Origin of the sequence: Legionella birminghamensis (assembly GCF_900452515.1) — a bacterium.
In the GTDB taxonomy this organism is placed as follows: domain Bacteria; phylum Pseudomonadota; class Gammaproteobacteria; order Legionellales; family Legionellaceae; genus Legionella_C; species Legionella_C birminghamensis.
This window is the reverse complement of sequence record NZ_UGNW01000001.1, coordinates 980,413-1,038,083: the sequence shown is the minus strand read 5'-3', so window position 1 is coordinate 1,038,083 and position 57,671 is coordinate 980,413. Positions and strand designations below refer to the sequence as shown.

Below are 57,671 nucleotides of genomic sequence, written 5' to 3'. Positions count from 1 at the left end.
CCAAGCGGCATGATGGACGGCATGGTGATGGCGATTCGAAAAGCGCTCGACACCGCCGGCTTTCAGGATAAATCGATATTAAGCTATGCGGTAAAATATTGCTCCAGCTTTTACGGACCCTTCCGGGAAGCCGCCCAGGGTGCACCACAGTTTGGCGATCGTAAATCCTATCAGATGGATCCGGCCAACAGTAAGGAATCGCTCAGGGAAGCTGCACTGGACTTGGCCGAGGGCGCAGATATGCTGATGGTCAAACCGGCGATGAATTACCTTGATATAATTTACCAGATTAAACAGAATTACCCCGCTGTTCCCCTCTGTGCTTATCAGGTGAGCGGCGAGTATTCCATGCTTAAACTTGCGGCAAAGCAGCAGTTAATCAATGAAGAACAGGCCATGCTTGAGAGCCTTCTGGCAATAAAAAGAGCAGGGGCTGATATGATCATTTCCTATTTTGCCAAGGACTTGGCAAAATTGCTTAAATAGCCTTCTTTGTGAATAAGTCCTGTCTTTGCGAACAAAGTGAAGCAATCCAGATCAATGCCCGAATAGCGCTTCGATGTAGGGTTGCTTCGCCAAAGGCTCGCAACAACTCCGCTAAACACACCTACCTTGTAAAAAGCCATCAGTCTGAAATATAATATGCCAATTATTTAAGCTAAGAGCCCTATTATGAAACACAATACACTGGAATTACTTGATACCCTGGTAGGGGGTACAGAGGTTCGCAATTCCAATATAAGTGCAGAAGCCAAATCTACTCTATTTGCAATGCGCAACGAATTTGCAAGATTAAGATACAGCCATGAAACCGATAAACAAGCTAAAATGATAGCTCTGCTCATGGGGGGGGTAATTCTTGCATTCAAAAGGGATGACTGGAAATATTATTACAACAGTAAATTCAGACTTTATCCTCAATGGCTTACTAATCTGGTATTTAAAAACGTAAAAGAGAAACACACTGAAATAGAAGCCATATATCTGATTGGCCAAGAAGCATTACGAAATCTGCCTGATGCTTTTAACTCTCGTTTTTTTACTTTTGAGTACCCAGTGATAAGCAGTTCCAAAAAAGCTGTTTTTTTCCCTGATTTAAAAACCAAAACTGCGGAAATTAACAGCCTGGTTAAATTTTGCATTGAGCATTCAAATGATCTGGAGTGTCCGGAAATTGAAATTGACGATGATTCTAACCTGGATTATCACACCCGATCTGCACACCATGCAATGGAAGACCTGCTGGGTTCATACTTAAGAAATCGGCAAAATGTAACCAACTCAAAAGGTCAGGTGAAAGAATACTTTTACCCATTTTTTATCCCGGGCCAAAAGAGTTTCACCCAGAAAAGAGATGCTGTTAACGATTTGATAAGCGCATTAAAAGGTGAGAATGTAGATATAACCCAACATTTGTCAACGTATAGGAACGGCCAATTAGGGGATTCCCTCAGGGCATTCATCAAATCATCCCGAGCAGATGAAATTGTTGGGCAATCAGTAGAAACGGTTAGCGATTTCATCCAAAAATTACAATCTAAAAATAAATGGGCTCAGTTAGGTCTTGACTAAACTCATTGGATAGCAGTGGCAAATTGAGGCAGTGTATGGCTTCCATTTGCCGCTATTCGAAGTCTTCAACTTATTCCTTTAAATTGAGAAAGCGCAGAAACCGTTTCTTTTTCAAGCACAGCCATTAAATGCGCAACAGACATTGGACGGCTTAATTGGGCGCCCTGCCCGCTCCATAGGCCAGTCAATTCTGTGCGGCCTAGTTTATTGGCATGAGCCCTCAATTCTTTGGTGAGCTGATGCTGTAAAGGGTAGGGAAGTAAATCCTCATTTCTAAAATTTTTTTCTGTCATATCAACTATTTCATTTCTAAAACTACGAACCGGCTTTCCTGTAAAAATAGAGGTGATGCAGGTGCCCTCTGCCGGGCTATCCAAAATCATCTGCTTATGCAGAGGAGAAGCATTGCTTTCTTTGCAAGTTAAAAACGCAGTACCCATTTGAACAGCGCTGGCACCCAAAGTGAATGCAGCAGCTATGCCGCGCCCATCCATGATACCCCCGCTGGCAATCACCGGAATAGTCAATGCATCCACCATTTGGGGAACAAGCGCCATGGTTCCAATGAATCCACCATCCTGGCCTTCTAGAAAGCCCCCTCCACGATGCCCGCCTGCTTCATACCCTTGGGCAATTACCGCATGGCAGCCGAGGGCTTCAAGTGCTTTCGCTTCCCGCACAGTTGTGGCTGTTCCTATAATAAAAATATTCTTTTCCAGCAGCTTTCTCATCGTAGTGTGGCTTAAAATACCAAAGGTAAAACTAATAATGGATATACCCTCGTTAAGGAGCATATCTAATAACTCATCGTTATCCGGTTCAACGGATGATGGGATCTCAGGCAAGGGCGGTAATCCAAGAGATAAACGATGCTGGTTTATATATTCCAGCATCTTTGTAATCTGTATTTTTGAAGGATAGGCTATAGCGTTGTGAATGAATAGGTTTACTGCAAAGGGTTTGGATGTGAGCGCCTTTGTTTTACAAACTGCATCTTGTGCTTCCTCCAGGGATAAATAACCGAGCGGCAATGAACCTAACCCCCCGTATTTGGTCACTTCCCTAATTAGAACAGGTGTAGTTATTCCACCAGCCATTGGTGCTTGAATAATAGGCAAGCTTATATCAAGCTGCTTGCAAAAATCCGTGGTTTTTTGATTAAACATCATTTCCCTCTATTTTAATGGCATGGATCGCTTCTCTAATTACCTGGCGCACTGCTTATTGAAGGAGCTTCCTAGGCACCAGAGATCTATTATAATAAGTCACCTCGTCCACGCAAGAAAACTTGAGAATACTTATGCTTATTGGAGCACTTCAAGAAGCCATTTTATGCCAATTGAATGATGTAGCTTATTGAGCTATGATTGAAGCTTATTTGGCTTCACTTGAAGATTATGTCAGATACCTCCATATTATTTTCTGAATACAGACGGCGTGTACTTGGACTTTTACTGCTACATCCTGATAAGCGTTATCATGTCCGTGAGATTGCAAGATTAACAAATACGGCAGCAGGCACCCTTCATCGAGAGTTGTCCAAGCTAGCTAAGGCTAACATACTGTTGCGCGAGCTCAGTGGTAATCAGGTTTATTATCAAGCCAATCATAAATTATCGATTTACCCCGAACTTACCAGCATTTTGAAAAAAACGTCTGGCTTGGTGGACGTTTTATTTGATTTGCTAACACCCTTGGCTGAGAAAATTGAAGTGGCTTTTATTTTTGGTTCAGTAGCAAAAGGGACCGAGAATCTTGGCTCTGACATCGATGTACTTGTTATCGGTGATATTGACTTTACAGAAATAGTAACCACCCTTTATTCTGCTCAAATCAGTTTAGGACGAGAGATTAACCCCAAAATATATTCAAGAGAACAATGGAATGCATGTTTACAAAAACAAGAACTTTTCATCCAAGAGATTTTAAATAATCCTAAACTATTTATCATAGGAACAGAAAATGACCTTGGATAACTTAATAGGTATCAGTCTTGAAAAGATACCATCTGATCCCAACGCAATAAAACGGCTTGTGCATGCTGCTGAGCGCAATATTGCAGATTCAAAAATTGACTTGGTTAGCGCTGAAAACCGTTTTGACGCAGCTTATAAGGCCATAATGCAATTAGCAAATGCAGCGCTCCAAGCCAGGGGATTTAGAACCTTAACATCTAAGCCAGGTCATCATCAGACGATGATTCAGTTATTACCCCAAACTTTAGGTACGGATATAAAAACAGTTATTATACTGGATGCGATGCGTAAACAACGCAATATTGCTGATTACTCAGGAGATATTATTCCTGAGAGCACAGCAATAGCCTGTGTTGCTCAGGCAGAAGCATTGTTAGACAGCTTTAAAAAAGCTGGGATTATTGACTAGATGGGTGGTATTTATCCCGCCGCAAACAATAACCAAAATTGATTCAGCCTTAGAAAGAATGGGATGATTGTTGTAAACTACAGACAATGAAGCACCGCTGGATAACTCCAGCAAAATTCGCTGCTCGCGCGCGAAATTCCAACATGCTTGCTCTGCTTCGTCATCCGTAACCACAATATTCTCTATTTTATGAATTGCTGTCCAATCCATTAATTTTTGCGCAATTCGTTTTGCACCTAAACTGGTTGCTTTACTAGTGATAGCGTCTAAGGTTATTAATTTATTTGCCTTTACAGATTGGGCAAAGGCATCAGCCCCTTTTGTTTCAACTGCGATGAGCGGCACATTCTCCCACCCCTGTTGATGCATTCCTTCCAGAACCCCGCATGCAAGACCACCGCCACCAACAGACAGGATAATTGCATCGGGTTTTGTTAGTCCTTGTTGAACAGCTTCTGTAATCATCGAAGCATGTCCTTTCCACAAAGCAGGATGATCAAAAGGTGGGATATAAGCGGCTTGATGCTGTTTAGCAAATTTTAATGCGGCCTGGTGCGCTTCATCCCATACCTGTCCCGCTACCACCACTTTTGCACCATACGATTCTATTGCATCAATATAAACCGGGTTGCTGGAGGAAGGAATAAAAACAGTAGCAGGGATATCTAGTTTCATCCCGCAATAAGCGACTGCAATACCGGCATTGCCACCAGATGAGGCAACAAAAGCCTTTGCACCTCGCTGTAATTCTTGCTGGCATAACAAGCCTATTCCCCGTAATTTAAACGAACCAGGCGGTTGCAAACATTCCAGTTTAAAATAGACCCGTTTATTGAATTTATTCTTTAATAATTGCGACTCGATAAGTGGTGTTTGAATATGTAAGGGCTGCATCGATTATCCTAGTTAATTAAGCTTAAAAACAGAACCGAGATTATTTTTTAAAGCATTTTGATAGACAACTTGAGCGACCGCCAAATCCTGAACCGCAAGACCAACCGATTTAAATACAGTAAGCTTTTCTTGAGCCTGAGGTACTTTATTGAGCAACCAGGAACCCAATTCAATGAGCGATTCTTTTTGAATCTTTTGTTGCTCAACCGCATTAATAATTTCACCGGCTTCTTTCATAGCTGCCTCTGTTTGATCTACTATCAGCATCGCTTTTTGAAGCACCTCTCCGCTTATTTCTTGCATAGAGGGATGATGCGAACCAATTGCATTAATATGTGCATGGGGCTGGAGATCCTGAAGATCAACCAGTGGCTCTGTACTTGCTGTTGCGGTACAAATGATATCCGATTTTTTTAAGGCAGGAGATAATTGCTCACAAATATCAATATTGTAGAAAGCCTCCATTTCCCTGGCGAATTTATGTGCGCTTTTTAAATTCCGTGACCACACAAATACTCGTTCGATCTGACGGACAGCAGCAACTGCTTCAAGCTGAGTGGCAGCCTGTACTCCTGCCCCTACGATGGTTACAGTGGATGGCAAATCACGTGAAAAATATTTTGTTGCCAAACCAGAAACCGCACCCGTACGAAGGGCTGTTAAATAAGCAGCATCCATCAACATAAGCGGCTCACCCGTTGCAGCATTAAGCAGTAAAATAGTGCCATTAATTGCAGGCTTACTCTCTCGGACATTATCAGGAAACACCGACACCACCTTTAAACCCAATATTTTTTCGTCCGATAAATAAGCAGGCATAGTCAGTGTCAACCCATTTTCTCCTACTGGAATACCCGTTCGCAAAGGCAAGATCGCTTTCTGTTGTGCCAGTTGGATAAAAGCCCTTTCCATACTGTCAATGGCTTCAGCCATGGTAATACTTTGCTTCACTTCTGAAAGCGATAGTAGTTTAAAGGTCATGAACAACCTCCTTCTGAACCACAGGAACGTAAATCTCACCTTGCAAATACAGTTGACTATAACCCGACAAGATGACCCTATCCTGATTCATTTCACACCAAAGTTCTCCTTGACGGTTACCGCCCTGACGCGCATGAATCTTTTTCTTATTGAGGCGATGACACCAATAAGGGGCAATGACACAATGTGCGGAACCAGTTACTGGATCTTCAGGAACATCACAACCCGGATAAAAACACCTTGAATATACATCAGATTCTACCCCTGGTGACGATAAAATAATACCTCGGCATGACATAGCTGCCAGCGCATTTAGATCAGGCTTGGCATTTCTAATTGACAGCGCATCGTTGAAAATACATAACATGTCAAATTGACTTTGGTAGACCTCAACTGGAATTAACCCTATGGCTTCAATAAGTTGAGCGTTCGGTTCTACTTTTGTAAAACCTAGTCCGGGAAAATCCATTATTAATAGATCTTCTTCTTTCTTCACTGTTAATGGTCCACTTTTACTATTAAAAACAATTGTCTGCTCTTGATGTCCTAACACCTCGAATAAAACAAAAGCGCTAGCTAATGTAGCATGACCACACAGATCCACTTCTGTGTTAGGTGTAAACCAGCGTATTTCGTAATTCTTGTTATCGCGGACAATAAATGCTGTTTCAGATAAATTGTTTTCCCGTGCAATCAGCTGCATAACAGTATCATCGAGCCAGTATTCTAAGGGGCAAACAGCAGCAGGATTCCCTGTGTACAAGGTTGAGGTAAAAGCATCTACCTGGAAAATGGATTGTTTAATCATGCAAACCTCATGGTGAGTGAAACTAGATTAATTTTACATAGTTTGGTAATATATAGCAAGCTATGTAAAATGGACAATAAAAAATGTACCCATCTACCCTCATTAAGAAAGCCAGTCGATTGTTAATTAAAAAAGCCAATGAGCTACTGAAGCCCTATGGTCTTACTGATGCGTATACCTATTTCCTCATGGCTCTTTATCAACAAGATGGTTTGACTCAATCTGAAATGCATAAACAGATTGGCATCGAACAACCCACCGCAGTTAGAACGCTCGATCGCATGGAACGTGACGGCTTGATTATAAGAACTCGAAGTACCACAGACAGGCGTGCCATTGAAATCAGGCTGACCGAAAAAGGACGAAATGCTCAAAAAATAATTGAAAAATGTGCTTATGAGCTAAATAAATTTGCGTTAAGCGGCTTTACAGAAGATGAGAAACACAAAATTAAATGCCTTTTAGAGAGATTAAACACTACGATCAGCCGAGAATAGTATAAATTTTATTATTCATTCCAGCCTGGGTTTCAATGCTTGAGTCAGATTAAGCAAAACTAATTCAGTTTAAGCTCAGAGGAAACCTTTGCTGAGTCCATTTCTTTTGCAGCGGGGATACTTTCTTGTTTAAACGCCAAAAGGGCTTTTTTAAACTTATTCATGCCTACAATGGAAGTTGATTTATTTTCAGTTGTTTCGGATTGTTTTTGTTTAGATGAGAAGTAATCAAGGCGATTTAAAAAAGGAAGTATTTTTAATAAAATTTGTTTCCATGAAGCCTTTCCTGCCAAGTTAGAATTTTCAGAATCATTATAATATTTAATACGTTGTTGGCAAAAATTTTTAAATTCGGATAAATCTCCCGTTTTTTTAAACTCATGGTACTTAATTATAACCGCCTTATAAAAATTATTAGCATCTTTTGCAGCCTTAGGATCTGATTTTTCTAAAGCTTTTACGCTCATTGCTATTTCCTGCAATGACTGCTCAAATTTTCCCTGGCTATCATTCAGTTTACCCGCATTAGCTTTTATTTCATTATAACGTGCTTCTGCAGCCAGTTTCATTTCTTCCTTCTTTGCCGCAACAAGTTCCTCTGGTAAACCAAGACAAGCCAGGCGTTGCAATTCAATTTCCAGATGCTTTTCAACTCCCAGGGTATTATTGAGTTGACTAAAATCATAACTAAAGTCCTGTACGGAACTGAATAGATCACGGCCTTCCTGACAAATTTTTGGAGAGCCGGCAATGTAATCATAGGGATTTTTCAGCATTTTAACGAATTCATTTTGTACTATAGCACTATCTCTCGGACTTAATGCCTCACCGTTTTGAAAATTTAAATCGGTAATTTGTTTAGAAAAAATGACATTATTAAATACCGCTTCAAAAGCACAGGCCGGTAAATTACTTAAAACCTGCGGTTCAGCTTGATATTTCTCGAAGAATTTAGCTAGCTCATTATCAAAAAAGGAATAAACAGCATAACCAGTTGTAGCTCTGCAGGTATCAAAACGCACTGAGACGAATGAATTAAAACCAAATTTATCGTTAGGTCCCAGAGGGGTTTTATTTTCGGTTAAATTAGCCTGTAAATAATTATTGATATCTTCTGATAACGCCAGCATATCAGAGACTGAGGAATACGCATCAAAATAAATAGTCAGCTGATCAGTATCTTTAAAACGATTATTGCCATGCTCTTCAGGATTAACAATTTTGAAATCAAAATTCATATTATTATTGGCTTTAGCTTTCTTATTTAATAGGTCTATTAAACCCCATAAAACTTTTTCATCCAGATTAGCAATACTATTAATGTTAACATGAAATTTTAATGCAGCACCGGTGTTCGACTCAGGCGGGCGTTCAAGTATACCGTTAGTTTTTAACTTTGTTAGCGCATCCACTATTCGGGGCATATGTTCATTTCTTAGATTATTAACACCAGCTAGAAACAAATCACTTGTCTGATTTTTATAAAGACTTTTTAAAGGCATCTTTTTGTCTTTAACAGGAACTATTTTGTAAAACATACCCGTTGAAATAGGATTGCAATCAACATTGTCTCTCTGGAGCTTTTTTTGCAGCTGCTCACCAGATAAATTTCTAAATTTAGCCATGGCAATCCGGAGTTAGGTAAACAATGAACATTATGATTATTAGTATATGCCAACTTCATTCGGAAAATGGATTTCGAGCTTATGCCTGATTGACATTGGTTAATGCATATTTTTTTGGAATGTACTTATCATTAACGCGAAACAAAGCAGCTTTCACAATCTCCAATATAATGAGGCGCTTTAGGAAGAAGTATTGCTCTAATGTTAGGTATAACTCACAAATTTTAAAGGAATACAAATAATCCCAACTAAGGGGGGGACTGCGGACGAGCCGCAGTAAGTAGCAAATTGACAACAACCTGAAGTAAAATTTATCGAATGCGAATGATATGTGATTTTGCCAATAAATTTATTTTTGAATAGTAATGCTTTCAATAATGACAGGGGTAACCGGTTTGTCCTGTGCGTCTGTCTGTACTTGACTAATCTTGTCGGCAACATCCTGGCCGGAAGTCACTTGGCCGAAAACATTATAGCTGCCTTGAAGGCTTGGTGTTGGCGCTACGGTGATGAAGAATTGGCTGCCATTCGTATTTGGGCCCGCATTAGCCATAGCAAGAACTCCTGGCTTGTCAAAACTGGCATTGGTATTCTCATTATCAAATTGATATCCAGGGCCGCCAGTACCGTCACCAAGGGGATCGCCGCCCTGGATCATAAAACCAGCAATCACACGATGAAATGTTAAACCATCATAATAAGGGCGTTTAACCATTTCCCCTGTTTTAGGATCTTTAAATTCCTTTGAACCTGTTGCCAGACCTTCAAAGTTGGCAACCGTATTGGGAGCTTGTTCTGTAAACAGCTCACAAGTAATTGTTCCCTGAGACGTTTTGATGATAGCGGTATCAGCAAATGCTGAACCCAAACCAGCCAGTAAGAGACAACCGGTGATAAATGACACGGTATTTTTCATAATGATATTCCTGTATTCCCTATTGATTATCAAACCTTGATGCGTTGCGCTTATAAAGAGTCATACCAATAAAAAAGCCACCCGTGGGTGGCTTTTTTACTGTCGTTACATTATTTTGTAACAACAGGAGCAACTTGATCCATCGTCCAGGTTGCTTGCAGGCCAACCAGGTCTGCTCTTACTTTCGCTGTTGCATTTACGTTAGTAGTAAAGCTGGTGGTTGTCTGATTTTTGTTAAGTGTTGGATCACCTGCAGCAAACAGATGAGTCCAGCCAGCATCGAAACCAATATCAGAACGCCATTGGTAGTGACCGCCCACAGACAGAGCCCAGCGATCAGCATCTGGCAAACGAACTGTACGGTTAGCATCAGTAGTTGGAGTCTGATCATATCCACCGCCTACACGCAGCATCCACTGGTCATTAAACTTATAGTTCGCACCAATGGCAGCACGCCATGCATTGTCATAGTATTCACTGGAAATGGAATTCGCTTTCACCTGGCCAATACCTTGAGAAAACGCAGCTACATTTCTCAGTTCAATTGTTCTGATTGTGCTCCAGCCGGTATAAACCACAGAACCCAACAGAGCTAACTTATCATTAACATCGTGGTATCCGCTTAATGTGACAATGTCAGGGAAATCCAGATTGTTACTAGACAAATTGTGACTTGTGAAAGTACAAGTTGTGCAGGAAGTAATAACACTCAAAGGACTAGTCAAATTCAATCCAGGAGTAGCAAAGGGACCGCTTAAACGGCTATACCCATGGAATGTATGGTTCATCTTGGATTGATAATTCAAACCGATACGGGAGTGATTATCATTGAACATATACATCGCACCGGCATGGAAACCAACACCGAAAGAATTTCCTTTGTTATAGGAAGGCGAATCCAGTGCAAAAGGGTTTCCAGTTATAACGTTTGCTACAGTAGGAACACCCAGGACGCTGTTAAATTTAACGCGTGCATATTGCAGGTCAATACCGGCACCCAGAGAGAAATTATCGGTAATCATACCGCCAATTTCAGGGGATACGTTAGTGGTAATCAGCTCACTGAATGTACCTTGATAACGCATTGGATCAGTACGATCCCATTCAGTAGACAAACCAAAAGGAGATACTACGCTCAAACCGAAAGTCGCGCGATCTGTAATGGGCAGCGCATAATGGAAAGCAGGAACGAAGGCCTCATTCGCACCCTGCACACCATTATAAGACTGAATATAAAGATTTGCTGGGAACGGAAGCCCGGAAAATGATCTGAAAGTGGATGTGCCTGATAATTTACTGCTTGGGAAAACACCGACACCGCTGGTTACGACTTGTTGATTATGCAGCAATGCCAGACCAGCAGGATTGTACCAACCTGTGGACGCATCAGCAGCTTCGGCAGCAGCACCCGCAGCATAGTTTCCAATCACATATCCTGCACTTTCAGTATACAGAGAAAATGCCCCTGCATTTGCAGCACTTACAGCCATCATTGATATAACAGCAGCACTGACCATTGTTCGTATGGGTTTTTGCATGCTCTTCACTCGACGCTCCTTACTATTAATGCATCCCAAAAATAAATTAAGTAAAACTGTGTAAAACACCACCGTTCAACCAAAACAAAGATAATAAATGAATTACAATAGTTTTCAACGATTCAATCAAAATATTCCAAAATAAAGTGCTTGATTAGAAAGAAAAAATCCAAGATGACGCATTTAAAATCACATTGGTTTTAATTTACCTGACACTTGTCATAGCTAAGGACTCCATGTTAATGTGGTCTTTTTTTGTGCGGAAAAATTATGCAGCAAATAGTAACCAAATTTGGAGGCACTAGCGTCTCCTCATTACAAACCTGGGAAAATATTAGCTTTATTACTCAGCGGCACATAAAAAATGGCTTACAGCCAATCATTGTCTGCTCGGCCATGACTCAGATATCCAATAAGCTCGAACAGGCGATCGATGCGGCTTTGTTAGATCAGCATGCAAGTATTTATGAGGACATTGAGCAAAGCCATCTGAAACTGATTGACGAATTGGGTTTATCACCCTCCCTGATTCAAAATGAACTGGAACAACTGGATAAATGGTTAACCGGGATTGCCCTTCTGCGTGAAGCCCCGGCAAAAACCCGTGCGCAAGTGCTTTCACTGGGTGAAATCATGATGACCCGGCTAGGACATGCCTTTCTTAAGGCAAAGGGCATAAACTGCCTTTGGTATGATGTGCGTCAGGCCCTAGTGTCTACTCCGATTCCCGGTGGTGATTCCATTAACTATCTGGCAGCCCGCTGCCACAGCGAACCTAATCCGCAACTGGCCAGCGAATTGCTAGACTCAGGGCATCAGGCAATTATCACCCAGGGCTTCTTTGCTGCAAATCCGCAAGGCGATACGGTATTACTGGGACGCGGCGGCTCAGACACTTCAGCAGCGCTTCTGGCAGCAAAACTTGAGGCAAGCCTTTGTGAAATCTGGACTGATGTGCCCGGTATTTACACTGCAAACCCTCATCAAATGCCGCATGCGAGGCTGCTAAAACAACTTAATTACGATGAAGCGCAGGAAATTGCGTCAATGGGTGCGAAAGTATTGCACCCCAATTGCCTGCCGCCTGTCCGCAATGCCCACATTCCCATGGCTGTCCGATTTACCCGTATGCCTGAGCATTCCGGGACAATGATTTCAAAAGAGAGTGATGAACTGGCTCCGCCTATTAAATCCATTCAGGTCAAACACAGTATTATCCTTATCTCAATCGATACCCTTAATATGTGGCAGCAAGTGGGGTTCCTTGCAGATGTTTTTGCCGCCTTTAAGCATCATGGATTTTCTGTTGACCTGCTCTCTTCTTCCGAGTTTAACGTTACCCTGTCACTGGATAGCAGTGCCAAATTACGGGACCGGGAAATTTTAAATGCATTAATCACAGATCTAAACCGTTTCGGCCGCGCTAAAGTCATTGAGCCTTGCAGCGCTGTCAGTCTGGTAGGTCATCATATCCGTACGGTATTGCCGCAATTAGGGCCTACTCTCGAGTTATTTGAAGCCAAACAGATTTATCTGATGTCATTGGCATCAAATGACCTTAACCTGACCTTTGTGGTGGATGAGTCTCATGCGGAAAAACTCTGCCAGAAATTGCATCATCTCTTAATTGAAAACAATCCACAAAGCTTCTACTATTCAAAAAGCTGGCATGAAGAGTTTGGCAAACCGGAAGTCCCAAGAACACCCTGGTGGGAAAGCAAGCGCGAACAGTTACTCGATTTGGCGCAGCAATATTCCCCCTGCTATGCCTATGACCGGGAAACCCAACAGCAAAAAGCCGATGAATTGCTTGCCCTGGAATCGATTGATGCCTTGTTCTATTCAGTGAAGGCTAATCCCTATCCTGAAATTCTTAGAACCTTATATGATAAAGGCATCGGTTTTGAGTGTGTTTCGATTAATGAACTTGAGCATGTCCTGAAGCTCTTTCCTGAAATTAATCGCGAAAGAATTTTGTTTACACCCAACTTTGCCCCACGTGCAGAATATGAGTTTGCCCTGAATCTGGAATGTCATCTGACCATTGACAATCTTTATCCTTTACAGACCTGGCCTGAGCTATTCAGAAACCGTAAACTTTTCTTAAGGGTCGATCCAGGCACAGGCGCCGGTCATCACAAATTTGTCAGTACCGCTGGGAACGAGTCCAAATTTGGTATTCCCCAGAATGACTTGCCCCTTGCAGCAGAACTCGTTGCCGAGCTAAAAATTCAGGTTGTCGGTTTGCACTCCCACTCAGGTAGCGGCATTTTAACGCCGGATTTATGGCAGGATACAGCCCGAATGCTTGCTAATTTTACCAAGCTGTTTCCCGAAATCAGCATCATCAACCTTGGCGGCGGCCTGGGTGTTGCTGAGAAGCCAGGGCAGCGCCCTCTGGATCTTGCAGCATTCGACAGTTCTTTGCTGGCGATTAAATCCCAGTTTCCCCAATTGTCTTTCTGGCTGGAACCTGGGCGTTATTTTGTTGCTAACAGCGGCGTCATTCTTGCCAGGGTAACCCAATGCAAGGACAAAGGCAGAGTCCGTTTTATCGGGATTGAAACAGGGATGAACTCCCTTGTTCGCCCCTCATTGTATGGCGCTTACCATGAAATCGTTAACCTGAGCAGGCTCAATGACGAAAAAGCGGGATTTGCCCATATTGTAGGGCCTATCTGTGAATCTGGGGATACCCTGGGTTACAACCGGCTGATGCCAAAAACCTTTGAAAATGACATTATGCTGATTGCCAATACCGGCGCTTATGGCCATTGCATGGGTTCAAATTACAATCTGCGTCCCCCCGCCCAGGAAATAGTTGTTGACTAATATGCTTCAGGATGCAGACCAACGCGCGCAGGCTACTAACCCTGCGCAGTCTTATATTGTTCAGGCACCAGCCGGATCAGGCAAAACTGAATTGCTTACCCAGCGCTTTTTACGGCTGCTCAGCCGCGTACAGGCCCCGGAACAAATCATTGCACTGACTTTTACCCGTAAAGCAGCCAATGAAATGAGAGAGCGCATACTGCTGGCCCTGGAAAAAGCTGAACAAAATATCCCTCCTGACAATGCCCATCAGCAACTCACCTTTAGCTATGCACAAGCCGCACTGGAACAGAACAAGCGCCTGAACTGGCAGTTATTACAGCAGCCAGGCCGGCTGAAAGTCATGACAATCGATTCATTATGCCAATATCTGGCGCAGTCAATCCCCCTGTTGGAACAGGAAAGCAATTTTGCATCGATAACAGAGAATCCCGATGAAATTTATCGCATGGCAGCAAGGGAATGTCTGCAAACCTGCCTTCATGATCATCAATTACAAGTCCATATTCAGGCGCTGCTTGAACACCTTGATAATCGCCAGGATAAATTGCTGGATTTATTTTCCAGTTTACTGGCAACAAGGGAACAATGGCTAGGCCTTGTTTATTCCATACGGGAGCAGAATAAAAAGTCTTTTGAACAGGCTTTGCGCTGGATAGAAGAACATGAGATTAAGCGTTTTCAGGAAAGTATTCCCTTTTCACTGCGTGAAACCTTAAGACGTTTGTGCCAGCATGTAGCGGCAATTGAAAATGATCCGTCTTCCTTGCGCTACCCGCTGAAGTTCTGGGATGAGTTTGGCCAATTAAACAAAGAGATCAGCCTGGGCCTGGCTTCCCTGCTGCTGACCAAATCGGATAAATTACGCAGCAGCTTTGACCATCATGTGGGTTTAAGAGCAAATAGCTGCCCGAAATCCGAGTATCAGACCCTTAAAAATGAGAGCAGGCAATTATTAGAGGCATTGGAAGTACTGGCTGACTTTAGCAGTTTACTGGTGAAAATAAAAAAACTGCCCGAACCGGTTTATGACAAACATCAATGGGATATTCTGCAGTCCCTGCTCACTCTCCTTCCTCTGTTGGCCGCCCATTTACAAATTGCATTCGCCAGAACAAATAAGGTGGATTTCGCAGCGGTCTCCCAGCAGGCGCTGCATGCCTTGGGTGAACCGGACTACCCAACCGACTTAAGCCTTTATCTGGATCACAGCATCCACCACTTACTGATTGACGAGTTTCAGGATACCTCTATTCAGCAGTATCAATTGCTTGAAAAACTGGTTTCTGGCTGGCTGCCCGCTGATAATAAAACCCTGTTTGTTGTTGGGGACCCGATGCAGTCGATATATCGGTTTCGACAAGCCGAAGTCGGGTTGTTTTTAAAGGCAAGGCAGGAAGGAATTGGCCCTGTCACGCTTCAAGCTTTGGAATTGTGCAGTAATTTTCGCTCCACCGCACCAGTTATCGAATGGATTAACCGGCAATTTAAGACCATTTTTCCAGTACGGGATGACATTGAATCCGGCGCTATTTCTTTTCACCCGTCGGTGAATGTCCTGAAAACCGACTCGGACAGCCATATTCTGGCAAAAGAATTCAGCAGTAAGGCGGCGGAAGCACAAGCGGTCGCAGAGATAGTTAAAACAGAGTTGGCTCAATACCCGGACAACAGCGTTGCCATCCTTGTTCGCTCACGCTCCCAGTTACAAACGATTATCGCTATTCTGCGCAGCCAGGGTATTGCCTTTCAAGGGGTGGAAATCGAACAATTGGCCAATCTGCCCCATCTTCAGGACATCTGGTCCTTAACCAAAGCCTTACTCATGCCTGCAGATCGCATTTCATGGCTAGCATTTTTGAGAAGCCCTTTTATTGGTATACCCTTGATCGACTTATACCATTTGGCCGATGCGGACAAAAAGGCGCCGCTGCTGGACTTAATGGCAACTCCTTCGGTGCTGCAGTCGCTAAGTCCGGATAGCCGAATCCGCATTCAATTTGCCAACATGCAATTCAGGCAGGCTTTTAAAGAACGGCATCAGCAATCACTGGTTAACTGGGTAAGGTCTACAGCACAGAAGTTCCACATTGATTCCATTTTAGAACCCGCACAGGAACAGGACATTGAACAATTCTTAAACCTTCTGGAAAAATATGACGAAAATGGCCTTTTGAAAAACCTGCAAGTATTTGAGAATCAGTTAAACGCGCTTTATGCCCGTGAGGCATCAACCTCACGGCTGCAAATTATGACCATCCATAAATCAAAAGGACTGGAATTTGATGCCGTCATTCTTCCTGGTTTAGGAAGTAAATCGACCCAGTCCGATAAGCCGCTTTTCCGCTGGCTTAAAATGCCGCGTCAGGCCGATACATCGCTGTTTCTGATGTCGCCGGTGCGTGCCGCGCATCAGCAAAACTGTCAGTTGTACGATTATATCGGCGAGATTCACTCTGAAAAAGAAGCTTACGAGCAGCAGCGTTTACTCTATGTCGCAACGACCCGTGCCAAGAAGCGCCTTTATCTTTGTGATCATTTGGAAAAAGCCCGTGATGGCAGCTTTAGAAGTTTGCTGAATCAGGAGTTTATTGCAGAAGAAAGGGGAGCTGAAGAGCCTGAACAGGTATTTCCAGCGCTTTACCGTCTGCCTGTAGACTTTTTCTCCCAAGGTACATGCTTTGAGACAGGCATCCAGTTTTCACAGACAACAACTTGGCCAGAAGATGATGCACCGCGCCATCTGGGCTCGGCCATTCATTTATTGCTGCAGTGGATGGGGGAACAGCATCCATCATCCCTGGCAGAAATACCCTGGCATTTCGCTGCTAATTACCTGAAAACCCAGGGCTTTTCCCTTGACGAGCAGAAACGGGCCATGGAAACCATAAAACATTACCTTGGCCTCTTCTGGTCAAATCCTGTCGGGCAATGGATTTGCCAGCAGCACGAAGAAGAATACAGTGAGTATTCATTACTCGTGGAGGAGAATAATCAGGTCGCAACACGTATAATCGACAGAATGTTTGTGGAAAACGGCATCCTCTGGATTATTGATTTCAAAACAGGGGATGAGAGTAATCTGTCCCAAGAGGAACATCGCCTGCAAGTAGACAATTATGCACGATATATCAGCCAGAAAGACCATCGCCCTGTGCACTGCGGCGTTTATTACCTCACTACCGGGCTATGGATTCATTGGGTTTATAAGGAAGTCACTACGGTGGTGAGCGCTAGTTAAATAGTGTAAGCTACCCGGTTTTAGCCTTGATGACAGCATTATGAACCAAGTTGATCAACTTCTTTATTCGCTCGCAGCAATGAACGTTCCCTTTCTCAATAAATCTATCGAAGAACTGGGATTAAAATATCAGATTGAAACCAGCAGAGGAATAAAATTGCAATTCACTGCCGGCTTCCCCGTTCAAACGATTAAAGAAGATTTACTTCAGTTATTGAAGCAAACCGCTCAAGGCATTTTACCAGAGACCGCAATTGAAATTGATTTGCAGAGTAAAATTCAGGGGCATCGCACGCAAATGAGCGGAAAAGGCTTACGCGCTGTTAAAAATGTCATTGCGGTTGCTTCCGGTAAAGGGGGGGTTGGCAAGTCAACGGTTACGGTTAATCTGGCTACTGCCCTTGCCAGAGCCGGTGCGCGGGTCGGTATCCTCGATGCAGATATTTATGGTCCAAGCATCCCCCTGATGCTGGGCGCCCACTCCCCTGTTAAAATAGAACAGGATCATTATTTACCGGTGGAAGTGCATGGCATTCAGGCCATGTCAATTGGATATCTGACGCAAGCGGATGATCAGGCGCTGGTTTGGCGAGGCCCCATGCTAGCCAAAGCGCTAATACAAATGCTTGATATTACGCTCTGGCAGGATTTGGACTATTTATTCATCGATCTGCCACCAGGGACGGGGGATATTCAATTGAGCCTGGTGCAGAAGATCCCCTTAGCAGCTGCCATTGTAGTCAGTACTCCCCAGCCCGTTGCCACACTGGATGCGCAAAAAGCAATCATGATGTTTGAAAAAACGCAGATTGACGTAGTGGGTATTATTGAAAATATGGCCTGGCACAGCTGTAGCGCCTGCGGTCATCAGGATGCAATTTTTGGAACAGGCGGCGCAGAAAAACTGAGTGAACAATTTAAAATGCCATTGCTGGGGCAATGGCCATTGGAAACTGCAATTCGTAATCATTGCGATGAAGGACAACCCGCCGCCCTTTCGAAGGATCCGGCATTGGCCGATATTTTTCATCAAACGGCTATGGAATTCGCAATTCGATTAGCGCAAAAACCTTTGAATTATGCTGATCGCTTCCCTGATATTGTTGTCGAGTAAGCAGCGATAGCTTGAACAAGGAATGAGTGACAACATTTTACTCAATATGCTAATATTTAACCACGTAAATATTGGATGAATTTATATGCCTAATTTTAGCAAGACCCTTAATGGTAAAGGCTTTCCATTTGATTATAACCCTGGCAATCCCCACTATATTCCTATAAATGTCACCACAGCACCGAATGGGGCTCTCTTCCAAAAAAACGGGTCATCGTCCTTTACGGACGCCTATTATTACTATGAATTTATTGATACGCGTTTACCTACGTTAAAAGCCCGATTAATTTTCTTGAAAGCCATTCTTTCAAGCACGAATTATGGGACACATAATGGGGAGACCCCCATTTGGTTTAAGGTTATGAGCCCGCCGCAGGACCCTCTAAGCGCAGGCTTCGAGATCAATTATCAAACCAAATCTATTACCCTGCCAGATACGATGGTCATTAATCCTGTTGCCCTGGCCAAGGATTTTCTTGCTCAATTCCCGGAACTCAGGCAGAACTACGGAGCAGTTTTACAGGCCAGCACATCGAATCCGGCAATAAAAAAATTATTTTCAGACGATTATGTGGAAGAACTGGCTCTCTCCGAAGACGCTATAGGATTGATCACTTTGGTCAACCTTCTGCCGGCACAAGGCACATTATTATATGAAACGTCCTTAGAACAGATTGCTCATAAAATTATAAGCATGGTATTAAAGCAAGAAAGCAACTCGTTCGGGTTGATAGAACAGTATTTAAATGAGAAGCCAGAAATACTGGACGTCCTTTTCAAAAAGTCTCCCCGTCACATAGAAGGTGCGTTAAACACTCTGTCCTTTTTAGGGCAACAAGGGGAAAAATTATTTAATTTGTTTTATGAGGATATATGGCGGGTATTATCAGCAATTGATTTTACTGATTATGACCGCCTGAAGGAGGATCAATCACTTATTTTATCCAAAATTAGTCCAGAGGGTCTATCCGAGGCTCTCAGAAAGGGACGCGTGAACGATAATACCCTGCTATCACTCAAGCAATTAGGCATGGCTCCGGATGAAACCTTTGTAAAGCAGTGGCTACTCGAGACAGAGTATTCGCAAAATTGGGTTGCAATGGGAGTGGCACTGTTGGAGCACTTTCCACAATTAGTGGAAAATATCAATTCTGAGGGATTAACAGGTGAAAAATTAATTTTTGTGGAGAAAGCGTTAACCTCTACAGTTCCTCAGGAAAGGAATGCGGGATATATTTATAAAAACCTGCCGCAGCAAGAACAATTGATTCATTCACTGGAATCCATTCGGCAGGAACTGGAGCGATTGGAAGGGGATCTTACCCGCTTTGCGCTTTATCAGGAGAATAAAGATAAATTCACAGTGCCCGGTAAAGGTCTGCTGGATTCTAAAAAAATTGAAGAACTGCAAGCGCTGAAAGAGGAATTGATCCAATGCAATAACCTGGTCTCATCAATTGACAGCTTGCTTAGCCAAAACGGCTCAGAAAGCCGTCAGATCGCGCTGAATAATTTAAAAATAATGTTGTTAACTGGCAAAACAGTGGCTACCCTCACTTCTTTGAGAAACAGAGCTTATAAAACGCTTGAAGACATTGAAACAATCGATAACACCATTGAACGCCTTGCTGCCTTGAGTATTAAGCTGAGTCCCCGAAATAAAGCGCTTACCGAACGAATAATCCAAAAGCTTGAAGAACTTTACGCTAATCCTGATGAAGGCAGAAAATTGTGTGGGCACCTGGAAGCATATAAAATGTTTACCAGCCTCCCCGAATTTAACCGGATCTCAGAGAGGGTATTATCAGAACAATTTAAAAACACTATTCAGAATGCACCCCTATACGATGCAATGCTCAATAGGTTAAAACAGGTACATTCATCTACCAGAATCACTACAGAAGTACCAAAAGCGAATAAAAATTTTGCACTGCTGTTTGAAAACGATTTTTATCTTTCCCTGGATAGCTATTACAGCGCATTTGCAGAGCGCTTATCCCATGCCACAGAAGAAGAGCGGCAAACAGGGCTGCAAAGCATATTAGATGTTATTAAAGGCGCTATTGCTCAAACCACAACAGAAGAAGACAAGTCAATAGCAGATACTCTGGAAAAGATGCTCACTGCGGATGAAAACTTTCAGAAAATGAGAACCCTGGTTTCGCAGTTGGAAAAGGAAAGCGCCGAGCCATTACCTATAAATACACCCTCTTACCTCAATTTAAAAAACGCAGTTGAAATAAACAAACTACAAGCCGCCCTTAATAGTGAGGAATTTTTAAACAAGCTTTCCAAACTGGAGAAATGCCTTGCCATTCATCAGTTAGCCCCCAGCGAATGCAATAAAGCTATTCTGGACTCACTCAAGCAAACTGCATTGCGTTTGGTAAATGACAGCTCCCCTGACAGTCTTGCGGCAATAGAGAAGCTGTTCGCACAGGCTCAGCAAATTGCCCAGGATTTTAAGCTGACTGAACCTGCGCATTTAACCGAAAAACAAAGGGGAATTTATTCAGAAATGGTTTCAAGTCTGGCATCTGCCTTCAAGGGTAAGGATGCCGCTACCTGCCTGGATTATGTGACCCGAAAAGAAAATGGCCTTCAGCAATTTCAGGCAGAATTGATGACACGGATAACTGATATTGAGATTGTGGATACAGAACTTGATAAGCCCGGAGTTAAAGGGGAATGGGAAAAACCCTATCTGCAATTAAGGAAGGAATTGCTAAGCTGGCCGTATCCTGCTGTTGAGGCATTTCCGCACAACATTCTCAATCTAAAGAGTATGCGGGAATTAAAAAGCGCAATGACCCGCTTTTCAGGCCATAATACACAGTTAAAACATGAGGTTAATAATCTATTCACGGCAGATCTCACAGCTGCAGATAAAGCAAGTGTCAGTGATGCCTCTTTGAAAATTCTTGATGATTTTCTGAATACCGAATTACGTACTTACAACGAAGCAAAGCACAGTGGTTTTTTCTTTAAACAAAGCCAGGAGCGTTTGGATACTATTCAGAAGTTACATGATCAGATCAAAGAGATCATTGCTACTCCCAGCGATGAATCCTATGCCTATCGTATAGCACAGGCATTGAATCAGGCTGAGAAAGAAACCATTCAGCACCATAACCAGCATACCTTTAAATTTTTTGGTAAAGTCTTAACATCCAGCCGTTTAGCCAATACCTTGCATCAGGCGATAGATCACATGGCAGCCAATGGCCAAATTGATGATGAGGAGCTTGCATCGCTCCGACAGGAGGAAAATTCCAACGGAATTAAATCACCCTGAGGGAAACTGTCTGCTGGGACGTATCGCGACTTGTTCGCGATATCCAAACTGTAGGGGCTTTGTGATAGAATACATTCTTTTGAATAGTGAAGCGATAAGCAATGTCTGATAACTATACAGCCGATGCCATTGAGGTGCTCAGCGGCCTGGAGCCGGTGCAGCGCCGCCCTGGCATGTATACCGATACCACCAGACCCAATCATTTGGCTCAGGAAGTCATTGATAATAGCGTCGATGAAGTCATTGCCGGCCATGCGGGCAAGATCAGGGTGACCCTGCATGAAGACGGATCTGTCGAAGTCGAGGACGATGGCCGGGGAATGCCAGTCGATTTACATCCACAGCTTGGCTTAAGCGGCGTTGAAGTGATTATGACCCGTTTGCATGCAGGGGGTAAATTTTCAGATAAGAATTACAGCTTTTCCGGCGGCTTGCATGGCGTGGGGGTTTCAGTCGTCAATGCCCTGTCGGAGCGCGTTGATGTACGGATAAAACGGAATGGGATTATTTATCAAATGGCCTTTGCCAATGGCGATAAGATACAGGAATTAAACGAAGTTGGCGTCACGCGCAAACGGGATACCGGAACCTGTATCCGCTTCTGGCCTAATGAAAAGTATTTTGACTCCATCCGCTTCTCAATCAAACCGCTTATGCATGTACTACGGGCTAAAGCAGTGCTTTGCCCCGGTTTATCCATGACGTTCATTAACAAAGTCAACCGCGAGGAAACGCACTGGTGTTACGAACAAGGGCTTTCCGATTATCTTCGTCAATCATTGCCTGAGGATTTTCTACCCGAAGAACCATTCAGCGGCGAGTATAGCAGTGAAGAAGGGACAGTTGACTGGGCGTTAGCCTGGTCTTCAGGCTCGCAGGCCAATGGCTTAAGTGAAAGCTATGTCAACCTGATCCCCACCCCCCAGGGCGGAACGCATGTGAATGGTTTGCGCGCCGGCTTGTTTGATGCTCTTTCAGCATTCTGCGAGTTACGGAATCTCTTGCCCCGCGGAGTTAAGCTGACTGCCGATGATCTCTGGGAGCCCTGCCAGTATGTATTGTCAGTGAAAATGAAAGAACCCCAGTTTGCAGGGCAAACCAAGGAACGATTAAGCTCTCGTCAAACCACTGCATTTGTCAGTAATGTGGTTAAAGATGCTTTTGCATTGTGGCTGAATCATCATCGCAGCCAGGGCGAAATTATTGCAGCACTAGCCATTGAACGTGCGCAGAAACGCCTGCGTCAGGCCAAACAGGTTGCGCGCAAGCGTATCCATCAGGGCCCGGCACTTCCTGGTAAACTGGCAGACTGCCTGCAGCAGGATTTATCCATGGCTGAACTTTTTCTGGTAGAAGGCGATTCCGCAGGCGGCTCGGCAAAACAGGCCCGGAATAAGGATTTTCAAGCGATTCTGCCTTTACGGGGCAAGATTTTAAATGCCTGGGAAGTGGAATCTACCCAGGTTCTGGCCTCCCAGGAAATTCACGATATTTCAGTTGCAATAGGGGTGGACCCAGGCTCCAATGATCTTTCCGGTCTTCGCTACGGCAAACTCTGCATATTGGCGGATGCGGACTCCGATGGTGCACACATTGCCACCTTGCTTTGCGCCTTATTCCTGCGCCATTTTCAACCGCTGGTAGCCGCAGGCCACGTATTTGTCGCCATGCCCCCTTTGTATCGCATCGATATGGGCAAAACGGTGCAATATGCACTGGATGACGCAGAAAAAGTGAAAATCGTTGAACAGCTGCTCAAGACAAACAAGGGGAAAGTGAATGTGCAGCGATTTAAAGGTCTGGGTGAAATGAATCCAATACAACTTCGTGAAACAACAATGGATCCCAATACCCGGCGGCTGGTACAGTTAACCCTTGATAATGAACAGGAAACCATGGCGCTCATGGATATGATGCTGGCGAAAAAACGCGCCGCAGATCGTAAAACCTGGCTGGAAACCAAAGGGAATCTCGCAGAAATCTGATCCTTGACGCTCATAACCTTGATATGCCCAGCTTATCAAGGTTTACTTTTTAACAATTTGGAAAAAACTTATTTCCAAAAAAATATATTCACAAATCTGATCAACATTATTACAATTGTTTCATAATTTATCCTTTCTGGAGTCGCTATGAAATTAAGTAATGAAGTGATCGGGCTTAAAGAGAAGCTAACTGATAATGAAAAAATCAGATTGGCGCAGAAGCTATGGGAGATGTGTCAGCCTATTGAAGGCACAGCCGCTGAACTGTACCTGACCGCTACCCGAAAAATACCCGCAGAAATAGCAAGGCAACTTGAATTCAGATACCTGAGAGGTCCTATCGGTATAGCGAGTCTCGATAATAATAAGCATGACGACTATGTTGTTGCACCAGTGTACAACCTGGACGATGAATTAGTAGGACTGCAAATTATTCAAATTGATTCCGAAGGGAACAAAGCACAGGCGGTTCACGTTAAGGCTAAAGATTTCTACTGTAAAAAATATATTGGTGCAAGCCACCCGCTTCGCCCAGGAAAGGCAGCGCTTATCAACCAGGGCAGCAATTCAGACTGCGTCTTTATTGCTGAAGGAGTAGAGACTGCTGCAAGCATTGCAACCATCCAGGCAATCCGTGAAAACTTCAGCATTTTAGCTTCCATGGGGGTTACCGAACTGCCTGCGGTCATTGGCTACATCAAAACGCATTTCAGGCCTCATGCTACCATTGTATTGTTAAAAGATCATGACGGAGCGGATAGCGATGCGGATATTGCTTTCCAGAAAGCACGGGATTTATTCCTGAGCGCTGGCTATAAAGTGATTGTTAAAGAACCAACACCCAAAGACTCTGATAAAGAAGGTTATGACTGGAATGATTTGCTGATTGACGGCGGTGAAAAAGAGCTGGAACTGCAGTTTGAGCTGAACATCAGTGTTAACAGTGAAGATACATCCCTGCGTGATGCATTTAAAAAGCTCTATACCCAATTGCTCGTCAGTGAAAATATTGCAGAAGAGCATCATTTATTGCAATCGCTGTCGGTGGTCGTCAATCAGCAGCTGGCCGCTATTAAAGGCAGGCCTTTTGGTGAGCAATTTTCCACTGATTACAATACGAATAAAGCGCTTCTGCTGGAAATGGGTTCAAAGATTCAGGATATAATGACCGCATTACGCTTTGTTCACAAAACCTCTGCGCCCTACTTCAGCCGGCCTCAAATCCCCAAAGTCCTTTCTAATTTTTTGGCAGCATTGAATCAACTGCAGCAAGATCAGGCTGCACTTAGAAATGAAAAGGGCGAGGAGCAACAGATTGAACATCCGCAACTGGAGGCACTTGATGCCGCTTATGATTATGTTTTAGGCGAATACAAAACATATCTATCCACAGAGGGCAAGTTTTCCCCATCACCGCTTCCAAAAGAGGGAGAGGAGTTTAAGTATTATGTGGATATATTTTTACAGGTTTTACAACCACACATTGAGGGCAAGGCGTCATTTGCATTTGTCAGACAGCAATTGAGGCCTGCGTATGACCGTTTGAAGAAAGAGATTAGAGCAGAGGGGGCAGCAAATATTCAAAATAATTTACAGATTTGCATGGACTTAAAAGACGACGCGGTGATTAGCTTGATATTGTATATAAAATCGCTTGGCTTTCTGGTAAATCTGAAAGAACAATCGCTGGAAGAAAAGATGCAATCAGAAGCCTATCGCGCTTACCAGGATCATTATCTGGCATTACATGAGGAGCTGGAACCAATTGGGAATCTGCAAACGCTTCAGCAGTGGTTAAATAATTTGGATAATTTCAAAACATTGCGTCCTTTGCAATATGAACCGCCAAAACAGGAAGAATCCCGGGAAGTTGAATTCATATTTGAAGATGAGAACGAAAAGGAGACATTGGAAACCCTGATCAAGGAAATCCTGGACAATATTCCCCTGGAAGAAGTAGAAGACAATGAGAAAGGCAAAGAGATTGAGAAAGAAGCAGATCCCTTTGAGCAAGCGGTAAATGACTATGCAATGGAGCTCGCTGTAAGCCTTTATAAGACCTTCGAAGTCTCTTCTCCTTGCAGACTATACAGGCAGGAGTTTGATGGCCTGGTATCAAGGGACGGCCAGTTAACGATTATTGAGCGAAAAACCAATGATGGCACTGGCCCGGGTGTTCTGCAGAGAAACTTTTGCCAGCAAAAGATCATGTCGAAAGAACAATTTGTCCAAAAAAACTGGCTGCCCGCCATTTTACATGATGCGCATCCTGAGTCATTCATTGATATTCACATCCCCGCAAGAAAAGACTGGTATTGCGAGGAGTTTTCAGAAGAAATTCAGGACATGCTAATACTGGCGGCCAAATTAACAGTTGTAAAAGCATTGCGGGAGTTACGTCTGGAGTTTAATTTAAACCTGCCGAAACATTACTCCGGTAAGGTATACCAGGGCGTATTCTTCAGTCCCAGCCGCTTAAATGACGTGACTGTGCGCTTTTCACAACTAAGAAAGGGGGATGAGGATGTTGCGCACAGCCGCATGGATGAGATCAGGAGCAGCATGAGTCAAATGATACGCAGAGGACAGTAGAGATTCAGCTGTCGAATCTCTGCGGTGCAACAGCACGTCCCGCGGCGCAAGCAACAACGAATCCCCGCGGCGCAAGCAACAACGAATCCCCGCGGCTCAGACCGCGGGGCCCAACAACTGAATCATGCCCTCACTCAGAAGTTATGCTTCGCTGCAAGTCCTGTTGGGTCCCGCGGTCTGAGCCGCGGGAATTCGGGGGTGGGCTAAACCGCGGTAATCCCGGGGGCTACACGGTGTAAATTCGGGGTTGTGCAGCCGGGATACGCACCCAATCCTTATTCCCCTAAATTTTACCTTCCCCATTTGCAGCAACCACGCTACACTATTTTTAAACAATTTCACTAAATCCAAGCAAAAATGAATCTTATCGAATGCCTGAAAAGCTTTGTTTCTGTCGTTGAAAATAACAGCTTCTCGGCCGCATCGAGGGTATTGAATGTCTCAGCTTCTAAAATCAGCAAGCAAATCAATTGGCTTGAAGAGGAGTTGAACACCAGTTTATTTATCCGCTCGACCAAGCAATTAATCCTGACTGATTCTGGAAAAACTTTGTATGAAAAAGCCGATCATTTATTTGAAGGAATCAATGACATTAAATCAATCGCTTCAACTCAGGAAACACAGTTAAATGGAAAGCTAAGTCTTTATCTGACTGTTTCCCCAGCCATTCCTTTTTTTACATCCTTGAGCCTGGAATTTATGGCAATTAATCCCGATATCTCACTCGAGATAATCGCGGGTTCAGACCACAGAAACTTTCTTCAATATCCTTTTGATTTAGGCATCAGCTTTGAGCCGCTTCGCTATCTTAATCTCACCTGTAAAAAGCTGTTTTCAGTGCAACGTAATGTTTATGGATCGAAGACTTATCTGACTCAACACGGGGAACCGAAAACAGCAGAAGATCTAGTCAGTCACAATTGCCTTATCAATACCCTCTACGGCTTACAAAATAAATGGATTTTAAATAATAGAATTATCCATGTGCACGGTAACTTCCAAAGTAATAACGCCAGTATTTTAAAACAGGCTGCTTTATCAGGGTTAGGATTAATCTGGGCCCCTTCATTCACCGTAATGGAGGAGCTTAAGCAGCAGCTGTTATTTCCGGTTCTTAGCCAGGAAACATCTCCCGAAATAATGCTTTATGCTATTTACAAAAATCATAAAAACAAGATGTATCTTATCAATCAATTACTTAGCTTTTACTGCCAAAAGGTAAACGAACTGGGCATAATAGACTTGTAAGTTTGGATAATACGACCGATACTTAATAAGTCGGGGAAAAATCCAAGTTACCTGAGCATCCCTGATGTAAACTCAATGATAACGAGGAGACTATTATGAAAAGGATTTTATCAGTTACTATGGGCGGTCTATTATTATCTTTCGCTTCAATTTCAATAGCAGATAATACGACACCCACGCCAATGGACAAGAACTGGACCTGTTCCACCAATGCCAGCAGTAGTGATGTGGCTGCCGATAAAGATGCAGATAAACAAATGGATAATACACCAAAATCAGCCGCTGATGCATTTGCTTTCGCAGCTAAAAACTGCCGCGATTGTACAAAAATTACATGCGAATCTGATAACGATTAATCCCTATAGAGCCTGCAGCTGCTCCCTGCAGGCTCTTAAAGCCTAGAACAGGAGTAAGATCAATGAATGCAATCGATTTTTTAGTCAAGGAACATGAACGGGTAAAACAACGTTTTCTTGATATCAGTGATGAATCTCACCGTGCAGAAACCCGGAAAAGAATGTTTGATGAATTATGCGATGAATTAATCCGTCATGAAACGATGGAACATAAAGTCTGGTATCCCCATTTTAAAGATGACGATCGTCTCGATGATACCGTCAAACATTTACTAACCGAAGAAAAGCATGCCGAACAGGCAATCAAACAATTCGATAATATAAAAACCGAAGAAACCTGGGAAAAGAAATTTAATAAATTAATGGATGATGTCATTCATCATGCGGAAGAGGAGGAAGAGAAACTATTTCCCAAAGTTAGAAAATTATTAAGTGAGTCCGAGTTGGAAAAAATCGGCAAAGACATGCTGGAATTTAAGAGACAATATCATTAATTCCTGGCAAACGAGTTAACTTTAATACCTTATTCCTTAAACCTGAGATTGAAGCAAACCAGATCAACAATCTGGTTGCTTCACTATCTCAAGCTAAACACCACCCCGTGTCAGGAGAAGAATAATAAGAATTAATAAAACCAGACCTACTGCACCACTGGGATAATAACCCCATCCGCTACTGTAGGGCCATGTTGGTAATACAGCCAACAGAATAACGATTAATAAGATAAGTCCAAGTAAGCTCATGATTAAATTCCTTTTAATTTAATCTAAAAATTGCTATGAGTCCGAAAAACTGCTCAAAGCCCCTTCATAATTACTATCTGCTTCTGCCTTTCTCAGGCATTTACAATTACACCTCCATTAGGGTGAAGCACCTGACCGGTCATATACGACGAGTCTGAAGATGCTAAATAAACATACGCAGGGGCCATTTCGGCTGGCTGCCCTACTCGATTCATTGGGACTTGCTGACCAAATTCAGCGACTTGCTCGGATAATCCATCATTTATCTCCTTAACTCATTGTACCTCGGGGTGGTTCATGCAATGTTTTCGATGGCAATGAATACCTCCGCAGGCTCCAATACAACTGGATAGCGCGCCAATTGTAAATAAAACAAATACGATCCAGCCACTCCAGGCCAAAGTCTCTGGAGAAGCCGATTTGGTCGCTTCATTAGCCGGGCTTTGTACGGTAAGTTGATTCCCTTGTGCCTTGCCAGTCCCTGTATCTACGTTAACAGTCGGTGCAAGGGCAGCCGTGTAAGCGCTTACATAATTACTCAGAGGCATAGCCAGTAAGGCGGTCAATAATAAAGCCAGACTCCAGGTCGCAAAACCATACAGGATTCCCAACCCCGGACTGACCACATGGCCTAGAAAACCCGCAGTGAAACCTGCCAGCCCCATCGCAACAATGGAACCAATTAATAAGCCAATTAAACCGCCAATAGTGACCGTTGTCGCGCCATCATTGGAAATAAACGCTGTCAATCCAATTGCAATACTGTACAGATGTAAAAGAAATCCAAGGCCAAGACCGACCAGAGCACCAATGACAATGGCAGACCAACAGAACCAGTGGCGATGAGGAGCGCATACTTTCTGATCAACTACAACTGTTTCATGGTTCATGATAACTCCTTGATGGTATATTTTTTTATTATTATAAATATGCTTTTATAAATGCGAAACAAGCCAGATCAGTAGTAAAATACTAATCGGAATACCCAGTAGCCAACCGATCACATACATCATGATTCTCCTCCTTCCCTAGGGTGTTAAATTAAAACATCTCTCTCCCAATTGGGAGAGAGAAAATCTTATAAAGGTTGATGAGGTTTTTTTCCAATTTCCTCGTTTTCCTTTCTTGATTTTTGCAGTTCATCTTGTTGCTTATTTTGACCAAACTTTTGTTTATTTTGTTGGTCATTCTGCATATTTTTGCTTCCCAAATTTTTATTTTGGCCTTGTTGTTGATCTTGCATGTTCTTGTCCATGATAAATCCTCCAATAATGGATAAAATAATAATGAATAATTACAACCCCGATTTACTTATGTTTTTGATTGCTGGAAGCATTCTTTTTTTGGGAGGATCTTTGATTTCGCTTACGGGTTTCGGCGGCTTTTTTCCCGCCAATTGAGGTACCAGTCATGATTTTCTCCTTAAATAAAATTATCTCCTTAAAGAACACAGTTTATTGTTAACTTCATTTTTTTCTTGTTCTATTTTAAACTTAGACCCATACAGTCAGTTGTCAAATAGCGCATGTCCATCAAATGATTGGTTTATACTTAAAATTAATGTAACAATATTAAGAATGATATGAAATCAGGGCAGATCGTTATTGACTTTCTAAAAAATAAAGGCTTAATACTTGTCACCGCAGAATCCTGCACCGCGGGGCAGATTTTATCTATCCTTGGAAAAATTGAAGGCTGCGGAGAATGCCTGGAGCTAGGTTATGTCGTTTATTCTGAAAAAGCAAAGAAAGATGTCCTTCATGTGCGCCAAGAAACCATTGAAACTCATACTTTAACCAGTGAAGCGGTTGCCCGGGAGATGGCATTAGGTGCTTTGCGGAAAAGCACTGCCAGTGCAGTGATTTCCACAACCGGTATAACGGGACCAGAGCCTATGGACGGTATCGATCCTGGAACAATCTGCTTCGCATGGGGGTTTAAAAAAGAACAGGAGTGGTTACTCCACTCTGAAACAAAAAAGTTCAAGGGGACACGCGCTGAAATTCAGGTTACCGCGGCCCACTTTGCGCTTCAATCACTTCCAGAAATCTATGCTCTTTTGTTTGAAACAAAACAATAAATTTTCAGTCTATAATAACAAGAGATTTCATCAGAGGGCTTTTATCTTCTCACTCCATCTTCTATCGCGGCTTTTTTGGATTCTATTTAACGTAGATTCATTAATCCGGATTATTATCTGGCGCGACTTTTTGATCATTTTTTGACAAACAGAATTCTGTTTACTATATTTTAAGTGTAGGGTGAGTTATCTGCGAGTTAGCAGAAAAGCATCCACTGCAAAAGCCACCGCTGTGTGGCTTTTTTCATTCAATAGTTTACGCATGGTTTTAGGTTAAAACACAAAATCAAACTGCCCTTTAATCTGGCATAAACATAATAGGAGAAGTTACCATGGAACGACCTCATGAAGTTGTTAAAGCCAGTGAAGTGACTGGAGTTAAAGTTAAAAATCTAAATAATGATAATTTAGGTGAAATCAACGAAATCGTACTGGATAAAATCTCAGGACAAGTGAATTATCTGGTACTAGATTCAGGCGGTTTACTGGGATTTGGTAACAAATTTTTTGCCATGCCCTGGAAACTGTTTTCATATGATGTAGAAGATGATTGCTTTGTCCTGAATCTGGATAAAGAAACACTTGAAGATGCCCCGGGTTTTGACAAAGATCACTGGCCCAATTTCGCAACTCCAGAGTTTACATCAACCGTAGAAAATTATTACAGTCCACATCTTTCAAGAAATAATACAGGGATGACTACGGAACTCTTTCATGATAAAGATTCTGCTGAAAAAGCCTATCTTCGTGCAATTGACGAAGGATATAAGCCTGAAGAAATTAATGTTCTAATGTCAGATGATACACGTCATAAATATTATGATTCATTCCTTACGACTGAAGAAACCGGTTCCAAAGCCGCTGAAGGCATGGGAGTTGGCGGCCTTATAGGCGGAACCCTGGGTGCTACACTCGGTGCAATCGCAGCGATTGGTACTAATTTAATCTTTCCTGGCCTTGGAATCATTGTTGCAGGACCTCTTGCAGCTGGTTTGGCAGGTGCTGGGGCAGGCAGCATTTCCGGAGGATTAATTGGTGCATTGATCGGCTGGGGCATTCCTGAGGAACGTGCCAAGGTTTATGAAAAAGGACTGGCATCAGGAGGAATTGTGTTGGGTGTGGATAAACGTGGAGAAAATACCACATTGGAAAATGATTGGCGCGATTACTCAACTAATAAAATCCATTAAAATCATTCCCTATCCTGCAAAATGCCGCTTTTACAAGCGGCATTTTTATTGCCTCATTCTTGAGAGGCATTCAACATCCAATGGGCCTTTTCATGCGCCGCAATCCTGTCGCTCAAAAGATTGGCAGTCCCTTCGTCATGGTTTTCCTGGACAAGAGTCAGGGCTTGATTCAAATCCTTGACTAATGTGGCATTGTCTTCCGCCAGTTCAATAACCATCTGGTTGGCAGAATTACCAGAGTTCCCATCCTTAATTCTTTTCAGGCGTTCAAACTCTTTAAAGGTAGCAGGAGCCTTGTGGCCTGTAATCAGAATACGCTCTGCAATCTGATCAACAGCTTCGGCAAGCTCTTTGTATTGCATTTCGAATAATTCATGCAAACTTTTGAACTGGGGCCCTTTCACATGCCAGTGATAATTCTGGGTTTTTAGATACAATGCATAGGTATCTGCCAGAATCACTGAGAGTTTTTCTACTGCTTGAGACATACTCCTCTCCTTTTTTTTATTAGTAGTGAAATAAATATCCATAACATTTTGGGAATCAGGATAAATATTGATAGAATTGCTGCCACCATCAATTGTCTGAGGCATCAATGGACGAACAACTCTATGAGTTAAACACTAATAGTTTAGACAAGATTGAGGAAGTACAAAAGAACCTGGCATTGAATTCACTCGAATCAGGCAAAGTTATTTACTTACCCCATTATTTTTATGCTCATGACGCCCAAAATGACCACTACCTGCTCACTGATAGTATTTTGGATGGCCAGCACAAAAATATCAGCTATGACTATTTAAAAGATCGCCTTGGCGGCTATGACGCCAATAATGAGTCCCTGCCTTCAGTTCTTAAACCGTTCATGCGCGGGTATGCCGCATTTGCAAAACATCTGCTGGATGCGGTCTGTCCGCTTTACACTGAGCATTTAATCTGGGGACGAACCAGCTATCGTCCTGCAGAAATTCGTGGCAGGACCAGTTCTAAGCGGAAAGATGATACCCGTGTCCATGTCGACTCCTTTCCTGCATCCCCTGTCAATGGCCGCCGTATCCTGCGGGTTTTTTGTAATATCAATCCCTGCGGCGAGCCGCGGGTCTGGCAGCTTGGCGAACCCTTCAACCAGGTATTGGAGCGTTTTTATCCATCCATCCCCAAATACAATCCTGCTGTTGCCCGCTTACTAAAATGGTTTAAAGTCACTAAAACCATGCGCTCCGCTTATGATCATTACCAGCTGCAACTGCACGATCGTATGAAGCTTGATGACCATTATCAACAGACGGTTTCCAAAAACACCATTAATTTTCAGGCGCAAAGCACCTGGATCGTCTTTACAGATCATGTTTCTCACGCGGCTTTAAGCGGGCAGTTTCTGCTCGAACAAACATTCTATCTGCCAGTTGCCGCTATGAGAAACCCTGAACACTCTCCTTTACGCTGTTGGGAGAGGAATAAAATGAAAGAATTAGTTCAAGCTTAAAACTAAACGCCAATGCTGAACAGATGAGTTTACCAGTTATTATTAAAAACGAAGGACTGAAAAATGCAGGGAAGAACACGGTACCAACAATTGCTGAAATGGCTCTGCTGTCTGCTGACAGTACCCAGCTTATATGCAGCTACTCCTTTATGGGTATTTGTTCCCCAAACACCAGTGGCATTAACCGTAGCGCCCGGTGAGACAGCTCAAGTGCAATATGCTGTATATAATCAATCGTCACGCGGGAAAGTGCTGATTATGCAGCCCATTAAAGGGGATTACTCAAACCAGTCTTTGCCTGTTGCCCGCTAAAGGCTATTGCAACCTGACTTTACAGATCAACGGGTCAGCGCTGGCCGGCAATATCGTGGGCGGGCCTGTTTTATGCCAACAAGGCAATCCGAATCAATGTTATCAACCCTCAGCGATTAACCGTCTCGCAATTACCAAAGGCCAGTCCGCCTCTGCTTCTATTACTGCTTCTCAAGCCAGCCTCGTTTTAATTATCAATCAAAACGCACAAGTGGTAACGATTACTAATCACTCCACACAAATCACCGCGTATAATATCCGGGCGATACTTCCTGCAAGCTGGACCGATGTCATTCAGGACGCCAGCAGTTGCACCGTATTAGCGCCTGGGGCTTCCTGTCAGATCTCATTTACCCCAGGCTCCATCATCCATTCTGTGCAGCTTATCCCTATTCAGGGCGATAATACATCCAGGATCTCTATTAGTATTGAAGTGAAGCCCGTCCCGATAGCTATTGCGGGAGGGCAATACACAAGTCCTGGCGCTACTCGCCCGCTTTTGGCGTTCAGCTCGGATATGGGTACAAGCTGGACTTTTCCTTCAGCTGTAAATTCACCGGTTTTTGTACCTGATAATACTAATTCCTACAATAATAGCGCCGGCTTCTTTGAGTCAAGTTGCGATGCACAAACCTGTATCGCTGTCGGCCAATACCGCGATGCAGGTTTGGTGCAACGCCCATTGTTGGCAGTTAGTCAGGACTCAGGCTTAAATTGGATCTTCCCCTCTTCTATCAATGCACCTGTTTTCTCACCAGTTAATACAAACCCCTTTAGTAGCGCTGGTGAGCTAGTCGGTGCAACTTGCCAGGGAAGCACCTGTATCGCTGCCGGCACTTACTTTAGTGGAGGAATCCGACGTCCCATCATAGCAATTAGCCATGATTCGGGTACGAGCTGGAGCTTTCCTGCAGCTATCAATGCCCCCGTTTTTACTCCAGATAATACACATGCCTTTGTCGGTAACGGCAGATTTAATGCTGTAACCTGCCATGGCGCTATTTGTATCGCCAGTGGTCTATACAGTAGTGGTGGAGTTGACAGACCACTTCTGGCGGTTAGCCAGGATCTAGGCCTAAACTGGACTTATCCCTCCGCTATCAATGCCCCGGTTTTTACCCCTGATAATAGCAATGCGTTCTCGAGTAGTGGTGCGCTCAACAGAGTCTCCTGCCAGGATAGTGTTTGTATTGCCACCGGCGAATACAGAAGCGGTGGTACACTGAGACCATTGCTCGCGTTAAGCCAAAATGCCGCTGTAACCTGGACTTATCCTTCAGTTGTCAATTCCCCAGTGTTCACACCTGACAATAGCAATGCGTTTGTCACTGGCACGTTTACTGATGTCAACTGTCAAGGAACCACTTGTATAGCAGTAGGGACGTATTTTGGAGGTGGCCTTCAACGCCCGCTTGTGGCAGTAAGCCATGACTCCGGTACAAATTGGACTTTCCCATCCTCTGTTACTGCACCTGTTTTTACCCCCGACAATACCAATGCCTTTATGGGAGGGGGCACCCTGTTAAGCATCAGTTGCCAGGGTTCTGATTGTGTCACAGGAGGGTTTTATAATTCCGTGGGAGCATTTAGGCCGCTTCTGGCAGTCAGCCATGACGCAGGGTCTAGCTGGACTTTCCCCTCCTCGGTCACTTCACCAGTCTTTACACCGGATAATACCAATGCCTTTACCAACAATGGCCTGTTTTATGATGTCCATTGTGCAGGAGGGCTTTGTATCGCAGCAGGATATTATATTAATGGTGGAGTCCAGCGTCCCCTCCTCGCCGTTAGCCAGGATCTGGGCCTGAGCTGGACCTTTCCTTCTGTTATTAATAGCCCAGTTTTTACACCGGATAATAGCAATACATTCTTAAATGGCAGCTTTTCCACTACAAGCTCTAATGGCTTGTGGCTACCCAGATCACTGTCTTTACTAGAAACGCAATAAGACTGTTCCAGTTCTCAGCTCTTCGCCTTGAGATGCACCGCATCGCAAGGCGAGAACCCGTTTACCAGGTTGGAGAGGGACTGCCTGGTAGAGATGTATTACTGGACTTCACTTCCGGTTTCGAAAAAATCGGACTTCCACCTGCCTGGGCAATGAGGGCTGCGGTTGATTCCTTTACCAGCTTATCAATTCGTTCCTCAACCTGTTTTTTCAAGGCAGGCAAGCATAGAGGCTGTACGCCCGTCCTGTTGCTGATTTCCGCTTTAAGCTGGTATAACGTGGGCAAATTAAAGCGTTCCACCCAACGCTGCAATGCGCTTTGATCACGGATATAGCGTGAATTCAACACTGAATTGAGGTTGGTTGTTTCCACTGCTTCGAGCAATAAGCGATGTTGTACCACATGATAGGCGAGCGTGTCCTGGTTCAGTTTCAATTGCTCATTTACATCAGCTATTTTCTCTGCATCGAATTTATCTTGATGAACTTTGAGCTCCTCAATCAAGACCTCTCGTTTCTTTTTTAAACTCTCTATCTTCTCTTGCTGGAAAGCCATATCGTTTTGCCATTGTTTTTCTTTGACAAAATTTTCCACTCGCTTCACATAACAAGCGATAGTGTGTACACCTGGAACATCAAAATAATACTTTTGTTCCGGAGTTGGTGTCCAATCATTTAAACCCGCTTCATATAAGCTTTCATAAGTACAGGGCCCATGTGAAAATTTCTCTTTTAAAGCATTCGGTAAGGAATGATAAAACACTCTGAAGAACAGAATATACCTCTGATCTTCTGTTTTGAATCCAATCTCTTCCATCGAATAAGGAAGTTGCAGCAAGCTGAGAAAATTCCCCTCCCTTGCATTTTTCAAAATAAAAATCATTTGATCCGCTTTTTCCTTATATTCCTCCGAGAACACATGCATGGAATTATCCTTAATTTATTAATGGTTAAGAGGGTTTAAAATCATCAACTGGCCTGATTATCTCAGCGGGCTTTAGACCAGAGGCAGTGGATTGATTCGAAAATATCGGACTATTGCCGGCTTGATTGATAAGGGAACTCATTGCCCACTGGGCATTTAATTCCTTCCTGCGATGTTCAATCAATTCATTGCGCATTCTTTGCCATTCATTCTGCTCGGCAGATTGCCTGCTAATTCTATCCTGAACCGCGGAAAGTGTTGCCAGACTGCATTTATTAACTAACAGCTCCAAGGCTCTTTGGCTCGAAGAATACAGAGGATCCAACAACGCTCTCACTTGTCTTTCCTTAACTTGCAGTTGTTCCATTCTTTTGGCGCAGGCCGTCATGATGGACAAGCCAGGATTAAGAAAGTAGGCCCTTGCCCAGGCTGTCGGCTCCCAATCCTCCACACCCAGAGAATATAATTTTTCCAATGTATCAAACTTGTTTATTTCCCTTGCCAATAAATGACTTCGTAAATTCTCAGGCAATGAATCAAAGAATCGTCTAAACGACTTGATGTATAATAATTGCTCGCCACTGAATCCTAAGGCTGGAGAAGGATTAGATGACAATAAGATCATGTAATTTTCGTTTACCGCTTCTTTTAAAATTAAAAGGAGTTGCTCCGCTTTCGTTTTAAATTTTTGAGTTAATCCGGTCATAATAAACTTCCTGTTGTGAATATCCATTTTATACAGCAAGGATGTTGAAGAAAAAAGGGATAATTTTTCAAAAAAAAACCCGCCATAAGGCGGGTTTTTTTCAGGAAGCAAAGGCTTACATCATGCCCATGCCGCCCATACCACCCATGCCGCCCATATCGCCGGCACCAGCAGCTTCATCTTTCTTCGGCAGATCAGCAACCATGCACTCAGTAGTTAACATGAGGCTGGCAACAGAAGCAGCGTTTTGCAGCGCTGTACGGGTAACTTTAGTTGGATCCAGGATACCCATTTCAACCATATCGCCAAACTCACCGCTTGCAGCGTTAAAGCCAAAGTTATCTTTTTGCTCAGCTACACGGTTAACGATAACAGATGCTTCGTAACCAGCGTTAGCAACGATCTGACGCAGTGGAGACTCAATAGCACGACGCAGGATGTTGATACCCATATCCTGATCAGCATTGTCGCCTTTCAAACCATTCAGAGCAGATTGAGCACGGATTAAAGCAACACCACCACCCGCTACGATGCCTTCTTCAACAGCAGCACGAGTAGCATGCAGAGCGTCTTCAACGCGAGCTTTTTTCTCTTTCATTTCAACTTCAGTAGCAGCACCGACTTTGATAACTGCAACACCGCCGGCCAGCTTGGCAACACGCTCTTGCAATTTCTCACGATCGTAATCAGAAGTAGTTTCTTCCATTTGAGCGCGGATTTGGCTGATACGGGCATTGATTTCAGTTGCTTTACCTTCGCCGTCAATAATAGTTGTAGTTTCTTTAGTCACAACAACTCGTTTGGCAGTACCCAGGTCTTCCATAGAAGCACCTTCAAGGCTCTTGCCCACTTCTTCAGAAATAACCTGACCGTTAGTCAGAATAGCAATATCCTGTAACATTGCTTTACGGCGATCGCCAAAGCCAGGCGCTTTAACTGCGCAAACTTTAACAATACCACGCATGTTGTTAACAACCAGGGTAGCCAGCGCTTCGCCTTCAACGTCTTCAGCAACGATCAGTAAAGGACGGCCTGATTTGGCAACCGCTTCCAGAACAGACAACATGTCACGGATGCTGGAAATTTTCTTGTCAACTAACAGGATAAATGGATGCTCAAGTTCAGAGCTCATGTTTTGTTGATTGTTGATGAAGTATGGGGAAATGTAACCACGGTCAAACTGCATACCTTCAACGACAGACAGTTCGTTCTCAAGGCCGTTGCCATCTTCAACAGTGATAACGCCTTCTTTACCCACTTTTTCCATTGCTTCAGCAATGATCGCACCGATAGCTTCGTCAGAGTTAGCAGAAATAGTACCTACCTGAGCAATCGCTTTGCCATCTTTGCAAGGCTTGGACATGCTTTGCAGGTGTTTGGTAACAGCAATAACTGCTTTGTCAATTCCGCGTTTTAAATCCATTGGATTCATGCCGGCAGCAACTGCTTTGTGGCCTTCGACCAGAATAGAACGAGCCAATACAGTAGCGGTAGTAGTACCATCACCAGCAGCATCAGAAGTTTTGGAAGCAACTTCTTTAACCATTTGAGCGCCCATGTTCATGAAGCGTTGCTCAAATTCAATTTCTTTAGCAACAGACACACCGTCTTTAGTAACAGTTGGCGCACCGAAGGATTTCTCCAGGACCACATTACGGCCGCGCGGACCCATTGTTACTTGTACAGCATCAGCCAAACCATTAACACCGGCCAGCATTTCCTGGCGTGCACTGTTACCAAAACGTAATTCTTTAGCCATTCTTCAAATCTCCTAATAATCTGTTTGTATGATTAGCCTTCAATAACACCCATGATGTCATCTTCACGCATAACAACCATCTCCTGGCCGTCAATTTTGACTTCTGTGCCAGAGTATTTGCCGAATAAAACGATATCGCCAACTTTAACAGCCAATGCACGAACATCACCGTTGTCAAGGTTTTTGCCTGGGCCAATAGCCAATACTTTACCACGAATGGGTTTTTCAGTAGCGCTATCTGGAATTACAATTCCGCCGGCAGTAGTTCGTTCTTCTTCCATGCGTTGCACAACAACACGATCGTGTAAAGGACGAATTTTCATACTTGTTTTCTCCTGATTTTAATTAATCACCTGTTTTTTCAGAGTCAACTCTGAGCTGAAGTACTGGCCGGGAAACCTCAGCCAATACCGATGACAACCATATGGGGGCATTCATTTCATATTCAAGGGGGATAATACAAATTTTTTAAAATTTTTATTATTCATAGAAGGACGCTCAAACGAGAGTATTCCATTAACTGTGGCACATAGTAATATTAAGTCTTCAAAATATTTTAATAAAAATTCTAATAGTAGTGTGCCCTAAATGCGACCCACAGTTGTGGGCCGCATTGGTTCTTTTCTGAATTGTTTATTTAAGGCTGTCAGGTACGACGCCGCCACTTTCAGCGAGCTTAATCATAACCTGCTTGTGGAGCCAGACATTCATCTCAGCCGAACCGTCGAGGGCTCCAGTATAGCCAAGTTCCTGGGCAAGCTGCTTGCGGGCGCTAAGGCTTGAATCGAGATTCAGTAACTTCATCAAATCGACAATGGACTGTTTCCAATTGTAATCCTTACGACCAGTAGTATCGGCGATCTTCTGGATCATCGCTTCGACTTCAGCTTCTGTCATCGGCTTTGGGTTGGAAGGGGATACCGCCGTGTTGCCGCCGGTGACCGCTGATGTAGCTGCTTTTGCAGTTCCGAAAATTGATGAAACGATGCTACCAAAAATGCTCATGACTTCCTCCTTGACTAAATTTCCGAGCGCATCGCTGGCGCGCGTTCCTGGTTAAGTCTAGTGCCCACTTTCTGATATTACAACTTTTCTGAATAAGAAGCTCGGCATTCAGCATCAATATTGTGCAAAAATACATTTAAATGTTAAAATAGTTAACTATTGCCATTCAAAATTGAGTTCTATGCTTGTCCCTTATGATTGTAAACATCTATTTATAGAAATAAATAAATTTATAAATGAAAACCCCCAATTAAAACGCGCAGCACTTCATACTGAAGTAAAACTGGATTCTGACTCCCTCAAGGAAATTACAGTCATTGATGACCAGGACTATAAGGAAATGACTGTACAAATTGCTGAATTTTTGGAAGAAGACTCTTTACATGGGGGTGTCTTTTTAAACCTGCCCCATTTAAAAGAGAATGAGTTCGTTTCCTGTTGGAAAAATTTGTCCCAATTGTCAGTTTTCCCTTTTGGGTATAACCAAAGGGAGTTTTTTGTTTTTCTTGCTGGGCATGAATCCCCCCGACTTCTAGTGAATATTTTATTAATTCTCGAAAAAAACCAACTCAGCCATCATTATCTGGTTAAAATACTTCTAGAGTCCTTACTAAAAAAACAAATCAAACTTCTTGGAAGAAACGCCCGTCCCAATTATGGACAGGCCGCATTTTTCAGCCGTGTTCATGTTGACTATCAACTATATGAAGTAAATTTCTTCAATATCGCAGAAAGAATTATTGGATCCTTAAGGGCAAATCCGGAAGATGGCAATGGAGTCTATCAATTTTGCAAAGCGGTTACCGGTAACCACATAGGATACTTAAAATGTGCTGATCAGTTATTGCAGGATATAAGGTTTTCCAAAGATGTGAATCAAGAGGCAGCATACAAATGCGTGATGGTAGCAGAGAGTCCGGTTGCTGCTGTAGTTTTAATTGCCCATTTAAATCATTGGGGTGTACTAGCCCGCTACTTATCCGCCGATCCGCACGCCTTTTACCTTAGAATGCAGGGAAGAAAAGCGTCCTTGGAAAAAGTGATTCAAATGATGGAGTTCTTTTTCAATGAGGGTTTATTAAATGTTGAAACACACACTGATGTATTAATATCCTTGATCGAAGGTAAGAACTATCACAGCTTGCGGCAGGCATATGCGATTTTAAAAGAAATGCATTTTTTTGAGGGAGAAGATGCCAAAGAGAACTTCCAAAAGCTAATCCTTAAAAGCAATACAAAAAACCTTTTGGAATACCTAAGGATGCCAGTCATTACATCCCTTTTAAATCCAAATGACGTTGATTACTATTCACTGCTTTTGTCCGCATCAACATGTCCTGATCACCATCAAATTGAACTTACCTGCCTATTGAGTAATGATACTTTTTTGCAATTTATTGGTGCCAATTTAGCAAACAGGCCTGTTATATTAAAAGCGATTTTCAAGGCAGACTGTTTGGCCATTTTAGGAATGGAAAGACTAAGCAACGGGGGCTTCTTATCGGGTAATAATGGATTTGAGATTTTTACAGCGATCATTAACCATAAAACATCACTGGATGCGGCAGATACCTATATTAGTTTCTCACAATCCCCCCATAAAGACTTATTGCTCCCATTGATCTTTCAATTGCATGAACCGGGTAAACTGTCCAGGTTCCTGTTAAAACTTGCCGATTGCAATCTTTTAAACAAGGAAAATCAAAGCAGACTAATAGAAGACTTTAAAGATGCCCATGAAGACTGGCGGCATTATTCAATCGATTACTTTTCTAAAAAACTGGAAGATAACGAGCAGTTAACACAGACTGATTTCGATGAAATCATGCAAATTTCATGTAATAAATCACTCCGTGTGAATTTCAAGGAAAAAGCTTTAGTTGATTACTATAAGAGTCGCGATAAAACTTATACTGCAAGCTTCAAAATGTAGATTGAGCAATTTGGTAAAGAAGCCGACCATCCGAATCCCCGCGGCACCGACCGCGGGGCCCATGCTGTTTTTTACATAGAGAGAGTCAACGGAATGTCTTCCTCATTATCATCATCCAAACTGGACAATAGGCTACTTATCAGTATTAAACTGATTAAAGAGCGAGCTCCCTGAGTACTGGTGGGTGCCCTGGACGGAAAAAATGATGGTATGGCAGGAACGGGGGCAGATCTTGGAGAAGATAGTAAAGACGTCAATAGAAATGGAAAAGGAGAGCCAAGTAATGACGTGGCTGAAGTGCCCATGAATAGACTAGCACTGGGGGAAGATCGGTTAATGCGTTCTAATAATGCTGTAATTTTATTTTGAACTGTATTATGGGCAAAACTACCCTCTAATTGATTAAAATTATCTTTTACACTTTTGCAAAGCTCAGTCAGGCGCTGTCGACTCACTCTTCCTTCGGCTAGAATCGCCTCAATATCCAGTGCAGCAATTTCAAGACGCAAATATTGAATTACTTTTTGCAGGTTGTTATTAATGACGTGATGCCCTTCGGTATCACTTGCCGATAATAAAGTCTTTGCCCTAATTATCGCCCCTAAGCACTTGTTTAAAGCGTCGATACTTTTAAACTTATCCTTGTCTCTGGATTCTAGTAATGAGAACAGCGTCGTCGCACTCTGCTTAGCTAATTGAGCCGCTGTATCATTATATTCTTTCTTCTTGCTTTCCGAGGCAGGAAGTGTTGCAGCAGCCTTTTCATATAGGCGGCTAAAATATTCATGACCATTGTTAATTGAGTTCTGTCGATCCGCCAGCCTGGAAACCAGAGCTTTTTTATACTCTCCATGTATATAATCTGACACACTTTGATTAATACGTTGCAAATCGATATGTTTAATAAGGCCATTTTCAATTTCGATATGGTTTAGCATCAGTTCAAAACAATCAATTCCAGAATCAACTCCTGAAGCAGTACGATAATCAAATCCTTTTAATGCATCAAAACCAACCAACACTGTAGGCAGGTCAGATCGTTCAAAAGCCGCCCTGTTCAGCACATGGGGTTCACTTTTGAATTGCATAATCCTAGGTTTAAACTCGTATGTGGTAGATTTTTTTAATTTCACATAACTACTGACATGCTCTCTGCTGTTAATACGTAACATCAGATTAATCCACTCTTTTTGCTTCTGCTTCGGCAAATTAAGGGGTGACTCCATATAGAGGCAAAGTTTATCAGTTCCACTCTGAGAGTATGTGTAAAATGTTGGAAAAGCCTCAAAGCTCCATCCCATCTTTTGCAACTCTTCCCTTATAGATATATTTTTTTCAGGGGAAACCTGCTTATAATGCATTGGAACGGGCTCAGTGCTTCCTGCTGAAGCGAAATCATTTAAAAATCTGTGATTAGAAATTTTAACATGGGCTACTAAATGATTAGTTATGGGATTTATATCGACTAGTGGGGTAGATGTAAATGCTGCAGCCTGATTAGATTTCTCCTGATAACGGTTAACGGCCTGTGCAACTACTGCTTCTTTCCCTGAACAATCAAATACATAGGCAGCTGGGTAAACATGTTGTATACCATTTTTATCCTGAGTGATCACTCCAGACTCTTGACTACCTGTACGAGGCTGCAAATCAATAAAGGATTCCTCAGCAAAGGAAACACCTAAGGAAGTTAATTTTTTATACATACAACGCTCAAGCTCTTTTATGTGATGAGCTGGCGAGTGGGCGGTATTAATACCCGTAAATCTCTCAACTTTATCAAAAGTCCTGTGATTGATGTGTCCAGGTCTGGTATAGATACCAGCGCGCGGATCAATGATAACTATGCTTTCAGGGTTAATCCCTTTATTTATTAAACGGTTTGCAGTATACAAACCGCCCAGGCCTGCACCGGAAATCACTATTTTTGTCATGTTAAACCCACATTAATCAAAAATCGCTTATTTTATAAAAAAAAGCTTAAGTGTTTATTAAGTGAGAGATACATAAGGCTATAATATTGTGCCTGAAAGTTACCTGCTTTTTAGATGCGCCATCAATAGTCATTTTGCTTTAAAAAAGTATTGATGATGACAGCTCAATCATTAGAGCGATTAATTTCAAGCTAAATAGGAAAAATCTCTGTATTTGTGAAGCAATGCGCTGCCATAAGCTACTGTTGAATTTTATTTCATATTGCTTTATAATTGCTCAACTGTAATTTGTTCAACATCCGAGGATTTTAATGAAGTCTTTAATTGAAAAATTAAAAAATGATTATGATTATTACATTGATAATGACAAGAAAAAATTATTGGATAAATTAGCCGAGAGATACTCAAAAGCCAGCTATTATGAAATATTTGGTGTTTCTGAGTCAATGACTGTTGAAGATGCAAAAACATTAGCATCTGCTTTTAAACAAATTACGCTCAAAATACAACCTGATAATACTTCCGGCGCTGTTTATGAGGACGCATCACAGAAATTATTTCAAATAGTTAAGAATGCATATGAAACTTTGTCTGATCCTGATAAAGAGTTGGCTTATAAGAACAAATTAAGAAGCCAGGGTGAAAAAGCAATAAGGTCGGTTCAAACATCCGAGATAGAACCCTCTGTTCAAACCTTAAGGAGAAGAACCTTTTTCACAAAGGTCAGCACTTCAGAATCAGCAGAGGATCAAGTATATAATCGTGATATCCGCTCAGGTGAAACAATAGAAACCATACGTGAAAATATAACCATCAATGGTAACGTACACGGTACTGTAAAAAGCATGTTGGGAACGATTACGGTTAACGGCTGCGTGTTCGGTGAGGTTAATAACGTACAAGGAACTAATATTATCCGCGATGTTGATACTAAGGGAAAGGTAGTGAACATATCTGGTTCCAATCTTATTAAGGGAAATGCCTTTGGCGAAGTAAGAACTACTGGTGGTTCCAATACCATTATGGGTTACAATAATCCAAACAGCAGCCAATCTTTACAATCGCGTACTAACTACTACAGCGAGGGAAGTATGCATACTGTATTTAACTCCGGTGATAATGTCAGTACTTCAGAATCAGCAAAGGATCAAGTATATAATCGTGATATCCGCTCAGGTGAAACAATAGAAACCATACGTGAAAATATAACCATCAATGGTAACGTACACGGTACTGTAAAAAGCATGTTGGGAACGATTACGGTTAACGGCTGCGTGTTCGGTGAGGTTAATAACGTACAAGGAACTAATATTATCCGCGATGTTGATACTAAGGGAAAGGTAGTGAACATATCTGGTTCCAATCTTATTAAGGGAAATGCCTTTGGCGAAGTAAGAGCTACTGGTGGTTCCAATACCATTATGGGTTACAATAATCCAAACAGCAGCCAATCTTTACAATCGCGTACTAACTACTACAGCGAGGGAAGTATGCATACTGTATTTAACTCCGGTGATAATGTCAGTACTTCAGAATCAGCAAAGGAGCAAGTATATAATCGTGATATCCTCGCAGGTGAAACAATTAAAACTCTAATTGAATCTAAAATGCATCATCATTTAAGTAGTTAAAAAGCTCTTTTCCTGATAAATGCATTATATTTTTATGACTAATCGATGTTATTAAGTTTTTTACATTTTTATCAAGATTTTTTGAAAATAAACCTTCAATCTGTGCTGGCATAATAATTACCAATTCGTCATAAATATTTTTATTTCTGGCCTCATTAAGTGCTAAAGCTATTTCTTTAGCAAAATCATTGTTTCGTATATCCTCATATTCTGTATGGGGTGCATAAGCCCCACTACTTGTTGAATTGCTAGATTGATACCTACCAGGCTTATCTGCACCTATTTCACTTTCTTTTAACTTATTTTCAGGACGGCTTACTTCTATAATGAGATTTAACTCATTGGGGTGATATTCATAAATTCGGCAGTTGTTTGTATTTGCTGTGACTATCCATTTCATTTTTCTATCCTTAAAAATTGAGACAATTCTTATCATTTTAATATAGACAATCTCTAGTTGAATTACATACAAATCTCATACTAATTATTGTTTAAAATCTAATGAAGTCGAGCGCTTAGAGCGCTAGGATTCAGCACTTCAGTCAGGACCATTATCACAACGTATCTGTCGTGGCTTCCCCCGCCACTCAATGATTTGATTAAGCGTTCGAACAACGCGCTCTGCTGGCAAGGATAGGTCGACCTCGATGGCAAGGCCTTCGCGGTTGAAGTCATCAATCACATTTAACAAGCGATAGCTACGGCCATCCTCTAACTGGTCATGCATAAAATCCATAGACCAACATTCGTTGATTGAAGCAGGTACCGCCAAGGCATCTGGCTTTTCCCTTATTAACCGCTTCTTAGGTTTTATTCGCATATTGAGCTCCAACTCCCGATAGATTCGATAAACCCGTTTATGGTTCCAGAGAAATCCTTTCACATTGCGCAGGTATAAGAAACATAAACCGAAACCCCAATTAGGCTGGCTCTGCGCTAATTGCAGCAACCAGTCCGAAATCAGCGCGTTTTCATCAGTTAATTTGGCTTGATATCGATAACAGGTTTCACTGATGCTGAAAAGCTCACAGGACAACCTTATGGAAATATCCTTCTCTGTCACCGCCTTTTTCGCCAATTCTCTTCGGCGTGACGGTGTTACCACTTTTTTTCAATAGCCTCTTTCAGTATTTCTGCTTTTAGCCGTTCCTCTGCATACATCTTTTTAAGACGGCTATTTTCCGCTTCAAGCTCTTTTAAGCGCGACATCATCGAGGCATCCATTCCACCAAACTTTGCACGCCACTTATAAAAAGTGGCTGAACTTATCACATGTTCTCGGCAAAGCTCTGAAACAGGTGTGCCACCTACCGCATGCTTTAATATCGATAAAATTTGGCTGTCTGTAAATTTTGATCCTTTCATGAAGAATCTCCTTCGTCATAGATATTGCTTGCATTTAGTAAAAGAATTTTCAGGATAATAGAATTGAATTCGATTGATCTTCTCAAACGAATCTAGCGAAAAATGCGGCGTATCATTAGCATCATAATTTAATGGGTTTATTATTTACTGTGCCAGCCAAAAAGTAATGGAAAAATGGAATCAACCCATGCACAATTGAGCCTTAACTATCTCACAGTTACAAATATTTTTTGAAGGTCGTTTGAACTGGGAGTTAAGTTAAAATTCTGAGCTGACACAGTTAGATGAACACTCTCCAGATTATGCCTTTTTGAATAATGACAGTGACAGTATATCAACTTGCATTGTTACTTCTTCTTCTTTTTGGTTTTTTTATCTACTGTATAACTGAAACCTCCTTTTTCATTAAAATTCCAGCCGCCTCCTGAAATTTTTTCCAGCTCTTTATCTGTAATGGGTTCTGCTTTTGACTTGTGAGACTGTTTGCTATCTTTCATGAGATACTCTTTGTAAATGATCGTACTTTGAGTATAGATCAAATTGTAAACAAAGTTAGGATTAATATAATGTTAAAGAAGCAAAAGGAACTGGTGTAATTGTTAACTAAATTTCGACCACTTTTTAATTTCTGATCTCGTTCAATTTGCGGAGTCAATTATGTCAACGAAGACAGTATCTCAAATGGAAGCTGTACTTATGGATAAAATTCAAAAAGCAAAAGCCAAACTCGACTTACACCAACAAAGACACCAGCTCAACCAGAGTTGTTTTCCATCAGTCAAAGTTTGCATTGGTGTTCGTCCGCAGCACATTTTGCCCTGATGGGTTCGCTCATCATTGTAATAATTGAGCCATCCATCCAGATCTTTTTGCAATTCATCAATATTATCGTAGAGTTTCTTACGGAAAGTGACTTGAAAAACTCTTGTAAAATTGTTTTATTAAAGCGCTCACATATATCATTTGTTTGGGGTGACTGCACCTTTGTTTTCGTATGGTCAATGTTGTTAATGGCCAGATAAAGCTGATAATCATGCTGTTCGACCTTACCACAATACTCCGTACCTCTATCCGTTAAAATGCGCATCGTATCGAAGCCATACACTACGAACGCCACTGGGAGATACAAAAATACCTTTTTTACGCAATTCATTACTGGTGCATTGTTGTCCATGAGCAGGATATTCTATAGCATATTCTTTGACCGCCAGTTCGACAGGCTCTTCAACTCGGTTCTTATGATTTGGTTTTTTATGTGTTTGATCAAATAGCTTCGACTCCTCCTGACTCAACAGCTGATTTATAGCGATAGAACGTATCCCGGGATAAACCCATTACTTTGCATGCCCTCGATACATTGCCTAATTCTTCAGCAGGATTCAGAAGCCCAACTTTATATTTAATGATTTTAACTGTATTATCTACCATGAGAGTTTTCCTCTTGGTTTTGTTTAAAGTTCACACTTCTATCAAAACCGGAAACTCTCACTTTTTCAAGTGATTGTGTCAGATTAAGTCAAAACTAATTCATATTAGCTAGTATTCCTGCGGTTAATCCCTCTCTTTGAAAGAGATTAACTACATGCCCTTATATAATTCGAATTTCTATTTCCCCTTCTTCATCATCACTTTCTTCTTCATTGGAAGCAATCAGTGTTTCTAACTTCAATGGAGGAGTCATTTTAGGTAGAGTTGTACTGAAAAGTCCCGCACTTGAGGCAGTGGCAGGTTGAGTGAATCTCTCCGGCATTGCTACACCTGCTTGCTGGCAAAGCGCTTTTGCCTTTTCAATCTGTTCGGGCGGCAGATTTTCAAGCATTATGGCAATTTGCCTTCGCAAGATCTGATTTTCTTCATCCGTTTGTAGTTTAGCTTTCTTAGTGCTTTCCAATTGCTCGCTGGTTTGAACATTTATTTGCGCAACATTTTTATAATTTAGTTGTGAAGTGTTCGTGATTTCTTCTGCTTCTCGTACTCTGTTATTTAACATATAAGCGGCAATTGCAGTGGCTAAAGCGCCTAAGCCTGCAGCGACCAAGCCGTAGAGAATAGCTAATACTAATGACACACCGTAGGCAGCAAATCCAACCCCAGTTGCGGCCCCAAGCACCAATAAGATGATACCGGCAATTAACCAAAACTTATGGTCTTTAGCCCAGGCAATCGTATCGCTCACTACTTCCTTCATCCATTCGCTGCCCTGGCTCATTTTTTGATGAAGATATTTCCTCATTTTAGTAGAGGTTACTTCATCCCATTTTTCCATACACCAGTCTTTTAGATCGCTTAATTTTTCCTCCACCCATTCTTTCGCACCATTGAGACAATCCTTTCCAAAAACTACCCACTCCTTGAGAAGTTCAGTCAGTGTACTCATATTCTCACCTGTGATTGATTATTTGTTGAAGTTGTTAACGGTCTTTCCTCTTCTTTAAAAAACTGAGTCAGAGGGGTCTTTTTTCGTTTAACAGATTCCACTAGTTCATCAACTTTTTTCTGCTGAAACTCCTCATCTTCAATAAGTGATTCTAAAACAGAAGCTGTAGCGTAAATTGGCTCTTGTTGTAGCGATTCTTCAAGTTCTCTTTGTTTGTTGGAATTCAGCTTAACTGGCAAACTATCCACGACATGAGCAGGTGATAACTTCATTAACTGTGCAAGCAATAACAGATTGTTTTCTTTTTCCTGCTCCGCTATCGCGAGCTCCTCAGCAGCGGCAATAACGAGATTTTTTTTAACATCAACTTTATCTTCAAGATCTTTAGTGTTTTTCTCCGTTTCCAGCGCAAGGATCCTCAACTTCTCTATTTTTTTCACTTCATCGGGAGCCATTGTTGGCGCAATTCGATCAACGACCTCTTCAGTCTTTTTGGCAACCACATCTACTATTGTTTGACTAGCTTTTTGGATTAATCGCCACATCATTCACCTCACTTTTTTAAGGATTAAATTTATTCATAATACCGGTATAAGTATTAGGAATCCCTGTTAACTGTTCTTCTGTTGTAATGTTACCCCTGGGCAATTCCACTTTATTGGCAGGAATTCTTTCAAAATTTAATTCGACTGCTGCACTTAAACGTGCATTGCCATTGATGACATAAGTGTCACCCGTTGATGCCTCAAAGACTTCTATTGGCTCTTTAAAACCATACTGTTTGACTGAATCTAAAAAGACTTTGTAGCCATTTGCATCCATGCGGATGGTATCGGTGAAATTAAGCTCGTTGACATTTGCCATATAACTATTTGCATTAGCGCGCTTTACCCAAAAGCCAATACTTTCAATGGAAAATTTACTGATATAAGCTTCTTTAATGAGGTGTTTGATAGCGAGATAGGCTGTAGGTGATGATAACAACACATCTTTTCCAAGCTCTGCAAGCTCTGGATCCAATCCTAAATCAGTGGCAATGATGACATAAGCCGTTTTTCCATCTTTACCAGTGACAGCAGCAATTAATCCTGCATCAAAGCGATCAATGCCATCTGCTATAATCAAACCGCCAATAACTGAGCCTGCCACGGTTGGCATTGCCGCCAAGGTTTCAGCCGCACCGAAAACGCCCTCAGTGATACCCAATACGGCTCCAAGTGCCCCTTTCACTCGGGTTTTGATATTCCAACCCTGTTTCGGCAGAGCTACAGAAGAGGTTATGCCGTTAAAATGGGTGCTTAAAATGGGGGTATTATCCAGTACGCTTTCAACGATAACGCCTTGATTCAAGTAGTCATCAAAGGTCATGATCCTACTAGCGCACTGTAGAGGCCCCGCTGGCTTTTGCGTATTACCCAAATCATCGATAAGGGAATCAAAGTTTGTCTCGTCTTCGCGGCCAGTAACCATTTCCATCACACCACTGGCAATGTCATCAAGTGCGCCACCTGCTTTTATACCAGATACAATGGCATCCATCCGTGTTTGTTTAAAGGCTAAGGCCGCGACTTCCTTGCTGATCCCAAGAAGTGTTTCCCCTAATCCTTTAAGGCGAATATAAGAGGTTCCCTCTTCCGGTTGCGCAGCTGAATTGTTAATAAAAATGTATTTTTTATTTTCAGAATAGACCTTAAAATTATCGGACTCGGCATTCCATCGTTCAAGCCTTGATTGGGGTCGTTCCGCAGCTTCTGCCGATTTAATAAGATGAAACGATCCTTTTTTCTTCTGCGGCTTGCTTTGATTACCAAAAAAGAATGGCCCTTTACTATACGAATCAAGCGTTAAAGACTCATGGATGGCACGATCATCCAAAGGCAAATACAAAGTCGGCAACACTTTGTTCTTACTGACAGCACTGCGTTTTACTACTTTTTTCTTAGCCGGTGCTTTATTAATTTTCTTCTTGATAATCAATGGTTTTTTGGGTTTTGGAATTTGAATTACTTGATAATGCGGTAATGCTTTTTTAGCTAATCCCAATCTTTCTTCAGCCCAGCGAAAATTGCTGCGCATTTGAGACATGACCCGTTGATTTGGCAGAGGGATATCGAGGTGATAATTATACGATTTATCTCGGCTTACCTCACGAGGAGACGCTGAGTTGGTGATGACATTCCCCTGAATTTTTGTTGGATCAACAGTAGTGCCTTTATCGCCATGAACAGCCATACTTACTGTCGCCTTATAATCAGTGCTGTTTACTCCAACAGCAAAGGTTGGAATTTTAAAAGCGGGTTGCTCTGTATTTTGCTGTAGCGGCTGTGCATTATTCATGTCGGTAAAATCACTCAGTTTACCGCTGATGCTAAAACCTGAAGACCTACTGTATTCACTTGATGTCGCGGATTTAATGGTGGCCTTGGTTGATACCTCGCATTTAGATGTATATGCGCCGTTACCTTGCACATTATCAGCTTTAAATTTATCATCCGACTCATCCATATAAAAACCAGCCACTTCGGTACGGCTGCTGGATGATTGCTGTTGACTGTAAGAGAAACTGCCATCCAAACCGGCAGACGCAGTGCCTTGCTTGGAATACTGGTCGCTATTATGAGAATTTAACAGGACATGTGCGGCATGGCCAACAGCTCGTTTAACGTGCAAAACACCCCCATCGAGCAACACATTATCCAAATTATCGTCACTAAACTCGCCATCAATATCCAGATGAGTGTTGCGATAAAGCTTATTTTTCCGCACGGAATAACTGCTGCTGGCACTGGTGTTGATTGCTGTTGGATTGCTCAATTTGGTTGAGAACGTTATTGTGCTGGATGATGATTCATAACTGCTGTCTAACTCATGGCCAATAACTTTCACATTGCGCATGTTACCTTTGAAATTACCTTTAACATGGCCATCAACCCCATCAAACGTGACATCATTGGTGATATGCGAAAGATCTGCCCCGTCAATATTGACCCGGCCTGCGCCTAAGGTGGTCCAACTGGATTTACTTGAGGAACGTGTGATCCCTACAGATAAATCAGGATCTTTGAATTTACTTAAACCCGTGTGTTCCAGAATTCCTTTTGCCCAGGCTTTATTTCTTGCGGCCTGAGTGATTTCATTGGTAGTGTTGAGTACCTCAATACTGGCATTTATTGCTGCAACATCACTTTCACTGCCTCGTCTAGTCTCTCTCAATGCTTTTAGTTTGTCGTAAGTTGAGCTGCTTAAACTGGGTTTTGGGCGTGGCGTGTCATTGGGATCAGCCAGGCTAAAAATTTTTACTCCACCAATTGAAAATTTAGCACTGCGCCCTTTTCGGATTTCCCAGTGATGCAGCTCTTGATTGGTGTTAGTCCAATTTTTAGCGGTAAATACTGGAACACCCCCTTCAATGTCAGTGCCGCAACAGTTGACACTGCCTGTCGTTTTATAATAGATAGGCACACCCTTGGGCGTGATAATCACAGACGGATTTGATATTTCATCATAGCGCTCAACTTCTGATTCAAATGCACCGCCAAACCATGAATCATCCGTATAGTCTCTACGAGTGCCAATCACATCAAAAAAATTAATGTCGCGCTCTTTACCGTCTTCGTTCAATTGAACAATATGCGGTGCGGTATGCGAGCTTAACGTAGTACCGTAAAAATTGGTATCACCGCAATGGGTTGTGAAGTTGTAGGTGCCATTTTGTGAAGCAATGACTGCATTATCCACCTTTGTTTCATAAACGATATGTAATTTATTATGTGCACCAAGCCAGCCTTTATGATGATGATAGTGAACCACTTCTGTCGTTTCTGCACGAGACTCAATACCATAATACAAATCGCCAACGATATTTTCTTTGGCTATCACAAGCCCTCTGTTATAGAACTTTCCGTGCTTTGATATTAAACAGATGGCATTGTTATTATGGCCATCACCGGCTAGCAGGCTTCCTTGTATCTTCTCTTTATGTTTTCCTGTACGTCCCCCGGGTACCTCGACTTCTGCTGATAAATTGTCAATGCCCTGATCGCCATTGATTTCCAGATAATTCCCTATCACTTGGCCACCGATGTTAATCACCTTGCCATCTCTGGAGCGAATGAATACTTCTGCAGCGGTGAGTTCACCTTGTTGATTGGTCGCATTCTTCTTGGCATCAACAATCAGGCGCCCTTTTTCAGATTTGTATTTATTTTTTTCGAGATTAACCTCACCTTCTTCCGCTTTGAAAAGAATTCCACCCTCGGCATCCACTGCATTTTTAACATCAAAATTACCTTTAGCTACTGTAAAACTACGAGCAAATTTCGATTTTTGTTCAACAAACTCAATCGATTGGCCGCGAACAGAAACATCCCCCTCATGTTCAATATTTTTCTGAATGTTGAAGTCCTGCTTGGGATTATTAACGCTTATCGCACCACTGGCATGAACCGTTTTATAGTCACCTTGGAAAGCCAGCAGATCATCAATATTACTGATCGTTGTGCCATTAATATTAATATTTAAGGTATAAATTTCCCCCGATGTCCAATCGACATTCTTATAATTCTCAGTAAACGTTTCACCAACGCCGATATATCCTGAGTTATGTAAATCCTGGCCTGTAAGCGTCATGTTGTAGGCCATCTCTACACCACTATTCCAATGAAATCTGGAGTTCCCTACTTTCTGGACGCTTAGATTAATGCCGGCATTAATCCCAACAATATTGTTATTAATGGAATTATCCAGTAACTCAATGCCGCCTGAGAAATCAACGACCGATTGTTGAACACTGCTAGCCCCAATGACCGCATTGACTGCTTTGGCGACTGACAACCAATTAGGGTGAAGTATTTGCGAAGGCATTGCTGCAAAATTACCGCGAGTGAATTCTTCAGGGCATTCCATAAAACTATGCGCCGCGTTATTGGCAGCAACATATAAATTTTTTATTTTCAGTCCAAGCTTTAAAAAATCAACCGGGCGTTTATCTCCAATTGTTCTGACATAACCACAGATATCATTGAGTGATTGTTTTGGATGCTGGGCAAACTCATAGAGCCCTTTTGCACCCGAAATTACCATAGGCAGCGCCCTACAACCCACGCTAATAGCGCCAGCAAATTGTGGAAAAAAGGCAGTTCCTAAAAATTCAACAGCTGTTAAGGCATGTGCGGGATTGAGTACTGCATCCCAGGTTTGCGGTAGACTCGGAACATTTAAACCTAATCGAAAACTCACTACCGAACTGTCGCTGTAATTGTAAGACGCAGTGCCGACCCCTACATCCACTTTAAAACCGCTTTGACGCCCCAGACTATCACTGGCATGTATTCCTGATAGAAAGTTAAGCGAAACCATCTCGGCAGTAGCCATATTCCTGGTGTTTGCCACACTGCCAAAACTCATCGACACACGATTGGATTCTTGGTAGATTGACACAGCTGCTGAGCGTTTACTAAAAATTTCATAGAGCCAATCGGCGTTTACCAACAAGCTGTTCTTCAAATCATACACGCCATTATTCTCATAGACTCGCGCACAAACCGATAAATCAACACCGCCAAAACGTGCTGTTGGTGAAAACCAGGCGGTATCTGCTTTAACATGTAAAGCATTGGTATCAACGCTTCCACAATAGCGTACTTCTAGGTAGTTATCTGAGACCAGAACGCCTGATCGGCCAGCCATTTTTCCATGAATCCTGGCATTTTTTGTGTGAATCAATGCGTTGTCATTTAATTCAGCGACAGCACCGTTGAATAAGTGAAAATCAGCAGCATAGGCTTGTGCCTCACCGGAAAGTTTAAGGCGCTCATACACTGTCATTGCTGCAGCAACTGATTTGGCATTGCGTTGCAAAGCCAATTCACCCCAGACATCAAGTTTCCCTTTCGAATTAAACGTTGAAGTATCATCAACATTAACTTGAGCGCCCGGCATAACAACCGTGCTTACTGACGTCTCAACCTGGCTATTATTGCTTAACTGCACCTGACCGTTGACAACCAGTTCATTGGGTTGCAATGAGGTTTGATCCAATCTTTGCATGTGGTTCAGTGTCGCTTTACCATCAACAACAAGAAGAGTGTTGGTGTATTCTGATGGACCTGTTGGATTAAATTCTTTGAATAAGGCCGTGGTATCAATCATCATTGTATAGCCTTCAAATTCAGCGCTGACATCCTTGGCAGCAATACTGCAGTTGAGGGTTTTAAACTCTGCTCGAGGCTTAGTGTTTAATTTTTTACTTACTGTGAGCTGTGAATCCTGGGCATTAAATTTTCCGTCAGCCTGGGTATAAGTATCAACAGAAAATATCGATTGTTCTGTAAGAGCTGTTTCACCATTTAAAAGTGCATTATTAGCACTAATTTGTGAAGACTTGGTGGTTGTTTTGGCATTTGTTGATGTATTATAAAATTCACAATCAATTTTGCTGCCATCCAGCTGTTTTCCTTCCCCATCTTCAGAAACAGTTTGCCCATGAACAAGAGTCTGTGTAAGCGTGTAAGTTCCCCCTAAAAATACGGTTAAGGCATTAAGCAAGCTCTGTGACGCAACAAGCTTTCCTAAGCTCCTAAAAAAATGCATAATTTCTTCGGGAACAACCACATTATTGAGAGTTAGATCGCCTAGGTTGGTGACTGAATTCCCTTCAAAATAGCTATAATTGAGCTTGGCATTTCCTTTGTTTTCTAATTCATGTATCAGCAGAGCAGATTGATCGGTAGTGACTAACTCGCCTGATTCTTCAACGAGTAATTTCTTTGTATTAATACCGCTGCAGTTAAGCGTTAATTTACCGAAGAGTTTAATAGTCTCTGAGAAAAAACGACTTTTCTCATCAACAGAAAACTCGCCATAAATATTGAGCCATTTGATCAGAAAGGTGGTATTTGAAAAAAACGGATGTTGGTTTGAACGTTGTTTATATTCTTTGGAAACCATCACTGTACTGTTTTTAACCGATCCCCTTGAAGTAAAAGCAGCTAAAGTACTGGTCGTAAATGTACTTTTATCCCAATTAACTGGGCCATTTATTTTAGAAAATATGGCATTAATTGAGGAGTTATAGTCTTTAAACTCCCCTGCTCCTCCCACTTTAAGAGCATAGGTATTCATAAAGGACGAATTAAGACTCACACCACCCCGGCCTAGCGTTTCAATTTTCTTGCTAAATTGCACACCCGCGTCTTCTTTAGCTTCCAGCAAATTATGAATATAAAGGTTGGTACCACCGACTTGTGATTTATTGGTTAATCTCAAAATACCTTCGGCAATTGCCTCAACCAATGTTAATCTGGCATTATTCAATTCAAGTACTGCTTCAGGCGCAATGGCTACTTTGTCTTTTACAGTGATTTCTCGCGCGGTGCCAGCTGCAAATTCGGTATTGTGCCATGACATCACACCCGATTTGCTTACGGTCAAATTGCCGAGATACATCGCCGTTGTTTCGGGAAAATTAAACGTGCCGCTATTTTCCAGATTATCCGCGCAAATCAGACAAAATTTATGGAACGACATATAGCCGTCATTTTTAAGGCCTTCACCTTTAAATTCAAAGAGATTAACATCAGTATCACCATTAAGATGCAGTGTATACTTACCCTCTACCTTAAGATCTGCACTCGATTTCAAAGCACCATATTGATTAACATCAGGCGCGGACAAAGTAATTGTTCCTGTGCTCTCCGTGTCACCATAAAGCGTGATAGATTCACTGGCGGTCGCTGTGTGTTCATGCCCTGATACAACGCCATGAATATAAATCACCTTTCCATTAAAAAGATTGCTCTTGCCACCAGACAGGTCCTCAACGATTCTTAGCGTATTATTGGCATTCAGCTCATTGGCTTCCCCCGAGAAACGCGCATTGATCTCGATGTCATTGCCTTTCAGGGTATTAAATTGGGTAGCAACCAGTGCATTGATATTTATATTATTTTGACAATTAAAATGAACTGTACCCAAAGAGATAATGGGTGAATCAAGAATCAGAGCATGTGCAAAGACAATAAACTGATTGCTGACATTATTATAAGTGGAAATTAACAGGTTACAGCTAGCGACTACCATACAGTTTTCGATAGACAAATCACCACATAGTTCAATTTGGGACAGCGCTGAATCAATGAAAATCGATAACAATTGGTTACGCTTTATTACAAACCCACAGTTGCGTCCTTCAAAAATAATGTCATAGAACTCATTTTCTTGCAGTTGTGATGATACAACAGACAGTTTCATGCTCTGACTAATGGTTAATGAAGGATTACTGACAGCCATAGGTGCTTAATTAAATATCCAAATGGGGCAATATTATACACATGTCTGCAATTTATACAATTACCATTAATTAATGGAATCAAAACCTGCGCTAACTTAAACGACGAGG

Annotated in this window: 45 protein-coding genes and 2 pseudogenes (2 of these 47 only partly in view); 21 read left to right on the top strand and 26 right to left on the bottom strand. The window is 42.3% G+C overall.

Annotated elements, in window-relative coordinates; translation table 11 throughout:
* Together hemB and DYH42_RS04385 are read left to right on the top strand one after the other, a co-directional pair.
* Positions 1-486: the 3' portion of a porphobilinogen synthase gene (gene hemB, locus DYH42_RS04390; protein WP_058524760.1), read on the top strand. It extends 495 nt beyond the left edge of the window; only the last 486 of its 981 coding nucleotides appear in the window; its start codon lies beyond the left edge, outside the window; its stop codon occupies positions 484-486.
* A gap of 186 nt (positions 487-672) precedes the next feature.
* A complete protein-coding gene (locus tag DYH42_RS04385) occupies positions 673-1,572 on the top strand; it encodes a hypothetical protein (RefSeq protein ID WP_058524761.1) in 900 nt (299 codons plus the stop codon).
* A gap of 65 nt (positions 1,573-1,637) precedes the next feature.
* Here DYH42_RS04385 and DYH42_RS04380 read toward each other — a convergent pair whose 3' ends face one another.
* Positions 1,638-2,741, bottom strand: a complete 1,104-nt coding sequence (locus tag DYH42_RS04380; RefSeq protein ID WP_065232856.1) for an NAD(P)H-dependent flavin oxidoreductase — start codon at positions 2,739-2,741, stop codon at positions 1,638-1,640.
* 228 nt (positions 2,742-2,969) lie between these two features.
* On the opposite strand from DYH42_RS04380, the gene DYH42_RS04375 reads away from it, so the two are divergent.
* Together DYH42_RS04375 and DYH42_RS04370 are read left to right on the top strand one after the other, a co-directional pair.
* On the top strand, positions 2,970-3,548 hold the full coding sequence (locus DYH42_RS04375) for a nucleotidyltransferase domain-containing protein (RefSeq protein ID WP_058524763.1): 579 nt from the start codon (positions 2,970-2,972) through the stop codon (positions 3,546-3,548).
* A complete protein-coding gene (locus DYH42_RS04370; protein WP_058524764.1) occupies positions 3,535-3,957 on the top strand; it encodes a hypothetical protein in 423 nt (140 codons plus the stop codon). Before DYH42_RS04375 ends, DYH42_RS04370 begins: the two co-directional genes overlap by 14 nt.
* Here DYH42_RS04370 and DYH42_RS04365 read toward each other — a convergent pair.
* The 3 genes from DYH42_RS04365 to DYH42_RS04355 are packed head-to-tail and all read right to left on the bottom strand — an operon-like array spanning position 3,922 to position 6,640.
* Complete coding sequence (locus tag DYH42_RS04365; RefSeq protein ID WP_058524765.1) at positions 3,922-4,851, bottom strand: pyridoxal-phosphate dependent enzyme; 930 nt, start codon at positions 4,849-4,851, stop codon at positions 3,922-3,924. The two genes, DYH42_RS04370 and DYH42_RS04365, sit on opposite strands and share 36 nt — an antisense overlap.
* 12 nt (positions 4,852-4,863) lie before the next feature.
* Positions 4,864-5,832 carry an ornithine cyclodeaminase family protein gene (locus DYH42_RS04360; RefSeq protein ID WP_058524766.1) on the bottom strand — a complete coding sequence of 323 codons (969 nt, stop codon included), beginning with the start codon at positions 5,830-5,832 and terminating at the stop codon, positions 4,864-4,866.
* Complete coding sequence (locus DYH42_RS04355) at positions 5,822-6,640, bottom strand: PhzF family phenazine biosynthesis protein (RefSeq protein ID WP_058524767.1); 819 nt, start codon at positions 6,638-6,640, stop codon at positions 5,822-5,824. The genes DYH42_RS04360 and DYH42_RS04355 overlap by 11 nt, the downstream gene beginning before the upstream one ends.
* 83 nt (positions 6,641-6,723) lie before the next feature.
* Here DYH42_RS04355 and DYH42_RS04350 point away from each other — a divergent pair, with 83 nt between their 5' ends.
* Positions 6,724-7,137: a MarR family winged helix-turn-helix transcriptional regulator gene (locus DYH42_RS04350; protein WP_058524768.1), complete on the top strand. Its 414-nt coding sequence runs from the start codon at positions 6,724-6,726 to the stop codon at positions 7,135-7,137.
* Positions 7,138-7,196: 59 nt separating this feature from the next.
* On the opposite strand, the gene DYH42_RS04345 is transcribed toward DYH42_RS04350, so the two are convergent.
* From DYH42_RS04345 to DYH42_RS04335, 3 genes are all read right to left on the bottom strand, one after another.
* Positions 7,197-8,762, bottom strand: a complete 1,566-nt coding sequence (locus DYH42_RS04345; protein WP_058524769.1) for a hypothetical protein — start codon at positions 8,760-8,762, stop codon at positions 7,197-7,199.
* Positions 8,763-9,111: 349 nt separating this feature from the next.
* Positions 9,112-9,678, bottom strand: a complete 567-nt coding sequence (locus DYH42_RS04340) for a peptidylprolyl isomerase (RefSeq protein WP_058524770.1) — start codon at positions 9,676-9,678, stop codon at positions 9,112-9,114.
* 110 nt (positions 9,679-9,788) lie between these two features.
* A complete protein-coding gene (locus DYH42_RS04335; RefSeq protein WP_058524771.1) occupies positions 9,789-11,225 on the bottom strand; it encodes an OmpP1/FadL family transporter in 1,437 nt (478 codons plus the stop codon).
* A gap of 261 nt (positions 11,226-11,486) precedes the next feature.
* On the opposite strand from DYH42_RS04335, the gene DYH42_RS04330 reads away from it, so the two are divergent.
* The 9 genes from DYH42_RS04330 (at position 11,487) to DYH42_RS04290 (ending at position 28,373) form a co-directional block, all read left to right on the top strand.
* A complete protein-coding gene (locus tag DYH42_RS04330; RefSeq protein ID WP_058524772.1) occupies positions 11,487-14,048 on the top strand; it encodes a bifunctional aspartate kinase/diaminopimelate decarboxylase in 2,562 nt (853 codons plus the stop codon).
* Position 14,049: 1 nt separating this feature from the next.
* Positions 14,050-17,289, top strand: a complete 3,240-nt coding sequence (locus DYH42_RS04325; RefSeq protein ID WP_058524773.1) for a UvrD-helicase domain-containing protein — start codon at positions 14,050-14,052, stop codon at positions 17,287-17,289.
* A 40-nt stretch (positions 17,290-17,329) separates the two neighbouring features.
* On the top strand, positions 17,330-18,403 hold the full coding sequence (apbC, locus tag DYH42_RS04320) for an iron-sulfur cluster carrier protein ApbC (protein ID WP_058524774.1): 1,074 nt from the start codon (positions 17,330-17,332) through the stop codon (positions 18,401-18,403).
* Positions 18,404-18,488: 85 nt separating this feature from the next.
* Complete coding sequence (locus tag DYH42_RS04315) at positions 18,489-21,698, top strand: hypothetical protein (protein ID WP_058524775.1); 3,210 nt, start codon at positions 18,489-18,491, stop codon at positions 21,696-21,698.
* Positions 21,699-21,799: 101 nt separating this feature from the next.
* On the top strand, positions 21,800-23,683 hold the full coding sequence (gene parE / locus DYH42_RS04310; protein WP_058524776.1) for a DNA topoisomerase IV subunit B: 1,884 nt from the start codon (positions 21,800-21,802) through the stop codon (positions 23,681-23,683).
* 147 nt (positions 23,684-23,830) lie between these two features.
* A complete protein-coding gene (locus DYH42_RS04305; RefSeq protein ID WP_058524777.1) occupies positions 23,831-26,275 on the top strand; it encodes a toprim domain-containing protein in 2,445 nt (814 codons plus the stop codon).
* Positions 26,276-26,632: 357 nt separating this feature from the next.
* Positions 26,633-27,523, top strand: coding sequence for a LysR family transcriptional regulator (locus tag DYH42_RS04300; RefSeq protein WP_058524778.1), 891 nt, complete (start codon positions 26,633-26,635; stop codon positions 27,521-27,523).
* Between the two features lie 95 nt (positions 27,524-27,618).
* A complete protein-coding gene (locus DYH42_RS04295; RefSeq protein WP_058524779.1) occupies positions 27,619-27,879 on the top strand; it encodes a hypothetical protein in 261 nt (86 codons plus the stop codon).
* Between the two features lie 62 nt (positions 27,880-27,941).
* Positions 27,942-28,373: a hemerythrin domain-containing protein gene (locus DYH42_RS04290; protein ID WP_058524780.1), complete on the top strand. Its 432-nt coding sequence runs from the start codon at positions 27,942-27,944 to the stop codon at positions 28,371-28,373.
* 93 nt (positions 28,374-28,466) lie between these two features.
* Here the strand turns inward: DYH42_RS04290 and DYH42_RS04285 are convergent, their stop codons facing one another.
* The 4 genes from DYH42_RS04285 to DYH42_RS16535 form a co-directional block, all read right to left on the bottom strand.
* Entirely contained in the window at positions 28,467-28,622 is a 156-nt protein-coding gene (locus DYH42_RS04285) for a DUF3309 family protein (RefSeq protein ID WP_083503189.1), read from the bottom strand.
* A 92-nt stretch (positions 28,623-28,714) separates the two neighbouring features.
* Positions 28,715-28,888 (bottom strand): SDR family oxidoreductase, encoded by a 174-nt coding sequence (locus DYH42_RS16915; RefSeq protein ID WP_420324132.1) that lies wholly within the window; start codon positions 28,886-28,888, stop codon positions 28,715-28,717.
* Positions 28,889-28,897: 9 nt separating this feature from the next.
* Positions 28,898-29,512 carry a hypothetical protein gene (locus tag DYH42_RS04275; protein WP_237759061.1) on the bottom strand — a complete coding sequence of 205 codons (615 nt, stop codon included), beginning with the start codon at positions 29,510-29,512 and terminating at the stop codon, positions 28,898-28,900.
* A gap of 188 nt (positions 29,513-29,700) precedes the next feature.
* On the bottom strand, positions 29,701-29,877 hold the full coding sequence (locus tag DYH42_RS16535; protein ID WP_157062410.1) for a hypothetical protein: 177 nt from the start codon (positions 29,875-29,877) through the stop codon (positions 29,701-29,703).
* Between the two features lie 327 nt (positions 29,878-30,204).
* Between DYH42_RS16535 and DYH42_RS04270 the strand changes: the two genes are divergently transcribed.
* Positions 30,205-30,702 carry a CinA family protein gene (locus DYH42_RS04270; protein WP_058524781.1) on the top strand — a complete coding sequence of 166 codons (498 nt, stop codon included), beginning with the start codon at positions 30,205-30,207 and terminating at the stop codon, positions 30,700-30,702.
* Positions 30,703-31,034: 332 nt separating this feature from the next.
* Positions 31,035-31,892, top strand: a complete 858-nt coding sequence (locus DYH42_RS16775) for a PRC-barrel domain-containing protein (protein ID WP_083503191.1) — start codon at positions 31,035-31,037, stop codon at positions 31,890-31,892.
* Between the two features lie 53 nt (positions 31,893-31,945).
* On the opposite strand, the gene DYH42_RS04255 is transcribed toward DYH42_RS16775, so the two are convergent.
* The gene (locus tag DYH42_RS04255; protein WP_058524980.1) at positions 31,946-32,380 is read right to left on the bottom strand and encodes a Dps family protein; all 435 of its coding nucleotides are present in this window, start codon (positions 32,378-32,380) and stop codon (positions 31,946-31,948) included.
* A 107-nt stretch (positions 32,381-32,487) separates the two neighbouring features.
* Between DYH42_RS04255 and kdoO the strand changes: the two genes are divergently transcribed.
* The 3 genes from kdoO (at position 32,488) to DYH42_RS04240 (ending at position 35,638) form a co-directional block, all read left to right on the top strand.
* Positions 32,488-33,378, top strand: coding sequence for a Kdo hydroxylase KdoO (gene kdoO, locus DYH42_RS04250; protein WP_058524782.1), 891 nt, complete (start codon positions 32,488-32,490; stop codon positions 33,376-33,378).
* A 63-nt stretch (positions 33,379-33,441) separates the two neighbouring features.
* Positions 33,442-33,690: a hypothetical protein gene (locus DYH42_RS04245; protein WP_058524783.1), complete on the top strand. Its 249-nt coding sequence runs from the start codon at positions 33,442-33,444 to the stop codon at positions 33,688-33,690.
* 55 nt (positions 33,691-33,745) lie between these two features.
* Positions 33,746-35,638 carry a sialidase family protein gene (locus tag DYH42_RS04240; protein WP_131792985.1) on the top strand — a complete coding sequence of 631 codons (1,893 nt, stop codon included), beginning with the start codon at positions 33,746-33,748 and terminating at the stop codon, positions 35,636-35,638.
* A 61-nt stretch (positions 35,639-35,699) separates the two neighbouring features.
* Here DYH42_RS04240 and DYH42_RS04235 read toward each other — a convergent pair whose 3' ends face one another.
* The 5 genes from DYH42_RS04235 to DYH42_RS04215 form a co-directional block, all read right to left on the bottom strand.
* Positions 35,700-36,563, bottom strand: a complete 864-nt coding sequence (locus DYH42_RS04235; RefSeq protein ID WP_058524785.1) for a hypothetical protein — start codon at positions 36,561-36,563, stop codon at positions 35,700-35,702.
* Between the two features lie 25 nt (positions 36,564-36,588).
* Positions 36,589-37,269 (bottom strand): hypothetical protein, encoded by a 681-nt coding sequence (locus tag DYH42_RS04230; protein WP_131792986.1) that lies wholly within the window; start codon positions 37,267-37,269, stop codon positions 36,589-36,591.
* 115 nt (positions 37,270-37,384) lie between these two features.
* Positions 37,385-39,028, bottom strand: coding sequence for a chaperonin GroEL (groL, locus tag DYH42_RS04225; RefSeq protein ID WP_058524787.1), 1,644 nt, complete (start codon positions 39,026-39,028; stop codon positions 37,385-37,387).
* 32 nt (positions 39,029-39,060) lie between these two features.
* On the bottom strand, positions 39,061-39,351 hold the full coding sequence (groES, locus tag DYH42_RS04220) for a co-chaperone GroES (RefSeq protein ID WP_058524788.1): 291 nt from the start codon (positions 39,349-39,351) through the stop codon (positions 39,061-39,063).
* A gap of 310 nt (positions 39,352-39,661) precedes the next feature.
* The gene (locus DYH42_RS04215; protein WP_058524789.1) at positions 39,662-40,033 is read right to left on the bottom strand and encodes a DUF3597 domain-containing protein; all 372 of its coding nucleotides are present in this window, start codon (positions 40,031-40,033) and stop codon (positions 39,662-39,664) included.
* 181 nt (positions 40,034-40,214) lie between these two features.
* On the opposite strand from DYH42_RS04215, the gene DYH42_RS04210 reads away from it, so the two are divergent.
* Positions 40,215-41,966: a hypothetical protein gene (locus tag DYH42_RS04210; RefSeq protein ID WP_058524790.1), complete on the top strand. Its 1,752-nt coding sequence runs from the start codon at positions 40,215-40,217 to the stop codon at positions 41,964-41,966.
* A gap of 71 nt (positions 41,967-42,037) precedes the next feature.
* Here the strand turns inward: DYH42_RS04210 and DYH42_RS04205 are convergent, their stop codons facing one another.
* Positions 42,038-43,672, bottom strand: coding sequence for a hypothetical protein (locus DYH42_RS04205; RefSeq protein ID WP_131792987.1), 1,635 nt, complete (start codon positions 43,670-43,672; stop codon positions 42,038-42,040).
* Positions 43,673-44,211: 539 nt separating this feature from the next.
* Here DYH42_RS04205 and DYH42_RS04200 point away from each other — a divergent pair.
* The gene (locus DYH42_RS04200) at positions 44,212-45,531 is read left to right on the top strand and encodes a J domain-containing protein (protein ID WP_115316953.1); all 1,320 of its coding nucleotides are present in this window, start codon (positions 44,212-44,214) and stop codon (positions 45,529-45,531) included.
* Here the strand turns inward: DYH42_RS04200 and DYH42_RS04195 are convergent.
* From DYH42_RS04195 to DYH42_RS04160, 8 genes and pseudogenes are all read right to left on the bottom strand, one after another.
* Positions 45,503-45,931 carry a host attachment protein gene (locus tag DYH42_RS04195; protein ID WP_058524793.1) on the bottom strand — a complete coding sequence of 143 codons (429 nt, stop codon included), beginning with the start codon at positions 45,929-45,931 and terminating at the stop codon, positions 45,503-45,505. The two genes, DYH42_RS04200 and DYH42_RS04195, sit on opposite strands and share 29 nt — an antisense overlap.
* A 141-nt stretch (positions 45,932-46,072) precedes the next feature.
* A pseudogene (locus DYH42_RS04190) lies at positions 46,073-46,896 on the bottom strand (IS3 family transposase); the annotation flags it as partial.
* Positions 46,897-47,243: 347 nt separating this feature from the next.
* Positions 47,244-47,393 (bottom strand): bacteriocin, encoded by a 150-nt coding sequence (locus DYH42_RS04185; RefSeq protein ID WP_115316951.1) that lies wholly within the window; start codon positions 47,391-47,393, stop codon positions 47,244-47,246.
* A 210-nt stretch (positions 47,394-47,603) separates the two neighbouring features.
* Positions 47,604-48,324, bottom strand: a pseudogene (locus tag DYH42_RS04180) (helix-turn-helix domain-containing protein).
* 160 nt (positions 48,325-48,484) lie between these two features.
* Positions 48,485-49,273, bottom strand: coding sequence for an SdpI family protein (locus tag DYH42_RS04175; RefSeq protein ID WP_058524795.1), 789 nt, complete (start codon positions 49,271-49,273; stop codon positions 48,485-48,487).
* A complete protein-coding gene (locus DYH42_RS04170; RefSeq protein WP_058524796.1) occupies positions 49,270-49,821 on the bottom strand; it encodes a hypothetical protein in 552 nt (183 codons plus the stop codon). The genes DYH42_RS04175 and DYH42_RS04170 overlap by 4 nt, the downstream gene beginning before the upstream one ends.
* Positions 49,822-49,834: 13 nt before the next feature.
* A complete protein-coding gene (locus tag DYH42_RS04165) occupies positions 49,835-57,562 on the bottom strand; it encodes a ParB/Srx family N-terminal domain-containing protein (RefSeq protein ID WP_058524797.1) in 7,728 nt (2,575 codons plus the stop codon).
* 91 nt (positions 57,563-57,653) lie between these two features.
* A protein-coding gene (locus DYH42_RS04160; RefSeq protein WP_083503193.1) for a c-type cytochrome crosses the window boundary here: on the bottom strand, positions 57,654-57,671 show its 3' portion. 252 nt of this gene lie beyond the right edge of the window; 18 of the gene's 270 nt are visible here — the last part of the coding sequence; its start codon lies beyond the right edge, outside the window; the stop codon is at positions 57,654-57,656.

Bases quoted from the DNA above. Each gene is read 5' to 3' on its own strand.
- DYH42_RS04385 (WP_058524761.1), top strand. From the start codon at position 673: ATGAAACACAATACACTGGAATTACTTGATACCCTGGTAGGGGGTACA.
- DYH42_RS04380 (WP_065232856.1), bottom strand. From the start codon at position 2,741: ATGATGTTTAATCAAAAAACCACGGATTTTTGCAAGCAGCTTGATATA.
- DYH42_RS04375 (WP_058524763.1), top strand. From the start codon at position 2,970: ATGTCAGATACCTCCATATTATTTTCTGAATACAGACGGCGTGTACTT.
- DYH42_RS04370 (WP_058524764.1), top strand. From the start codon at position 3,535: ATGACCTTGGATAACTTAATAGGTATCAGTCTTGAAAAGATACCATCT.
- DYH42_RS04365 (WP_058524765.1), bottom strand. From the start codon at position 4,851: ATGCAGCCCTTACATATTCAAACACCACTTATCGAGTCGCAATTATTA.
- DYH42_RS04360 (WP_058524766.1), bottom strand. From the start codon at position 5,832: ATGACCTTTAAACTACTATCGCTTTCAGAAGTGAAGCAAAGTATTACC.
- DYH42_RS04355 (WP_058524767.1), bottom strand. From the start codon at position 6,640: ATGATTAAACAATCCATTTTCCAGGTAGATGCTTTTACCTCAACCTTG.
- DYH42_RS04350 (WP_058524768.1), top strand. From the start codon at position 6,724: ATGTACCCATCTACCCTCATTAAGAAAGCCAGTCGATTGTTAATTAAA.
- DYH42_RS04345 (WP_058524769.1), bottom strand. From the start codon at position 8,762: ATGGCTAAATTTAGAAATTTATCTGGTGAGCAGCTGCAAAAAAAGCTC.
- DYH42_RS04340 (WP_058524770.1), bottom strand. From the start codon at position 9,678: ATGAAAAATACCGTGTCATTTATCACCGGTTGTCTCTTACTGGCTGGT.
- DYH42_RS04330 (WP_058524772.1), top strand. From the start codon at position 11,487: ATGCAGCAAATAGTAACCAAATTTGGAGGCACTAGCGTCTCCTCATTA.
- DYH42_RS04325 (WP_058524773.1), top strand. From the start codon at position 14,050: ATGCTTCAGGATGCAGACCAACGCGCGCAGGCTACTAACCCTGCGCAG.
- apbC (WP_058524774.1), top strand. From the start codon at position 17,330: ATGAACCAAGTTGATCAACTTCTTTATTCGCTCGCAGCAATGAACGTT.
- DYH42_RS04315 (WP_058524775.1), top strand. From the start codon at position 18,489: ATGCCTAATTTTAGCAAGACCCTTAATGGTAAAGGCTTTCCATTTGAT.
- parE (WP_058524776.1), top strand. From the start codon at position 21,800: ATGTCTGATAACTATACAGCCGATGCCATTGAGGTGCTCAGCGGCCTG.
- DYH42_RS04305 (WP_058524777.1), top strand. From the start codon at position 23,831: ATGAAATTAAGTAATGAAGTGATCGGGCTTAAAGAGAAGCTAACTGAT.
- DYH42_RS04300 (WP_058524778.1), top strand. From the start codon at position 26,633: ATGAATCTTATCGAATGCCTGAAAAGCTTTGTTTCTGTCGTTGAAAAT.
- DYH42_RS04295 (WP_058524779.1), top strand. From the start codon at position 27,619: ATGAAAAGGATTTTATCAGTTACTATGGGCGGTCTATTATTATCTTTC.
- DYH42_RS04290 (WP_058524780.1), top strand. From the start codon at position 27,942: ATGAATGCAATCGATTTTTTAGTCAAGGAACATGAACGGGTAAAACAA.
- DYH42_RS04285 (WP_083503189.1), bottom strand. From the start codon at position 28,622: ATGAGCTTACTTGGACTTATCTTATTAATCGTTATTCTGTTGGCTGTA.
- DYH42_RS04275 (WP_237759061.1), bottom strand. From the start codon at position 29,512: ATGAACCATGAAACAGTTGTAGTTGATCAGAAAGTATGCGCTCCTCAT.
- DYH42_RS16535 (WP_157062410.1), bottom strand. From the start codon at position 29,877: ATGGACAAGAACATGCAAGATCAACAACAAGGCCAAAATAAAAATTTG.
- DYH42_RS04270 (WP_058524781.1), top strand. From the start codon at position 30,205: ATGAAATCAGGGCAGATCGTTATTGACTTTCTAAAAAATAAAGGCTTA.
- DYH42_RS16775 (WP_083503191.1), top strand. From the start codon at position 31,035: ATGGAACGACCTCATGAAGTTGTTAAAGCCAGTGAAGTGACTGGAGTT.
- DYH42_RS04255 (WP_058524980.1), bottom strand. From the start codon at position 32,380: ATGTCTCAAGCAGTAGAAAAACTCTCAGTGATTCTGGCAGATACCTAT.
- kdoO (WP_058524782.1), top strand. From the start codon at position 32,488: ATGGACGAACAACTCTATGAGTTAAACACTAATAGTTTAGACAAGATT.
- DYH42_RS04245 (WP_058524783.1), top strand. From the start codon at position 33,442: ATGCAGGGAAGAACACGGTACCAACAATTGCTGAAATGGCTCTGCTGT.
- DYH42_RS04235 (WP_058524785.1), bottom strand. From the start codon at position 36,563: ATGCATGTGTTCTCGGAGGAATATAAGGAAAAAGCGGATCAAATGATT.
- DYH42_RS04230 (WP_131792986.1), bottom strand. From the start codon at position 37,269: ATGACCGGATTAACTCAAAAATTTAAAACGAAAGCGGAGCAACTCCTT.
- groL (WP_058524787.1), bottom strand. From the start codon at position 39,028: ATGGCTAAAGAATTACGTTTTGGTAACAGTGCACGCCAGGAAATGCTG.
- groES (WP_058524788.1), bottom strand. From the start codon at position 39,351: ATGAAAATTCGTCCTTTACACGATCGTGTTGTTGTGCAACGCATGGAA.
- DYH42_RS04215 (WP_058524789.1), bottom strand. From the start codon at position 40,033: ATGAGCATTTTTGGTAGCATCGTTTCATCAATTTTCGGAACTGCAAAA.
- DYH42_RS04210 (WP_058524790.1), top strand. From the start codon at position 40,215: ATGCTTGTCCCTTATGATTGTAAACATCTATTTATAGAAATAAATAAA.
- DYH42_RS04205 (WP_131792987.1), bottom strand. From the start codon at position 43,672: ATGTATAAAAAATTAACTTCCTTAGGTGTTTCCTTTGCTGAGGAATCC.
- DYH42_RS04200 (WP_115316953.1), top strand. From the start codon at position 44,212: ATGAAGTCTTTAATTGAAAAATTAAAAAATGATTATGATTATTACATT.
- DYH42_RS04195 (WP_058524793.1), bottom strand. From the start codon at position 45,931: ATGAAATGGATAGTCACAGCAAATACAAACAACTGCCGAATTTATGAA.
- DYH42_RS04185 (WP_115316951.1), bottom strand. From the start codon at position 47,393: ATGAAAGATAGCAAACAGTCTCACAAGTCAAAAGCAGAACCCATTACA.
- DYH42_RS04175 (WP_058524795.1), bottom strand. From the start codon at position 49,273: ATGAGTACACTGACTGAACTTCTCAAGGAGTGGGTAGTTTTTGGAAAG.
- DYH42_RS04170 (WP_058524796.1), bottom strand. From the start codon at position 49,821: ATGATGTGGCGATTAATCCAAAAAGCTAGTCAAACAATAGTAGATGTG.
- DYH42_RS04165 (WP_058524797.1), bottom strand. From the start codon at position 57,562: ATGGCTGTCAGTAATCCTTCATTAACCATTAGTCAGAGCATGAAACTG.